Genomic DNA, 56,780 nt, shown 5'->3' with positions numbered 1-56,780 from the left:
GAGGATTACACCAATCAGTTGTTCCGCGCCTGGCAATTGGGGCGCAAGGACGTCAACGACGGCATCCTGCTGGTGGTGGCCAAGGATGACCGCAGGGTGCGCATCGAAGTCGGGTACGGGCTGGAAGGCACGGTTACCGATTTGCTTGCGCACCGGATTATCGAAGAACACATCACCCCGGCGTTTCGCCAGGGCGATTTTGCCGGTGGCGTCAGCCAGGGTGTGAACGATCTCGTTGTGCTGGTTGAGGGTGGCGACTTGCCGCCAGTGGCCGTCCCAGGCGCCAGTCCCCAGGCCATGGCGGTACTGCTGGCATTGATCGCCGGCGGTATCGGCGGTGTGTTGATGGCCGCCGGTCGTTTGCACTGGCGCCGAGCCTTGATTGCCACAGCCGGAGTCACTCTGCTGCTGGCGGTGTACATCGGTGGGCGTGAGTGGCCGGTATACCTGCTGGTATTACCGCTGACGATACTGATCGGCGGCGCCACGTTTGGCGCATTGTGGCTGGCGCGCGCAGTGTTTTACTGCGTGATGGCTGCACTGGCGTATAGCGTCGGCGTGCTGGCAGCGAATCGGTTTGTCGAACTCAGCCTTGTCCACTGGCTGCTGTGGCCATTGGCTGTGGCAGTGGTGCTGGGTCTGTATGTAGGGTTGTTCTTCCTGATCAAGGCATCATGGAAAAGCAGCCCGCGTTTCTTCCTCGCGCGCGTACTGGCGGTCGTCGCGATTTATACGGCGGCGGGCCTGCTGCTGGGGCACGGTGCTCAAGGCTGGTGGGTGGCGATACCGGTGGCGACGATTGCGGCGTTTATCCTGTTCGTGCAGAGCGTTTCCAGTTCAGGCTCGGGGTCAAGCAGCCGTTCCAGTTCAAACTCCGGCAGCTCGCGCTCCAGCAGCAGTTCGTCCGGTGGCGGCGGATCCAGTGGCGGCGGCGGTGCGTCGGGCAGTTGGTGACGCGCGGGCTCAGGACAATACGATGTAATCATTGCGTTGCACGATGGGCGCGTGTGCGCCCGGCACCAGATGCACATAACGACCGTCCACCAGGTCGATGGGCAGGCAGTCATCCACATCCATCACGGCATCGGTATGCGCCTGGGACCAACCGCGCAGCATCTGGCGTTTGCCCAGCGTCTTTGCCTCCTGCTTGTTGCGCGCGACGACCAGCAGGTAGTGATGGGCCTCGCCGAAACTCTGGGCGTCATACCCGCCAAGGTTGATGAAATACAGGCGCGGCGCTCCAGCCTGCGGTGCCAATGGGCTAAGCTCGACTTTCCAGCCATCGACGCCGTCCACCGCCATCCAGGCGTCGATGTGTACGCCCTTGGCGCTGCCGAACCAGTTTTCCCGCAATTGTGGGTAAGTGGCTTGCAGGGTATCCGCCACCGCGAATACCACATCATGGACTTCGATCCTCGCCCGCGGGTGCTTGCCCCCGAGCATCACGACAAACAGCATTACAGGTTCTTCCTGGTGACTTGGCAGGGGGCAACCATACTTCGATTGAACCCTTTTGTCCGGTCAATGCCCCACTGTTTACTTGCGAACTCATCAGGAGGTTGTCATGCGTACCATCGATCTGGCCGGCGTACCGGTCCCTGTCATCGGCCAGGGCACCTGGCGCATGGGTGAAGACCCCGACCAGCGCCGCGCTGAAGTGGCGGCATTGCAACTGGGTATCGACGAAGGGATGACCCTTATCGATACCGCCGAAATGTACGGCGAAGGGGGCGCCGAGTCCGTGGTCGGCGAAGCCATACGCGGCAAGCGCGAGCAGGTGTTCCTCGTGAGCAAGGTCTACCCGCACAATGCCAGCCGAACGGGCATCCCTCGTGCCTGTGAAGCCAGTTTGCAACGCTTGGGCACCGACTATATCGACCTGTACCTGTTGCACTGGCGCGGCCAGTATTCCCTTGAAGAAACGGTCGAGGCATTCGAGCGTTTGCGCGAAGCCGGCAAGATCGGCCGTTGGGGTGTTTCCAATTTTGACGTGGCCGACTTGCAGGAACTCGCCTCACCGGCCTGCGCCACCAATCAGGTGCTCTACAACATCGAGGAGCGGGGTATCGAGTTCGACCTGCTGCCGTGGTGGCAGCAACATCATCTGCCGCTGATGGCTTACTGCCCCATTGCCCAGGGCGGCAAGTTGCTGTCCAGCGAGACGCTCAAACAGATCGCCCAGCGTCACGAGGCAACGCCTGCCCAGGTCTCCCTGGCGTGGGTATTGCGTCAGGACGGCGTAATCGCCATCCCCAAGGCCGTTACGCCGGAACATGTGCGACTCAATGCCCGTGCTGCGAACCTGGTGCTGGATGAACATGACCTGGACGCGATTGATCGAGTATTTGGCGCGCCCACGCGCAAACATCCGCTGGCGATGGTCTAGCCCTCAGTAACAACCCATCCCGGTAGAAACGGCGCCCGTCCCTGGGCGTCGTTTGCACATCACGCTACGTCAGCTGGACACCGGGCTGCGCCAGTCGTCTGAGCCCGAGGTGCCCGACACTTCGTGGGTCCAGACAATCTTGCGATAGGTGAAATACACGTCTTCCAGATGCGTAAAGTGCGCGTTGTCCGGGTCCTGGCAGTTGGGCATGCGCGACTGGATATCGACGATGGTCGCTCCCTCGAGTTCGATGGTGAAGTAATGCTCCTGGGTACCGGCCGATGAAGTGCGCAGCCACTCCAGCCGGCATTTCACCTCTTCGCCGCTGGTGAGTGCGCTGAAGAGCAGGGGCGATGACTTGTCGAACACCTTGCTGATCATCAACGGCTTGTGCACCCGCTGTCCGGTTGGCTGACCGGATTGGGGGTCGCGCGGGATGATGACCTGGTGCGCAAACGCCTGGACGAGAATCTGGTCCTCGTGCCCCTCCTGGTAAATATTGCCTACCGAGTCCTGAGTAAAAGTGCCTGCCGTAATCAAACCTTGCTTGATGCCAGTGATGGAGAGATACGCGGGTGTTGGCATGACGGGTTTCCTTGTCTGATTGATAGGGGAGTCCATCTCGTATTGAAACCGGATGGCCCTGTCTCCTTAACAAAAAGCGTGCCGGAAAGTGCAAGTCCCAATGAAGTATGGGGCGGAGTTGGTAGGTGAGCGTATTTTGATAAGTTGCCATGAATAAGTTTGTAAGTTTATTAAGGTTATTTGCGCATGAGTGCGCAATTAGTTGCCGTTTTATCGGCTGGGTGGCAGTGCGGTGGATATGCGATATTTGCGGTTTTCTTCGAAAAATATTGCGCAATTTTCTGCGCAGGCTTTGTTTTTCGGGCGTTGTAGGATAAGTCTCAAGTTTAAATTTTTCGCTTGAAGAATCTCCTTGTCGTGGCTAGTGTTTGCAGATCTTAGGGGGCATCTCGTCGCTGCCTCAATAGCGTTTTAATAGTTTATTGCTTGTTCAGTTTATGAGGTAAGTCGTGGTGCGTGGGTCAAAATGGATCATTTGAAGACGCTTTGTGATTATTATCTTGAACTGGCACGACGACCGTGTTCGGAAACAAGTTTCATCGGCTGTGAAGTGCGCTTTTCCAGCGAATATGAGGCCTTGGAAACAGAGCTGGCGAAGCTGCAATCGATACATGGGGAAAACCAGCCGGATTGGCAGAAAATCGTTGAAACCAGCGAGTGCGTGTTGCGCGAGCATTCCAAGGATCTGCGTGTCGCGGTGTGGCTGGTCTGGGCGCTGTACCAGCGTGAGTCGTTTGCCGGTCTGTTGGCCGGACTCGGCCTTCTGCTGCATCTTTGCGAGCAGCATTGGGCGGTTGTCTACCCGATCAGGCAGCGCACCCGCGATGCGGCTTTTGGCTGGCTTGTATTGCGCCTTGACCCCGTGTTCGCCCAAAGCCTGTCGGTTGCGGGCCAGCAGCCGGTGTTTCATCTGCTCCACGAACACCTTTCGCGTCTTGATGAGTGCTGGAGCCAGCGTATGGGGCACGATGCTCCATTGCTGCTGCCGATTCGCAGGCAGCTGTCGGAGCGCCTTGAACAGGGCGCGCAAGGCAATCCAGCTCCAGCAGCGTTGCCGCAGGTTATGACCCAGGTCAAACAGGTGGCGGCTCAATTGCTCAAGCCCGAGCCCGCAATCGAAAACGAAAGGGAGGCGAACAGACAGTTGCGCGCCTTGCAGGACCAGGCTCGTCCCCTGTGCAAATGGTGGTTGCGTCAGGGCGCCGCCGACCTGCGCGCCTTGCGCCTGAGTCGAACACTGGCCTGGCTCTCACTGACCCGTTATCCGGACGCAGACAACCAGAGAATCACCACTTTGCGTGGCCCCGCAGTCGACAAGCTCAAGCGGTGCCAGGAGCGTCTTGCCCAGGGCCATTACGCCGACCTGATACTCGAGTTTGACGCAAGCCTGAGCAGCGCAATGTTCTGGTTTGACGGATTGCGCATGCAGTGGGAGTGCCTTGACGCACTGCAGGCCAACCTGGCGAAGACCGAGCTGGAGGTGAGTTTTGCGCTGCTGCTGCAACGCCTGCCGGACCTGCCTGAGTATCGCTTTTACGACGGCATGCCGTTTGCGGATGCCAGCACCCGGGACTGGATTGCGCTTCACGTGGCCCGTCATCTGCAAACAAACCGCCCCCTGGCGCAGGCGAAAAACATCGACGCCGCACCGTGGGAGACGGCATTGCAGGAGGGGCTGCCCAGGCTGCGCAAGGACGGGCTCAAGGCTGTCGTCGGCGAGTTCACGCAGAGCCTGCACGCCGCGCGAAGCGAGCGCGACCGTTTCCATTGGCGCCTGGCTCAGGCCCGTCTGTGTGTGCTGGCAGGCAAGCACGAGCTGGCGAAGATCCAGCTCGAACAGCTGGATGATCACCTGCAGCAGGCAGGGCTGGAGCGCTGGGAGCCTGAGCTGGCGCTGCAAGTGGCACAGCTCCTGTTTCGCTGCTGTGAACGGCTGCCGCAAGACCAGGCCGTGCGTGAGCGCAAGGAGCAAACCCATCGCAGGTTGTGCCACTTCGATCTTGAAGCGGTACTTGAATAGGCGGCAGAGCCGCACGCAAAAAAGGAGAAAAAACCATGCCCAAAGAGGGTTCGGTCGCACCGAAGGAACGCATCAATATCACCTTCAAACCCGCAGTTGGTGGCGCGCAGGAAGAAGTCGAACTGCCGTTGAAACTGCTGGTGCTGGGAGATTTCACCCAACGTGAGGACCTGCGCAAGCTCGAAGACCGCAAGCCTGTCGGGATCGACAGAAACAACCTGGATGAGGTGCTGGCCAAGCAGGCACTGCGCCTGACGCTCAGCGTACCCAATCGTCTTCAGGACGACGCCGAGGTGGAGGAGCTGGGTATTCAGGTGCACATCAATTCAATGCAGGACTTCAATCCCGCGAGCCTGGTCGAGCAGATTCCCGAGCTGAAAAAGCTGATGGCCCTGCGTGAAGCGCTGATGGCATTGAAGGGCCCGCTGGGTAACACGCCGAGCTTTCGCAAGGCTATCGAGCAGGCCCTGGCCAACGACGAGTCGCGCACGCGTGTACTCGCCGAATTGGGGCTGGACCGGCCTTCCGCATGATTTTTCAGTAAAAGGATACTGATCCCATGAATACTCAAGCCACTTCACTGGCCGCACTCAAGGCGGACGAGTCGAGCATCCTCGACAACATCATTGCGCAAACCCTGCTGACGGCGGACGACGAGGCTTACGGCATCGCCAAGCGCGGCGTTTCGGCGTTTATCGAAGAGTTGGTCAAGCCGCACAACAGCGCAGAACCGGTCAAGAAACGCCTGGTGGACCGGATGATCGCCGAGATCGACAGCAAGCTCAGCCAGCAAATGGACGAAATCCTCCATCACCCGCAGTTCCAGGCACTGGAAGCTGCGTGGCGAGGTTTGCAGTTGCTGATCGAACGCACCAATTTCCGTGAAAACATCAAGATAGAGTTGCTGAATGTGTCCCGCGGGGACTTGCTCGATGACTTCGAAGACTCGCCGGAGGTCAGCCAGTCCGGGCTCTACAAGCATATCTACAGTGCCGAGTACGGCCAGTTCGGTGGTCAGCCCGTGGGGGCCATCATCGCCAATTATTTCCTTTCACCCAGTGCGCCCGACGTAAAGCTCATGCAGTACGTCTCCAATGTCGCCTGCGTGGCTCACGCGCCTTTTATCGCAGCGGCCGGGCCGGCCTTTTTTGGGCTGGAAAGCTTTACCGGTCTGCCTGACCTGAAGGATCTGAAGGATCATTTCGAAGGCCCGCAATTTGCCAAATGGCAGAGCTTTCGCCAGAGCGAAGACGCGCGCTACATTGGCCTGACCGTACCGCGTTTTTTGCTGCGTACGCCTTACGATCCTCTTGAGTGTCCGGTCAAGACCTTTGCCTATCAGGAAAACGTGGTCAACAGCCACGAACACTACTTGTGGGGGAATACGGCTTACGCATTCGCCACGCGCTTGACCGACAGCTTCGCCAGGTTTCGCTGGTGCCCCAATATCATCGGTCCGCAAAGCGGCGGGGCGGTGGAAGACCTGCCTTTGCATCACTTTCACAGCATGGGTGAAATCGAAACGAAGATCCCCACCGAGGTGCTGGTCTCCGATCGACGCGAATATGAACTGGCCCAAGAGGGCTTCATCGCGTTGACCATGCGCAAGGGCAGTGACAATGCCGCCTTTTTCTCCGCAAGCTCGGTGCAGAAGCCCAAGTATTTCGGTACCAGTGTCGAGGGTCGGGAAGCGGAGTTGAATTACCGGCTGGGTACCCAGTTGCCGTACATGATGGTGGTCAACCGACTTGCGCATTACCTGAAAGTGCTGCAGCGCGAGCAACTGGGGTCGTGGAAGGAGCGTACCGACCTTGAGCTTGAACTCAATAAATGGATTCGTCAGTACGTCGCCGACCAGGAAAACCCGAGTGCCGAAGTGCGTGGTCGTCGTCCCCTGCGTGCGGCACGCATCGTCGTCAGCGATGTTGACGGTGAGCCAGGCTGGTATCGCGTCAGCCTGAGTGTGCGACCTCACTTCAAGTACATGGGGGCGGACTTCACCCTGTCCCTGGTCGGCAAGCTCGACAAAGAATGAGCAGGCACTCAGGGATGACCTCTCACCACAGCCTTTTCGAACGCCTTGAAGGCCACGCAACCGCCCAATCGGGCGGCATGGCCTCGGTGGCTGCCCACTTGGGAAAAATGCTCAGCACACGCGCCGGCAGTGTGCAGACCGCGCGCGATTACGGGCTGCCGGATCTCAATGACATGCGCCAGAGCCTGCACGAGTCCTTGAGCCAGTCGCGCCTCTCGATCGAGCGCTTTATCCAGGCCTACGAACCACGCCTGACGAATGTGCGGGTCAGGGCACTGCCGCGTGATCGCGATCCCCTGGTCCTGGCATTTGCCATAGCGGCCATGCTGACGATTGAGGGTGAGACGCGAGCCGTGGCTTTCAGCGCGCGCCTGGGCGGCGGCGGGCAGGTGGAGGTCGCGCCGGATGGCCTTTAATCGCTATTACCAGAGTGAACTCAGCGCCTTGCGTCAGCTTGGGCGACGTTTCTCGGAGCGTAATCCGGCGTTGGCACCCTTCCTGTCCACAGGCGGGCAGGACCCTGATGTCGAGCGTTTACTGGAAGGCTTCGCGTTTCTCACTGGGCGCTTGCGTCAAAAGCTCGATGACGAGTTGCCGGAGCTGACCCACTCGCTGATGCAATTGCTGTGGCCCAACTACATGCGGCCGCTGCCCTCGTTCAGCATCCTGCAGTTCGACCCGCTCAAACGCGCGGGGCCGGCCATCCGCGTAGAGCGCGATACCGCAGTGGAAAGTGTGGCGATCAATGGCGAGCGCTGCCGTTTTCGCACCTGCTACCTCACCCAGGTGATGCCGCTGCAACTCAGTCGTGTGGACTACGTATTCCAGGGTGAGCGCGCCTTGCTGGATCTGCACCTGGGAATGAGTGCGCCGGGCAATTTCGCCGAGTTGGCGTTTGAACCGCTGCGCTTGCACCTGGCAGGCGATCGTTATGTCAGCCAGGGACTCTATTTGAGCCTGCTGCGTCATCTTGAAGGCATTGAGCTGTTGCTGCTGGACGAGAATGGGCGTCCCGTTGACGGTCCTGATGGACAGCCGATGACGCTGCGGCTGGCTGCCAGCCAGGTAAAGCCGGTCGGGTTCAACGAAGACCAGGCATTGATCCCTTATCCGCCGAACACCTTCAGTGGCTATCGCCACCTGCAGGAATATTTTGCTTTTCCCGACAAGTACCTGTTTGTCGATGTCGCTGGCCTCGACGCCCTGCACGGGGTTCCCCACGCGCAGCTCAAACAGGTGCGCAGCATGGTGATGCGCTTCGAACTGCGTATCCAGGGGAATGAACCGCAGTGCCCCGGGCTGGATAACGTAAAGCTGTATTGCACGCCCATCGTCAACCTGTTCAGCCATGATGCGGTGCCGATCCGCCTGGATGGCAAGCAGGACGAATACCTGCTGGTGCCTGGCGAATACACCCGAGGCCACGCAGGCGTCTTTTCCGTGGACCGCGTGACGGGTTGGCGCCCAGGCGGGCTGGGCCACCGAGTGTTTGTGCCATTCGAGTCCTTCGAGCATGACGTCGATGCGGGTGCATCAACTGCGGCGCCCAGCTTCAGCATTCGTCAGCGCCCATCCGTACCGCATCCGGGGCTCGACACCTGGATGGCATTCGGTAGCAGCCACGGGAGTGAGCAGGAAACACTTTCGATCGAGATGACGTGCACCAATCAGAATCTTCCACAGCAGTTGGCCGTGGGTGAGATCAACCAGCCTGGGGAGCATACCCCGGAATTCCTGACGTTCTGCAATATCACGGTGCCTACCGCGAGTTTCGCGCCGCCCCTGGACCAGGACTTTCTATGGCGACTGATCAGCAATCTGTCGCTCAACTATCTGTCGCTGACCGATATCAACGCCTTGAAAGTGATTCTCGAAACCTACGATCTGCCGCGTTATCACGGCCGGCAAGCGCAGCAGGTCAGCCTGAAGAGGCTCGGCGCATTGCAGGCCATCAGCCACAAAGCGGTGGACCGACTGCACCACGGCCTGCCGCTTCGCGGTTTGCGGGTGGACCTGACGATCGACCCTCAGGGCTTTCTCGGTCAAGGCGATATTTTTGTCTTCGCCTCGGTACTCAACGAATTTTTTGCGTTGTACGCCAACCTCAATTCGTACCACGAACTGCGCGTTATCAGCACACAAGGAGATGTGTACCTATGGCCATCCCGGTTGGGCCTGCAGCCCCTGCTTTAACTGAACTGTCGCGGTGCGTTCGCGAATATTCGCTGTTCCAGGCGGTGCTCCTGGTGATTGAGCGCCTGCATGAGGCCCAACCATTGCTGGACGAGGACGCGTTGTATGACCAGCTGGAATTCCAGGCCAATCCCAGTCTTGGCTTTCCGGGGCATGACATAGACCAGGTGGAGTTTTTTGTGGAGCAGGGTCAGTTACGCGCGCGGCTACGCCTCAATGTATTGGGGCTGTTTGGCGCAGGTTCACCGCTGCCGGCGTTCTATGGCGAGCAGGCGTGTGCAGAACCCATGGGGGCCAACGCCACGCGAGACTTCCTGAACGTTTTTCACCATCGCCTGCAGCGGCTGATGTTGCCGATCTGGCGCAAGTACCGCTATCGGGCGCGCTTCCGAAACGGGGCCAGCGATGGGTTTTCGGCACAGATGTTCGCCCTGATCGGCTTGGGCAGTCGGGAGGTTCGTTCAGCGGCACGTCTGGACTGCAGGCGCCTGCTGCCTTACCTGGGCGTGTTAGGGCTGCGGGCGCATTCGGCGTCGATGATCGAGACGGTGTTGCGCCATTACTTCAAGCACAGCCGAGTGTCCATCGAACAGTGGGTAGAGCGCAGTGTTCGCATCGACCCGCAGCAGCGTAACCAACTGGGCGTTACCCACCATGCGCTCGGCCACGACCTGGTGCTGGGGCAGCAAATAGCGGATCGCTGCGGCAAATTCAAGGTGCACTTGCCGGGGCTGAGCTGGCAGCGCTTTCACGAATTTTTGCCCACCGGGGAGGCGTTCCGGCCCCTGTGTTCATTGGTGCGGTTAACCGCACGCGCGCCCTTGGAGTACGACCTGCGACTGGTGCTGGCCGAGGGCGAAATGCGTGCGCTGCACATCGGCGAGCGCAATGTCTGTCGCCTTGGCTGGACCAGTTGGCTGGCCCACGAACGTGCCGATGGAGCGGTGACGCTCGCCGGCCATTCTGATTAGGGATCGATGATTATGATGAATGTAGATCTGCAACAGCTTATCCGCACCCTGACCGCGCAGACCCGATACGACCTCGAGCGATCAGCCGAGCGCTGTGTTGCACGCGGTGGCCGCGAGGTGCTGGTGGAGGACCTGCTGCTGGCGTTGCTGGAGCACGCCGATGGCCTGCTGGCGCGGGCCCTGGCGGACGCGGGCGTGCAATTGTCGGAGCTCGAGTCGACGCTTTATCCAAAGAGCGAACACAGTGCAAGCCGCAACCCGGTTTTCGCGACAACGCTGGTCCACTGGCTGCAACAGGGACTGATGGTTGCGCACGTCGAGCTGGGGCAACCGGAGGTGGATGAGGGCGCCTTGTTGCTGGCGCTGCTGCGTCATCCTCTGGCACATGCGGGCAGCGCGTACCAGAAGGTGCTGAGTCGTCTGGATAGCGAGCGCGTGCGCGATTTTCTGCAGAGCCAGCCGCCCCATGCGCATACCCCGATGGTGGACTCGCTGTTGCAACGCTTCACCCATGACCTCACCCGCCAGGCGCGTGAAGGTCTGATTGACCCGGTGCTGTGTCGCGATGCCGAAATTCGACAGTTGATTGACATCCTCACTCGCCGGCGCAAGAACAACCCGATTCTGGTCGGGGAGGCCGGCGTTGGGAAAACCGCGATTGTCGAGGGCTTTGCCCTGCAAGTCGTTGCATCTCGGGTGCCACCGTCGCTCCGGCAGGTGCGCGTACTCACGTTGGATCTAGCCCTGCTGCAAGCGGGAGCGGGGATCAAGGGCGAGTTCGAGCGCCGCCTCAAGGGGTTGATCGACGAGGTCAATGCGTCACCCCAGCAAGTGATCCTGTTTATCGATGAGGCCCATACTCTGGTGGGCACGGGCGGGCAGGGCGGTGCGTCCGATGCGGCGAACCTGCTCAAGCCCGCTCTGGCCCGTGGCGAGCTGCGTACCATCGCCGCCACCACGTGGTCGGAATACAAGAAACACATCGAGAAAGACCCGGCGCTGGCGCGACGCTTTCAACCGGTACGGGTGGGCGAGCCCGGTGTCGAGCAAGCTGTCTCTATCTTGCGCGGGCTGGTCCCGGTCTACGAGGCCGGCCACGGTGTATACATTCGCGACGATGCCGTCGTCGCGGCGGCACACATGAGCGCCCGTTACCTGGCAGGGCGGCAGCTACCGGACAAAGCCGTGGATGTGCTGGACACCGCGTGTGCACGGGCGCGCACGCATCTGGCCGTGCCTCCCGAGACGTTGCAGCGTGTGAGCGCCGAACTGGCCGAAGGCCGGCAGCACCACCTTGCGTTGCGCCGCGACGCCGATGCCGGATTGCCTGTCGACGCAACCGTGCTGCAAGCGCTGGAATCGCGGCTCAAGGCGGTCGAGTGCGAGCACCAGGCGCTGGAACAGACCTGGCTTGAGCAGCGTGAGCAATCACCCGAACAGCCTGAGGTTTGCCCACGGCTGGTGGCTCAGGTCATCAGCGCATGGACCGGCATTCCCACCGAACAACTGGTGCTTGAGCACAGCGACAAAGTGCTGGGTTTTGCCGATGCACTGCGTGCCCGCATTCTCGGCCAGGATCACGCGGTGCAGGCGCTTGACCGCAGCCTGCGCGCCATGGCGGCAGGGCTGAACGAGCCTGACGCGCCGGTGGGTGTATTTCTGCTGGTCGGACCGAGCGGCGTGGGCAAGACCGAAACGGCCCTGGCGCTGGCGGACTTGCTGTACGGCGGCAGGCGGTTTGTCACCACCCTCAATATGTCGGAATACCAGGAGCAACATTCACTGTCCCGATTGATCGGCGCGCCGCCCGGTTATGTCGGCTATGGCGAAGGCGGCGTCCTCACGGAGGCGGTACGTCAGCGTCCGTATTCGGTGGTGTTGCTTGATGAGGTGGAGAAGGCTGACCCGCAAGTGCTGAACCTGTTCTATCAGGTGTTCGACAAGGGCCTGGCCAATGATGGCGAAGGTCGTGAGATCGATTTTCGCAACACCCTGATCCTGATGACCTCCAACCTCGGCAGCGACAGCATCAGCGCCTTGTGCGCCGACGGCCAGCGCCCAGCGCTTGAGGTTTTGCACGAGGCGATTCTTCCGGCGTTGCGTGGCTGGTTCAAGCCCGCATTGCTCGCGCGGATGCGGGTGGTGCCCTATTACCCGATTTCCGCTGAGGTGTTGAGCGAGGTGATCAGCCTCAAGCTCGGCCGTCTCCGGCAGCGGCTGGCCCGGCGCAAGCTGGCGTTCACCTGTACGCCGCAACTGCTTGCGCACATGGTCCAACGCTGTGCCCATGGTGACAGCGGCGCACGCTACATCGATCAATGGATCGAGACCGACCTGCTGCCACAGATCGTGGACCGCCTGCTCGCCGCGACGGCCACGGGCGAGTCCCTCTCGTTGGCCCATGCGTCGCTGGACAGTAGCGGTCGCCCGGCGTGTGAGTTCAGCCAATGACCGATGAGATGTTTACCCGATTGCCGCAGCCCCTGGCCTACGCCGAAACCTTGATGGGCTGGTTCTGCCGGCTGGGCCGTGGGGCTGATGAAAACACCTTGGCCGACCTTTGCGTGGCTGGCGTGGCACAACTGAGCCAGTGCGAGTTCTGCCAGTTGTACCGGCTTGATAAGGCCACCGGCAGGCTCGAGCTGATTGCCCAGCATTTGCAGGGAGATTGGTCGGCGAGCGATCCGGCATCGGGCCAGCGAGCGCAGGAGGAGCAACTGTTGCAATACGTCCTGACCCAAGGGCAAGCCATCACCCTGGATGACCTGAACCGGTGTGTGTATGACTGCGGCTTTTTGCCCGAGGCGACGACACCCTGGCGCTCTCTTTGCGGCATCCCCTTGTGTTGCCCAGGTGACACCGTCAGCGGCGTCCTGCTGTGTGCCAGCCAGCGTCCGCTCGCGTTGCAGGGCTATGTTGCGTCATTGGCGCAATTGGGCAGTTTTGCCCTGGGGCAATTGGCCAGGGCATCGCGTACCCCGCCAGACGTCACCGGGCTGAAGTCTGGCGCTTCGCTGGTGGGTGCGTTCGGCCTGATTGGCGGCAGCACGGCGATGGAGGCGACTTGCCGCCTGATCAGCAAGGTTTTGCGCACGCCCTTTACGGTGTTGTTGCGTGGCGAAACCGGCACCGGCAAGGAAGTCGTGGCGCGCGCCATCCACGCCGCGGGCCAGAGGAGTCACAAAGCCTTTGTGGTGCAGAACTGTGCGGCGTTTCCAGAGGGGTTGCTGGAGAGCGAACTGTTCGGTTATCGCAAAGGTGCGTTCACCGGTGCGCTGCGTGACTACGCGGGGTTATTCGACGCCGCCGACGGTGGCACGTTGCTGCTGGATGAAATCGGCGATATGCCGTTGTCGTTGCAGGCCAAGTTGCTGCGTGTGTTGCAGGAAGGCGAGATCCGGCCGTTGGGGGCCAATGCCTCGCACAAGGTCGACGTGCGAATCATTGCCGCGACGCACCGCGACCTCGCGGCAATGGTCGCCAATGGCAGTTTCCGTGAAGATCTGTATTACCGATTGGCACAATTTCCGATCGAGCTGCCGGCGCTGCGTGACCGAGACGGCGACATGCCGCAGCTCGCCCGGCATTTCGCGGACAAGGCCTGTGTGGCACTTGGACGAGGGCCCGTCGGCTGGTCGAGTGAGGCCCTGGACCAACTGACGAGTCACGACTTCCCCGGCAATGTGCGCGAACTCAAATGCCTGGTGGAGCGGGCCGTGCTGATGTGTGACGAAGACGTGATCCTGCCGGTTCACCTCGCGTTGTCCCCCAGCCCGGTCACGGTCGTGGACACCACACTGCGCCAGCGTCTGGAGCGGGTTGAGCGCACGGTGCTGATCGATTGCCTGCACAGAAATCGCGGCAATCGCACGCGCACCGCGCGTGAGTTGGGGGTGGCGCGGCGCACGCTGCTCTACCGCCTTGCGCGTCTGAATATTCCCTGCGGCGAGGCCAAGGGCGAATGCTGACTATTTATTCGTATCACCGGCGCCCTTTCTACTCGGGCCGCCCCGCATCACTTCCTGGGAGATACCTGATGTTTGATCGTCCGTGGCAGGCCCTGATGCTTGTGCTGTGTTTGCTGAGTGGCTGCAACGCCAACTACGTCTTTGACGATGCTGATTACCGTCCGCTGGGCGATCCGCAGGCCGACACACGCGGCCAGCAAAGGGAGGTATGACCATGCAACTGGTGTTTGAAGTATATGAAAGCGCAGGCGCAGACCCCGCCTCCACGGCCCCCAAACTGTTCACTGAGGCCGGCGGCGTCATTGGCCGTGGCGCCGGTTGCGACTGGGTTATTCACGACCCGAGTCGGCTGCTGTCCAGTCACCATGGGTTGGTGAGTTTTCGCGAAGGGCAGTATTTTCTGACCGACATCAGCCGCAATGGAATCTGTATGGCGGGCAGCGGTGAGCGGCTGTGCAAAGGGCAGGCGCGCCTGGTCGAAGATGGCGATGTATTCCAGCTCGGCGCATTGTCCATTCGGGCGCGGCTGGTCGCATCATCGGCTCGGCAGGATGAATTGCAGGTCGCGGTGGCTGGGCAGATCCCCGACGATGCTTTTCTGGGGCTTGATCCGATCCCGGCGATGGATCAGGCCCGGTTATCACCGGATGATACCGTCGCAACCAGCGACGAACCCGCGCAACGGGTTTATCAGCAAGCGCCGGACAGGGACTATATGAGCCTGCCACGCCGGGTCGAGCCTGTTCCTGATGCACCACCCATTGAAGGTGTTGAAAAGACACCGGCGTTGCATGGGGCGTTCTGGGGGCAGTTTTCGGCGGCGCTCGGACTTGACCTCGAAGGCGTCGACACCCCGCGACGCGAAGCATTGGCGATCAGGGTCGCCTGTTTGCTCAAGCAGAGTATCGAGGGCTTGCAGCAAAGCCTGCGCACCTGCGACGAGCTGAAAAACGCATCGAACCTTGCGCCTTCCGAAGCCCGCCTGCGCAGTGCCAACCCCCTGCGCCATTGCTCCGACGGTGAAGCCGCATTGGCGGCTTTGCTGGGTATGAACGAGCAGGGGCAATTGCCGGCCGAGGCCGCACTGGTCCTGGCCCACCGGGACCTGCAATCCCACCAGGTAGCCCTACTGACAGCGTGTCGCACCGCACTGCGCAATGGGTACCGTGCATTCGCGCCCAGCCACTTGATGTTGTGCTTCGAGCGCCAGGCAAAAGCACCCAGGTTCAATGCCGATGGGGCGCACTGGCGCGCCTACCAACGCCACTATCAACGCCTGGTCGAGGAAGAACCGTTGAGCGAGCGCCTGTTGGGCAATGACTTTGCCAAGGCCTACGAAGAGCAGGTTCGCCTGATATCCACCCTTCATGCGGCTTGCCCGGGATGATACTCATGCACAGAGCCACCCTTGTATCAATGCTGGTGTTGCTCGGCGTGTTGGCCGGGTGCAGCGCATTGTCGCCTTTTTCGACCCTGACCAAACTCGACCTGACAGTGACGGCCAGCGAACGGGTCAATCCCGACCTGCACGGTCGTCCCTCTCCGGTGGTCATGCAGCTGATTGAGCTGCGCCATCCCGCAGCGTTTGAAAACGCGGACTTCTTCAGCCTGTATGGGCGTGCCGAGCAGACGCTGCCCAAGGACTGGGTGAGCGCTGAAGAACTTGAAATGCGCCCCGGCGATCGCCTGGCACTCAAGCTCAGCGTCGGGCCGCACAGTCGCTATGTGGGTGTGCTCGCAGCCTATCGCGACTTGCCGCACGTGCAGTGGCGGCTGGTAGTGCCGGTGACACCGGGCCGAGTGACCCGTGCCGACCTGGTGCTGGACGAGGACGGCATACGTCTCGCCAACCGGCCCGCCGATACGCTGGAGAACTGACATGCAGGCTCATAACGTCATCTGGCAGGAAGGCATGCTGTTGCGGCCCCAGCACCTGCAACACCAGGACCGCTACTACAACCAGCAACTCAATCGCACCCGTTTGCTGGGCAGTGATGCCTGGGGGTTTCTCAGCCTTGAAGTGGATGTGCAGTACCTCAAGCTTGGCAAGTTTGTCGTGACCCAGGCCAGTGGCGTGTTGCCCGATGGCAGCCTGTTCGAGCTGAGTGGCGCCATGGAACCGCTGATGCTGCAGGTGCCGGCCAACGCCGGCAGGCAGGGTATTTACCTGGCATTACCGTTGGCTGTCGGCAATCAGATCGAGACCCGTAAACCCGAGCAGGTCGACGTGGTGGCTCGTTATGTCACCTCCACCACAGAGGTCGGCGACTCGAATGCGGGGAGCGATTCACGCTGCCAGATCAACTGTGGACGCCCGGATCTGCGACTGTTGCTGGGCGAACAGCACAGTGATCAGACGTTCGTGATGCTCCAGGTCGCTCAGGTACTGGACGCCACGAAGGACGACGGCGTGAGCCTGGATACGGACTTTGTGCCGACCTTCATCTACCTCCAGGGCTCGGGTTATGTGGGCGCGTGTCTCAAGGAAGTGATCAGTCTGCTGGCGTGTCGCGGGGACGCCATTGCGGAGCGGGTTCAGGGCAATGGTGCGGCTTCGGGGACGCACATTGCGGACTTTCTGATGCTGCAGTTGATCAATCGGGGCGAGCTGGTGCTGCGCCATTACCTGAGCCAGGCCCAGGTTCGCCCGCAAGCGTTGTACCGAGAGTTGCTGGGCATCCTCGGCGAATTGTCGACCTTTGCCCACGACAAGCGGCGGGCGCAGTGGGACGTGCGTTATCGGCACAACGATCAGGGCGCCAGTTTTCGCGGCCTGATGGAAGGGCTGCGAAGCGCGCTGTCCATGGTGCTGGAGCAGCATGCCATGGAACTCGTGCTGCAACCGCGTCAGTACGGCGTGCTGGTCTGCCCGGTGGGCGACCTCAAGTTGCTGGGCAGCGCAACCTTCATTCTCGCGGCCAGCGCGCATTGTGAGTCGGAGCAACTGCGCCAGCGGTTGCCGGCCCATCTCAAGGTCGGACCGGTGGAGCGTATACGCGAGCTGGTCAACCTGCACCTGGCCGGCATCAAGGTCAAGCCGTTGCCGGTGGCGCCGCGCCAGCTGCCGTTCCATGCCGGCAAAACCTATTTCATGCTCGAGCTCAGTGCCCGCGATATCACGCAACTGGAGCAGTCAGGGGGTTTTGCCTTCCACGTCGGCGGCGAATTCACCGCGCTCGAACTCAACTTCTGGGCCATCAGGAACTGAACATCATGAACAGGGACAGTGATTACCCTCAGGACGAGAAAACCGTCCTGCTCGATCGCGACGGTCTGGGACCGGTGCAGGGACCGCTGACGGACTTTCCGTCGCCGCCGCGTTTCGAACAACTGGAAGACCGGATGATCTACGCCGCTCAGGCGCAGGGTCTGCAGATGTTCAATGCCGGCCTCAATCCCCTGGTGTCCGCCGCCTGGGAACTGCTGTCGCAGCCGCATCGGCTCAGTGCCAGCGTCGGCCGCGAGAGCTTGCATACCCTCAATGAACGACTGTCGGCGGGGATCACCCAGTTTGAGACACGCGCCCTGCATGAAGGCGCGGACCATGCAGCTGTCATGTCGGCGCGCTACGTGATCTGCAGCGTGCTGGACGAAGCCGTGGCCACCACCTCATGGGGCACCGCCGGCGACTGGTCGAAGATGAGCCTGCTGAGCCGTTTCCATAATGAAACCTTCGGTGGCGAAAAGGTCTTCCAGTTACTGGAGCGACTGTCCCGTGATCCGCTCAAGCACCTCGCGCTGCTTGAACTGCTGTACCTGTGCCTTTCGCTGGGCTTCGAGGGCAGATACCGGGTCATGGAGCGCGGCGTAGTGCAGCTCGAAGCGGTACGCGACGGCCTGTATCGACAGATCCGACAGGTGAAGGGAGACCCGCCTCCCGTGCTGGCATTGCCGTCGGCAACGGCGCCGGTACGCCGCAAAAGGCTATTGCTGATCTCCGCACCCTGGGCCGGGGCGGTGTGCCTGCTCGGCCTGCTGGCGATGTACTCGGGTTTTGCCTGGGTGTTGGCCACCGAGCGGACGAAGGTGCTGCAACCCTTTCAACTTTCGGCGCCGGACCTGACTCGGACGCCCCTGTAACGCTGGAGCAATGAATGAACGCATTCGTAAGGAGCGCGGGCGCCGTGCTGGCTCAAATGTGGGTGTGGAGCCTGCTGCTGGTGCTTTCAAGCGCACTGCTGGTGTGGTTCGTGGGGCCTTTACTGGCAGTGGACGATTACCGGTTCTGGGCGTCGTCGACCGCTCGCCTGTTGACCATCAGCGCGTTGTTTCTGCTGTGGGGGCTGGCTATGGTCGTGGCCGGCGCACGGCGTGCGGCGCGCCTTCGAACGCCTGAGCACCAGGCCGACCAGACGCAATACCAGCGCATTGAAAACGAGCAGAAACACGTGCGAGGTCGCTTCAAGGAAGCATTGCACACTCTGAAGATCTCCGGCCGATACGGCGAGCGTAGCCAGCGCTGGCGTGACGATTTGCCCTGGTACCTGCTGATCGGCGCGCCGCAGAGTGGCAAGACGCGTCTATTGGCCGCCAGTGGCCTGCAATTTCCGCTCGACCGGCTCGAGGCGACGTCGAGCGGGCAGACGCCTTATTGCGATTGGTATTTTGCCGATAACGCGGTACTGGTCGACACCGCAGGCCGCTACCTGACCCAGGCCGACCGGACGGTGGACGCAGCGGGCTGGACGATGCTGCTGCGACTGCTGAGGACACGCCGGCGTGCACGCCCGCTCAATGGCGTCGTGGTGACCCTGTCGGTGGAAACGCTGCTCGGCCTGAATGATCACGATCTGGACCACCATGCACGGCATGTGCATGCGCGGCTGCAGGACATCCAGCAAACCCTGCGTGTCGACGTGCCTGTCTACCTGGTCCTGACTCAGGCAGATCGACTGACGGGTTTTGCCGAATATTTCGATTCCACCCAGGGTGATGCTGGCGAAGCGGTGCTGGGGGAGCGCCTGGTTGCGGACGCGGCGGGAGTCGAAACAGCTCGGGTGCGCCAAGGGGTCGAAGCCTTGTTGCAGCGCTTGAGTGGTGAACTGATCCAGCGCCTGCATCAGCAGCGCAACCTGCAACATCGCGGGCCGATGCTGGATTTTGCACAGCACGCAGCGCGACTGGGCGAGCGCCTGTGCGCGTTTATCGAGCTGGGGTTCGCCGCGCCTCGCCACCAACGCATCAACGGCTTGCGCGGCTTCTACCTGACCAGTGCTGCCGTGCCGCATGCGCGTTTTATCCAGGGCCTGTTCAACCGGGTGATTTTTGCCGAGGTGGGCCTCGCCGCTCTCCAGGGCCAGGAGCAACAGCGCATTCGTCGGCGCCAGTGGGCAGGCGCGCTGGCCGCGTCGCTGGTTGTCGGCGCGGCGGGATGGCTGTGGGCAAACAGTTACGCGCTCAATCAGCAACGTCTGACGCAGTTGGTGGCACTGAACGTAGAGCCACCGGCTACGGACGGTACGCTGGAGGCGTTGCCGCTATTGGATGCGCGCCTCGCGGCAATCGGGGTTTTTCCGCCATCGCAGGAGGTCGGTTGGATGGAGCGCGCGGGACTGTATCAGGGCGTGGCGAGCCGGCCGACGCTGAACGACGCCTACGCGCAATCCCTGCAACAACAATTATTGCCGCGCGTGGCTGCGTTGCTTGAAGAGCAGGTACGCAGCAATCTCGGTGAGCGTGAACGTCTGCTGGATAACCTGCGCGCCTACCTGATGCTGGCGCTGCCGCAACGTCGTGACACTGCCTGGCTGGCGCAGCATATGGCCGCGCTTTGGTCTGCACGTCACGCCGCCGACGGTCCGGCGCAAAAGCGCTTGAACCTGCACCTGGCACGCTTGCTGGGGCAAACCTTCGTGGCGCCGCTTGACGACGACCTGGTGGCGCAGGCACGTCAGGCCTTGCGCGGTGAGTCTTTGGCCGATGTGGTTTATCGGATGTTGCAAGAACAGGCGCGCAACCTGGAGCCGTTGCGACTTGCCGAGGGCAGCGTGTTTGCTGCAAGTGATCAGCCAATACCGGGGTTCTACAGCAAAAAGTACTGGCAGTATTTTGAAGCGCAAGGTGCGCGCCTCGTTAACGCCATCGCTCAGGATAACTGGGTACTCGGCGAGGCGAACGACCTCAGCGCCATGGACCTGCGCCGGCTGATGCTCGAACTGGAACAACGCTACTTCAGCGAGTACGCCGACGTGTGGAGTGACGCACTGGGGCGTATCCGGCTGCAGGAAACCGATAGTCTCAAAATGGCTGCCGAGCAACTGGCCAGTCTCACATCCGCCCAGTCGCCACTGCTGAAAATGTTGCAGCAGGTCAGGGAAAATACCCGGTTGCTGCCCGCGAGCGAGCACCTGGGCGAGGTCGCCCGTCAGGTCGGGTCGCTCGGTGCAAAGGTCGAGGCGGCAGGCGCGATGTTGACCAGCCCATCGCAGGGGCTTACCCAGACGGATGCCCCTCGACGCGCGTTGCAGCGACGTTTTGAACCCCTGCACCAGTTGCTGGATGAGCAGCACAACCCTGGCACCACAGTGAGCCATGTGCTGCAACTGGCCGATCAGTTGCAGTTGCAACTGGCGACGCTGACTCGGGAAAGTTCGCCGGAGCAGGCGGCTTTCAACAGGGCCAAGCGGCGCATGGATGGCCAGCAGGACCTGCTTGGTAATTTGCGCGACAGCGCCGCCCGGCTGCCACTGCCGCTGTCCGCGTGGTTCGGCGCGATTGCGGATGACACCTGGCAACGCCTGCTGGAGGAGGCCTACGTGCATGTGAACCAGCGTTACCAGAGTGAGGTGTACAGCGTTTACGCCAAGGCCATTCGCCAGCGATACCCGTTCAATGCCAGCGCGGGCAGCGATGTCGCCCTCAATGATTTTCAGGAATTCTTCGGGCCCCAGGGCGTGCTGGCAAGGTTCCAGGAAACTCACCTGCGGCCTTTTATCAGCGCCGATGGCAGCCGGCACCGCCTGCGCGGGATTGACGGTCACAGTTTGCCTGTGTCGCGCTCCCTGTTGGATCAATTGAGCAAGGTGCAGCTCATTCGGCGCGGTTTTTTCAGCGAGCAGGGCGAGTTGTCGGTGCGTTTCAGCCTGGCGCCCTACAGCCTGGATCAGGCGGTCAATCGTGCGATCCTGCGCCTGGGCGCCCAGCAGTTGGAGTATCGCCATGGGCCCATCGTCCCCATGGCGTTCCAGTGGCCTGTGGAGGGTGACAATGGTCGCAGCAGCCTCGTGCTGGAGCGGGGCGCCGAGCGACCGTTGGGTCTCGAGAAAAATACCGGGGCCTGGTCGGTGTTCAGGCTGTTTGACCTGATGCAAAGCGAGCCTGCCAGCGGTCGGGATGCGCAATTGCTCAAGTCCGACCTCGCAGGCTTGCGCGCCAATTACCTGCTGACCAGTCAGCGCACGCCCAGCCCGTTTCAGATGGCGGCCTGGCGCACCTTCCGGTTGCCGGAGCAACTGTGAGCGGGGTACCACCTTTGCGCTGGCGCAGTGCCGGTCACACCCGACGCGGCAAGGATCGCTCACGCAATGAGGACGCATTGCTCGACTGCCCAGCGCGTGCGTGTTGGGCGGTGGCGGACGGCATGGGCGGGCATCGCGCCGGAGACGTGGCCAGCCAGTGGGTTGTGAACAGCCTGGCGTCATTGGCCGCCCACGGCGACCTTGATCAGCGCGTGGGTGCAGTCCGGCGCTGCCTGCAAGAGGTCAACCGACAGCTGCGGCATACGGCGCAGGGTCCGCATGACATTATTGGCAGCACCGTTGTAGCGCTGTTGCTGGAAGGTGATCGTGCGGCGTGTGTCTGGGCGGGGGACAGCCGCTGCTATCTGTGGCGTGGGCAAAGTCTTTACCAGCTGTCACGGGATCATTCGCGGATGCGGCAACTGATGGAAGAACACCAGATGAACGCGCAGCAGGCCGGTTCCCAGCCGGATGCCAGGGCCCTGACCCGTGCGGTTGGCGCGCGCGAGCGCTTGCATCTTGAGGTGTTGGAACTGGGTACCTGTCCTGGCGATGTATTTCTGCTGTGCAGCGACGGTGTCTACCAGGCATTCGATCATGGCGAGCTGGGCCTGGCACTGAGCCTGGGCACGCCGCAACAGATATTGAATCGCGTGGTTGAGTCGGTAGTGCGCGGCGCGGCGCGGGACGACCTTACGGCCGTGGTGATTCAGCGATGACAACGCCGCTGCGCACCGGCGACCTGATCGCCGGTCGCTATCAGCTCGAACGCGTGCTCGGCATCGGAGGCATGGGCGTGGTCTACCGCGCCCGCGACCTGCTGCATGAGCAGTTTGGCGAACCTTGCTCCAGCGTTGCGTTGAAAGTACTCGGCGAGTGTTTTTCCGAGTGCCCCGATGCCCATGTGCTGCTGTACAGCGAGTTCTCCCTGGCACGCAGTCTGTTGCATCCAGGAGTGGTGCGCATGTTTGGGTTCGACGTCGACACCCGCCGGCAGTCGGCGTTTTTTACCATGGAGTTGATGCACGGCATGCCGCTGGATCGGCTCATGCTGGAGCGTCCCGCCGGCTTCGGTTGGCATGAGTGGCAGCCGATGGCCCTGCAATTGCTGGATGCATTGGCCTACGTCCATGGTCGGGGCGTGCTGCATGGCGACGTGAAACCGGGCAATGTCATGGTGGCGGAGGCGGGGATACGCCTGTTCGATTTTGGCCTGGGCCAGTCGCAGGCAGTGACTGGTCTGCCAGGTCTGGACCGTCATCGCATCAGCGCCTGGACACCCGCTTATGCGGCGCCTGAGCTGTTGAGCGGGGCGCAGCTTTCAGCGACGGCAGATGTGTATGGCGTCGCGTGCGTCTTGTACGAGATGGCGCAAGGGCGGCGCGCGCGTGAGCGTAAACTCACTCAGGCGCCCGACAGACCCCGTCAGCTACCGCGCCATTGCTGGTCGGCATTGCGCGCGGCAATGGCGATGGACCCGACGCAGCGAACGATCACGGTCGCCGAAGTGCGCGAGGCGCTGTCTGGCCGGTCATGGCGCTGGTTCGCCTAGCCCGGGACTACTCGGCGACCTCATACAGCTCGCAATATTCAGCCCAACTCAAGCCGGCCATTTGCGCCACTTCCTTGTGCACCTCCAGGCGCTGGGCGGCGAAGGTTTCGGGCGATTCGGCGGTGAGCTTGAGCGTCAACTCCCAGGCAAACAGACCCTGACGCTCGGCTTCGGCTTCAAAGGCTTCGTTAAGACGCTCGGCACGGTATTCGGCCAGGGTTTCACCCTTGGCCCGGGCTGCGAGCGGGTTCAGGGTGTCCAGCTCGGTTGCGAGTGCCGGGTGATCGCTCAGGAAGCGATCCAGCGCCAGTTGATGGTTATCGCCGGGTTGAGACAAGGGCGTGCTCCTCTGCAAAATCTCAGATGTCGGTCTGTAGGTTGCGCCGGGCGCGTTTGCGCAGGCGACGGTCGATTCGGGAATGAATCGGCTCCAATAGAAAGAACATCAGGTAGGCCGTCAGTACCAGCGTCAGATCCACCCAGGTTCCGGCAACCGGTTCGTCTGAAAATATCTCGACCACATCCTTGATCAGGAACAGCAAAGCGACCCCGCCCAGCCACAGCAAGGCCTTGAACAGCAACGGCTGCAGGTTGTTCGACAGTTTGTATTGCATCCCGGGCTTACCTCTGCGGTGCATGACTTCCTCTCAGGCAATGGTGGGGGAGTAGGCCACCGGGTCTGAAAGCGTCACCGATGATAACGATTAGGCTGGTTTAGGGATTGATCCAGAGCAGAAAGTTCATTTATTCGGCGACGACTGCCAACGTCACGTCGCCGCAGCAGGGACCAGAAAAGCGGCCTCCAGCAATTGACGCGTATACCCATGCTGGGGATCAGCAAAGATCGTCGCCGCATCGCCCTGTTCCACCACTTGCCCCTGTTTCACCACCATCAGTTGATGGCTCAATGCCTTGATCACCGCCAAATCATGGCTGATGAACAAGTAGGTCAGGTTGTACTTGGCCTGCAACCCGCGCAGCAACTCCACCACTTGGCGCTGCACCGTGCGATCCAGGGCTGAAGTCGGCTCGTCCAGCAAAATCAGCCTGGGCTTGAGCACCAGCGCCCGTGCAATCGCAATACGCTGGCGTTGCCCGCCGGAAAACTCGTGGGGGTACCGGTGTCGCGACGCCGGGTCCAGCCCCACTTCCCTGAGCGCCGCAATAATCGCCGCTTCCTGCTCGGTCGCCGTGCCTATCATGTGAATGCGCAGGCCTTCTCCGACGATTTCGCTGACGCACATCCGCGGGCTCAAACTGCCGAACGGGTCCTGGAACACCACCTGCATCTCCCGGCGCAATGGCCGTACCTGTTGCTGAGTGAGCTGATCCAGTTGCTGGCCTTCGAAACGGATGCCGCCCTTGCTCGCGATCAACCGCAGGATCGCCAGTCCCAGGGTGGATTTGCCCGAGCCGCTCTCGCCGACGATGCCCAGGGTCTGGCCCTGGGGCAGGCTGAAGTTGATGCCGTCCACCGCCTTGACGTAATCGACAGTGTTGCGCAGAAAGCCCTTCTTGATCGGAAACCAGACCTTCAGGTCGTCGACTTCCAGCAAGGGCGGCCCAACTTCATTGGTGGCCGGCCCACCGCTGGGTTCCGCCGCCAGCAGTTCCTGGGTGTAGGGGTGTTGGGGCGATTGGAACAAGGTCTCGCAGTCGGCATGTTCGACGATGCAACCCTGTTGCATCACGCACACCCGATGGGCAATGCGTCGCACCAGGTTCAAGTCGTGGCTGATCAACAGCAGCGCCATGCCCAGCCGCGCCTGCAGTTCCTTGAGCAGTTCGAGAATTTTCAGTTGCACGGTGACGTCGAGGGCGGTGGTCGGCTCGTCGGCGATCAACAGTTCCGGCTCGTTGGCCAGGGCCATGGCGATCATCACGCGCTGGCGCTGGCCACCGGACAGTTCGTGGGGCAGGGCCTTGAGGCGCTTGTGTGGCTCGGGAATGCCCACCAGTTCGAGCAGTTCCAGCGTGCGCCGGGTGGCCACCTTGCCGGTGAGGCCCTTGTGCAGGCCGAGTACTTCGTTGATCTGTTTTTCGATGCTGTGCAATGGGTTCAACGAGGTCATCGGCTCCTGGAAGATCATCGCGATGCGATTGCCGCGAATATGCCGCAGGGTCTTTTCCTTGAGCGTCAGCAGGTCTTGTCCGGCATAGCGGATGGTGCCGCTCGGATGCCGCGCCAGCGGGTAGGGCAGCAGACGCAGGATCGAATGGGCGGTGACCGATTTGCCGGACCCGCTTTCGCCCACCAGCGCGAGGGTTTCGCCGCGCTTGATGTCGAAGCTGAGGGTGTTGACCACGCGTTGGTGGTGCTCGCCCGTGACGAACTCGACAGAGAGGTCGCGGACTTCGATCAGATTGTCCTGATTCATCTCATTTCCTCGGGTCGAAGGCATCGCGAGCGGACTCGCCGATAAACACCAGCAAACTCAGCATGATCGCCAGCACGGCAAAGGCACTGATGCCCAGCCACGGCGCCTGCAGGTTGGATTTGCCCTGGGCCACCAGCTCGCCCAGGGACGGCGAACCGGCCGGCAGGCCGAAGCCGAGGAAGTCCAGGGCGGTGAGGGTGCCGATGGCGCCGGTGAGGATGAAGGGCATGAAGGTCATGGTGGAGACCATCGCATTGGGCAGGATGTGGCGGAACATGATCGCGCCGTTCTGCATGCCCAGTGCCCGGGCTGCGCGCACGTATTCGAGGTTGCGCCCGCGCAGGAACTCGGCGCGCACCACGTCCACCAGGCTCATCCACGAGAACAGCAGCATGATTCCCAGCAGCCACCAGAAGTTGGGCTGCACAAAACTGGCCAGGATGATCAGCAGATAAAGCACCGGCAAACCGGACCAGATTTCCAGAAAGCGCTGCCCGGCCAGATCCACCCAGCCGCCGTAGAATCCCTGCAGTGCGCCGGCGATGACGCCGATGATCGAGCTGAGCACGGTCAACGTCAGCGCAAACAATACCGACACACGAAACCCGTAGATCACCCGCGCCAGTACGTCGCGGCCCTGGTCATCGGTGCCCAGCAGGTTGACGCTGGACGGTGGCGCGGGGGCCGGCACCTTGAGGTCGTAGTTGATGCTCTGGTAGCTGAACGGGATCGGTGCCCACAGGGTCCAGGCGTCCTTGGCCTTGAGCAGTTCGCGGATGTACGGGCTTTTGTAGTTGGCTTCCAGCGGGAATTCGCCGCCGAAGGTGGTCTCCGGGTAGCGCTTGAGCGCCGGGAAATACCAGTCGCCGTCGTAGTGCACGGCCAGTGGCTTGTCGTTGGCGATCAACTCGGCGCCCAGGCTCAGGCCGAACAGGATCAGGAACAGCCACAGCGACCACCAGCCACGCTTGTTCGCCTTGAACCGCTCGAACCGGCGGCGATTGAGGGGGGACAGGTTCATCTCAATGCTCCCGGCTGGCGAAGTCGATACGCGGATCGACCAGGGTGTAGGTGAGGTCGCCGATGAGTTTTACCACCAGCCCCAGCAGGGTGAAGATGAACAGCGTGCCGAACACCACCGGGTAATCGCGGTTGATGGCGGCTTCAAAACTCATCAGGCCCAGGCCGTCGAGGGAGAAGATCACTTCAACCAGCAGCGAACCGGTAAAGAAGATGCCGATGAACGCCGAGGGGAATCCGGCGATCACCAGCAGCATGGCGTTGCGGAACACGTGACCGTAGAGCACGCGGTGGTTGGTCAGGCCCTTGGCCTTGGCGGTGACCACGTATTGCTTGTTGATCTCGTCGAGAAAGCTGTTCTTGGTCAGCAGGGTCATGGTCGCGAAGTTGCCGATCACCAGCGCGGTGACGGGCAGCGCCAGGTGCCAGAAGTAATCGAGGATCTTGCCGCTCACGCTCAGCTCGTCGAAGTTGTTGGAGGTGAGCCCGCGCAGGGGGAACCAGTCCAGGTAACTGCCGCCGGCAAACACCACGATCAGCAGGATGGCGAACAGGAACGCCGGGATCGCGTAGCCGACGATGATTGCCGAGCTGGTCCACACGTCGAAATGGCTGCCGTGCCGCGTGGCTTTGGCGATGCCGAGGGGGATCGACACCAGGTACATGATCAGCGTGCTCCATAACCCCAGGGAGATGGACACCGGCATCTTTTCCTTGATCAGGTCGATGACCTTGGCGTCACGAAAGAAGCTGTCGCCAAAATCCAGCCGGGCGTAGTTCTTGACCATGATCCACAAACGTTCCGGCGCCGATTTATCGAAGCCGTACATTTTTTCGATTTCCTGAATCAGCGCGGGGTCCAGGCCCTGGGCGCCACGGTAACTGGAGCCGGCCACGGCCACCTCGGCACCGCCGCCGGCGATGCGGCTGGTGGCGCCTTCAAAGCCTTCGAGCTTGGCGATCATCTGTTCCACCGGGCCACCGGGGGCGGCCTGGATGATGACGAAATTGATCAGCAGGATCCCGAACAGGGTGGGAATGATCAGCAACAGGCGGCGAACGATATAGGCCAGCATTCAATCGCCTCCCTTCGCCGGATCGGCGTCAGCCTGGGCGCCTGCGGCGGTAACCGGCGGCACATTGGGTTTGGCCCACCAGGTGGCGGTGCCGACGTCGTACAGCGGCGACACTTTCGGGTGGCCGAGGTTGTTCCAGTAGGCCACGCGGAACGTCTTGATGTGCCAGTTGGGAATCACGTAGTAGCCAAATTGCAGTACGCGGTCCAGGGCCTTGGCGTGGGCGATCAGGCTGGTGCGCGAGTCCGAATCGATCAGTTGCTCCACCAGTTGGTCGATGGCCGGGTCCTTGAGACCGATGTAGTTGCGGCTGCCGGGCTTTTCGGAACTGGTGGACTTCCAGAACTCGCGTTGTTCGTTACCCGGCGACGAGGATTGCGGGAAGCTGCCCACCACCATGTCGAAGTCCCGCGAGCGCAGGCGGGTGACGAACTGGGAGACGTCGACCCGGCGAATCACCAGGTTGATGCCCAGGTCCGCCAGGTTGCGCTTGAACGGCAGCAGGATACGTTCGAACTCGGTCTGGGCCAGCAGGAACTCGATGGTCACCGGTGTGCCGGTGGCGTCGACCATCTTGTCGTCAACGATCTTCCAGCCGGCCTGCTGCAGCAACTGGTAGGCCTCGCGCTGCTGGGCGCGGATCATGCCGCTGCCGTCGGTTTTGGACGGTTCGAAGGCCTGGGTGAATACCTCGGGCGGGATTTTGTCGCGCAGCGGCTCGAGAATGTTCAGCTCATCGGGGCCGGGCAGGCCGGTGGCGGCCATGTCGGAATTTTCAAAATAGCTGCGGGTGCGGGTGTAGGCGCCGTTGAACAGCTGTTTGTTGCTCCACTCGAAGTCCAGCAACAGGCTGATGGCCTTGCGCACGCGCACGTCCTGGAACATCGGCTTGCGGATATTGAACACAAAGCCCTGCATGCCGGTGGGGTTGCCATTGGGGATTTCTTCCTTGATCAGTCGGCCCTGAGTCACCGCCGGTACGTTGTAGGCATTCGCCCAGTTCTTGGCGCTGAACTCGGACCAGTAATCGAACTGCCCGGCCTTGAGTGCCTCAAGGGCCACGGTGGCATCACGGTAATAGTCGGTGACGCGGTTGTCGAAGTTGTACAGGCCCTTGTTGATCGGCAGGTCCTTGCCCCAGTAGTCCTTGACCCGTTCATAGCGCACGGACCGCCCGGCCTTCACTTCGGCCACTTGATAAGGGCCGCTGCCGAGGGGGAACTCCAGGTTGCCCTTGTTGAAGTCGCGGCTGGCCCACCAGTGCTTGGGCAGCACCGGCAGCTGGCCGAGGATCAGCGGCAGCTCGCGGTTGTTGGTGCGCTTGAACTTGAACAGCACGCGCAACGGGTCTTCGGCGATCACTTCGTCGACATCGGCGTAATAGGTGCGATAGAGCGGGGTGCCGTCCTTGATCAGGGTCTGGAAGCTGAAGACCACGTCGTCGGCGCGAATGGGGTGGCCGTCGTGGAAGCGCGCCTCGGGGCGCAGGTAGAAGCGCACCCAGCTGCTGTCCGGGGCCTTTTCGATTTTGCCGGCCACCAGGCCGTATACGGTAAAGGGCTCATCCAGGCTATGGATGGCCAGGGTGTCGTAGATCAGGCCGATATTGGCGGCGGGCACGCCTTTGCTGATGAACGGGTTGAAGCTATCGAAGCCGGTCAGGCTCGACTCGCGAAACGTGCCGCCCTTGGGCGCGTCCGGATTGACGTAATCGGTGTGCTTGAAGTCGGCCGGGTACTTGGGTGGCTCGTTGTACAGGGTCAGTGCATGCTGCGGCGCGGCCTGGGCGGCGCTGCACAGCAACAGGCTGCCCAGCAGGGCGTTGCGCAAAGACATCATTGGGCTTTCTCCGAAGCTTTCAGCCACCACGCGCTCAGGCCCAGGCTGTAGGGCGGCGTGGTGACAAAGGCGAACCGGTTACGGTAGGCCAGGCGATGATAGTTGAGGTACCAGTTGGGAATGCTGTAGTGCTGCCACAGCAGCACCCGGTCCAGGGCGCGGCCGGCGGCGAGTTGTTCTTCGCGGGTCTGGGCCGCGAGCAATTGGTCCAGCAGGTGATCGACCACCGGGTTGGCAATGCCGGCGAAATTCTTGCTGCCCTTGATCGCGGCCTGGCTGGAGTGGAAGTACTGCCACTGTTCCAGGCCCGGGCTGAGGGTCTGGTTGAGGGTGATCAGGATCATGTCGAAGTCGAACTGATCCAGGCGCTGCTTGTATTGCGCGCGGTCGACGGTGCGCAGGCGGGCGTCGATGCCGATGCTGATCAGGTTCTCGACATAGGGCTGCAGGATGCGCTCCAGGTTCGGATTGACCAGCAGGATTTCGAAGCGCAGCGGTTGTCCGTCCTTGTTCAGCAGGCGTTGGCCCGACAGTTTCCAGCCGGCCTCGCCGAGCAGGCCGAGGGCTCGACGCAGGGTTTCGCGAGGAATGCCGCGCCCGTCGGTCTGCGGCAGGCTGAACGGCTGAGTCAGCAGGTTGGGCGGCAACTGGTCGCGGTAAGGCGAGAGCATCAGCCATTCATGACCGACCGGTACGCCGGTGGCGGCGAACTCGCTATTGGGGTAATAGCTGAGGGTGCGTTTGTAGGCATTGCTGAACAGGGCGCTGTTGGTCCACTCGAAGTCGAACATCAGCCCGAGTGCTTCGCGCACCCTGGTCTGGCTGAACGTGGGCCGTCGGGTGTTCATGAACAGGCCCTGGCTCTGGGTGGGGATCTGGTGGGCGATCTGCGCCTTGATCACCTCGCCACGGTTGACCGCCGGGAAATTGTAGCCGTTGGCCCAGTTCTTGGCCTGGTGCTCGATATAAATGTCGAACTCGCCGGCCTTGAACGCTTCGAACGCCACATCGCTGTCGCGGTAGAACTCCACTTCGACTTTGTTGTAGTTGTAAAAGCCCCGGTTGACCGGCAGGTCCTTGCCCCAGTAGTCCTTCACCCGCTCGAACACCAGTTGCCGGCCCGGGGTGACCTTGCTGATGCGGTACGGGCCACTGCCCAGGGGCGGTTCGAAGGTGGTGGCCTTGAAGTCGCGGTGCTTCCAATAGTGCTGGGGCAGCACCGGCAGTTCGCCCAGACGCAGGATCAGCAACGGGTTGCCCGCACGCTTGAACACAAAGCGGATACGGTGGCGGTTGAGAATGTCCACCCGCGCCACTTCCTGCAGGTTGGTGCGGTATTGCGGGTGGCCCTCGGTGAGCAGGGTGCGATAGGAAAACGCCACATCGTAGGCGGTGATCGGCTTGCCATCGTGAAAACGGGCTTGCGGGCGCAGGTTGAACACCACCCAACTGCGGTCCTCACTGTATTCCACCGACTGCGCAATCAGGCCGTAGCTGGACGTGGGCTCGTCGCCGGACGGCGCGTACTGGCCGGTGCCGACCATCAGCGGCTCGTTCAACTCGTTGACGCCGTATTGCAGGAAATTGGGTGTGGACACCGGGCTTGAGCCCTTGAAGGTGTACGGGTTGAGGGTGTCGAAGGTGCCAAACGCCATCACCCGCAGGGTACCGCCTTTCGGCGCTGCAGGGTTTACCCAATCGAAATGGGTAAATGTGGCCGGGTACTTGAGCGTGCCGAACTGCGTGTAACCGTGGCTCTCGGTTATCGTCGCGTGCGCACCAAAGCTCAAGACCAGACTTATTAGTAGAAGGAGGGGACGCTTCAAGTCAGAGATCCGATCCAGGCGGCTTGGGCTTTATGATCGGTACAGTAACAGCTTGTTCCAGTTGGAAAAAGCCGGTTTGGATGATGGAGAACCAATGTGGGAGGGGGTTTGCTGCCGATGGCGATGTGTCAGCCAGTCCATGCGCTGGCTGAATCACTGCTATCGGGAGAAAACCCCCTCCCCACATTGGATTTTCAGTGTTGCCGAGGATTCAGCGCGGTGCCGAAACCACCAGCATCTGCCCCGGCTTCAGCGCCTGGCCCGTGCGCGGATTCCAGCGCTTGAGATGTTGCATCTCGACGTTGAAGCGCTTGGCGACGATAGACAGCGAGTCGCCTTTCTTGACTTTGTATTGCACCGGTTTTTTGGCACTGGCCACGGCGCGGCGGGTGTCCTGCATCACCAGGGTCTGGCCAACCTTGAGCGCCTGGCCATTGAGCTTGTTCCAGCGCTGCAGGTCGTGGACATCGACCTTGTTGGCCTTGGCGATCAGCGTGAGGTTGTCGCCGCTGCGCACCTTGTAGTTGCGGGTACGCCCGGCCACGGGCGCGGTCTCGACTTCGTCGAATACCTGCTTTTTCGGGCGCATGGCCAGCAGTTCTTCGGGCTTCATCGTCGACAGCGTGCTGGTCAGCAGCTGCGCCTTGGAGCTGGGGACGAGCAGATGTTGAGGGCCGTCGAGGGTGGTGCGTTGCTTGAGGGCCGGGTTGAGCTGGAACAGTTCGTCTTCGTCGATTTCAGCCAGCGCGGCGACCCGTGACAGGTCCATGCTCTGCTTGACCTCAACCACCTCGAAGTACGGCGTGTTGGCAATCGGGCTCAGGTTGACGCCATAAGCTTCCGGCGCCAGCACGACCTGGGACAGCGCCAGGAACTTGGGCACGTAGTCGCGGGTTTCCTGGGGCAGGGGCAGGTTCCAGTAGTCGGTGGGCAGGCCGAGCTTTTCGTTGCGCTCGATGGCGCGGCTTACCGTGCCTTCACCGGCGTTGTAGGCTGCCAGGGCCAGCAGCCAGTCGCCGTTGAACATGTCATGCAGGCGCGTCAGGTAATCCAGGGCGGCGGTGGTGGATGCGGTGATATCACGGCGGCCATCGTAGGCGCGGGTCTGGCGCAGATTGAAGTAACGCCCGGTGGAGGGAATGAACTGCCACAGGCCGACCGCATCGCTGCGTGAGTAGGCCATTGGGTTGTAGGCGCTTTCAATTACTGGCAAAAGCGCCAGTTCCAGCGGCATATTGCGCTCTTCGAGGCGTTCGACGATGTAATGAATGTAGAGACTGCCGCGTTCGCCGGCGTTTTCCAGAAAGGATGGGTTGCTGGCGAACCACAGGCGCTGTTGCTCGATGCGCGGGTTGACGCCTGCGCTGTCCTGTAATTGAAAGCCCCGACGCATGCGTTCCCAGACATCCTGGGGCACTTCGGGGCTGGGCTTCTCTGAAAGCCAGATGGGTTTTTGCTTGATCTTGGCGGCAAGATTCGGTTTGGGTTGCACGGTGGATTGTGCAGCATATTGGGTGGATTGGCAGCCCGCCAGAGTTGCGGAAACGGCCACCGCCACGGCTTGAGCCAGGCGGGTCAATGCGTCTGAAGAGATGGATTTACGAATAGATGACGACATTGGCTGGAAGTAAGTTCCGGGCAAAAATGTCGGGCGATTCTAGAAAGCGCTTTGGTTCCGGTCAACCATTCAGAAATTACGTATCAGAATACGTAGGCTTAGAACGTATCCTTCCATGCCCTCAAGCTGGCAAACACCTCGGCCCCAGCCCGGTTGTCGCGTCCATCCCGTTCGTCCGCTTTTTGTTTAACGGATGTTTCAGAGGTGCGCAGGAAGGGGTTGGTACGCTTTTCCAGGGCCAGGTTCGAGGGCAGCGTCATCTCGCCGCGAGCCCGCAACTGGCGGACGTTTTCCACCCGTTCGGCGATATCGGCATTGTGCGGTTCCACCGCCTGGGCAAATTTCAGGTTGCTTTGTGTGTATTCGTGGGTGCAATACACCTGCGTGTCGTCGGGCAGGTCGGCCAGACGCTGCAACGAGGCGTACATCTGCTGCGGCGTGCCCTCGAACAGGCGGCCACAACCGGCGGCGAACAGGGTGTCGCCGCACAGCAGCACGCCCTGGTGATAAAACGCAATATGGCCGAGGGTGTGGCCGGGTACGCTGTAGACGTCAAAGTCCCAGCCCAGCACGCTGATGCGGTCGTTGTCGTGCAGCGCCACGTCCCGCGCCGGGATGTTCTCGCTGGCCGGGCCGTAGACCCTGGCGCCGGTCACGTCCTTGAGCTGCGCAACACCGCCCACATGGTCATGGTGATGGTGGGTAACCAGGATGTCGCTGAGGGTCCACTCCGGGTTTTGCCTGAGCCAGTCCAGCACTGGCGCCGCATCGCCGGGGTCGACTGCGGCGCAGCAACGGGTGTGCGGGTCCTGTAACAACCAGATGTAGTTATCGGTGAAGGCGGGCAGGGCACTGATCTGTATCATTCTTCAATTCGCCAAGCTGAACACATTGGTGCATCTTAGAACGTCCAGGCGAGTAGGAGAATGCAATGACTGATAAAGCGTTCGCCCAGGCCGATCCTGAGTGGCTTGCACTGATCGGCGCAGCCCGCGAATGGCTGTCCGGGCCCATCGGGCAATTTTTGCTGGAAGAGGAACGGCGCATGCTCGAAGACGAGCTGGGCCGGTTCTTTGGTGGCTACCTGGTGCATTACGGCCCATCGGCCCAGACACCGCCCGACGCGCCGCAGGTGCAGCGCAATGTGCGCCTGGGGGCGCCATTGCCCGGCGTGGAGATTGTGTGTGAGGAGCAGGCCTGGCCGTTGAGCGAGCACGCCGCCGACGTGGTGGTGTTGCAGCATGGGCTGGATTTCTGTCTGTCGCCCCACGGCCTGTTGCGTGAAGCGGCGAGCAGTGTGCGCCCGGGTGGTCATTTGCTGATTATCGGTATCAACCCCTGGAGCACCTGGGGCCTGCGCCATGTGTTCGCCCAGGACGGCCTGCGCCAGGCACGGTGCATCGCGCCTTCGCGGGTGGGGGACTGGCTGAACCTGCTGGGCTTCGCGCTGGAGAAACGCCGCTTCGGGTGCTATCGTCCGCCGCTTGCCTCGACCCGGTGGCAGGGCCGCCTGGCCGGCTGGGAACGCCGCGCGGGTACCTGGCAACTGGCCGGTGGCGGCTTCTATCTATTGGTGGCGCGCAAGATCGTGGTCGGCCTGCGCCCGGTGCGGCAGGTGGCCCGCCAGCCCATGGGCAAGCTGGTGCCGATGCCGATGGCCAAGGTCAATCGCAAGCAAAGCGAACCCTGAACCCCTTTTTTTGATTCAAGACCGAGCAAACGATGACCGATACCGTAGAACTTTTCACCGATGGCGCCTGCAAGGGCAACCCTGGCCCTGGCGGCTGGGGCGCATTGCTGGTGTGCAAGGGCGTGGAGAAGGAACTGTGGGGCGGCGAAGCCAACACCACCAACAACCGCATGGAACTGATGGGCGCGATTCGCGGCCTCGAGGAACTCAAGCGGCGCTGCGACGTGCTGCTGGTGACCGACTCGCAATACGTGATGAAGGGCATCAACGAGTGGATGGTCAACTGGAAGAAGCGCGGCTGGAAGACGGCGGCCAAGGAGCCGGTCAAGAACGCCGACCTGTGGCAACTGCTCGACGAGCAATGCAATCGCCACAACATCACCTGGAAATGGGTGCGCGGGCATATCGGCCATCCAGGCAACGAGCGCGCTGACCAACTGGCCAACCGTGGCGTGGATGAGGTGCGCGGCTACAAGCAGAGCTGAGGCCGGCTGCCGTGTTAACATCGCGCCTTCTACACACTCCACCACACCGTTGAGAGCTGAACCCTGATGGCCATCCGATCTGTTGTACTCGATACCGAAACCACCGGCATGCCGGTGACCGACGGCCACCGGATCATCGAAATCGGCTGTGTCGAACTGATGGGTCGTCGCCTCACCGGGCGTCACTTCCACGTGTACCTGCAGCCGGACCGGGAAAGTGACGAAGGCGCGATTGGCGTCCACGGCATCACCGATGAGTTCCTCAAGGGCAAGCCGCGTTTCGCCGAGGTGGCCGACGAGTTCTTCGAGTTCATCAACGGCGCGCAGTTGATCATCCACAACGCGGCGTTCGACATCGGCTTTATCAACAACGAGTTCGCCCTGATGGGGCAGACGGACCGTGCGGATATTTCCCGGCACTGTTCGATCCTCGATACCTTGATGATGGCCCGTGAGCGTCACCCGGGCCAGCGCAACAGCCTCGATGCGTTGTGCAAGCGTTATGGCGTGGACAACTCCAACCGTGAACTGCACGGCGCCTTGCTCGACTCCGAGATTCTCGCCGACGTCTACCTGACCATGACCGGCGGGCAGACCAGTCTGTCCCTGGCCGGTAACGCGTCCGACGGCAGCGGTTCGGCGGAAGGTTCGGGCAACCGCCCTTCGGAAATCCGTCGCCTGCCGGCCGATCGCAAACCCACGCCCATCATCCGTGCGAGCGAGCAGGATTTGGCCGAGCATGTGGCGCGGTTGGAGGCGATTGCCAAATCGGCAGGTGCGCCGGCGCTGTGGACTCAACTGACTCAACAATGACTCGGATTCAAATGCGATCGAACGTGTGGGAGGGCGCAGGGCCCCTCTCACAGTTGATCGCACTGAGCCGTGAAATCTTCATTCGCCACATCCGCTCCCTGCTTCTACCCTTGTGGCAGGAAGTGTTCGTTTTTCGCCGCGCCCTGGCCAGGCTCCGCGGGCTGCGAAGTGGAGGCGGTTCGATGGATGCCGATCTGCATGGGATGCAACATGAGGATGACGGCAGTGGTCGTTGTTACACCGTCGATTGCATCAAGCGTTGAGGAAAGTTATGCAAGCTGTCATGAACCCGAAGTATCCAGGGCTCAGTGTGCGGGTCGCCGATGCAGGCTTTGATGCCTACGTGTGGGGCAACGATTTCAGCTTTGAGGTCAGTGCCTATGGCGTGCCGGAGATGGGCAAGCGCGTTGATCAATGGCAGGTGGAGCGCATCCTGCCGTACCGCAAGTGTTATGGCATCGACCCCGAGGAATTCGCCAGTTTTCGCGATGCGCCCGACAGTGCAATCTTCATGGCGTACCTGGACGATTGCCCGGTGGGGCATATCGTGGTCAGCACCAATTGGAACGGGTTTGCCCATGTCGACGAACTGGCGGTGATCCTGCCGGCGCGGCGTCACGGTGTGGCCAAGGCGTTGCTGGATGTGGCGCAGTTCTGGAGCCGCAAGAAAAACCTGCCGGGCATGATGCTCGAAACCCAGAACAACAACCTCGGCGCCTGCCGGTTGTATGAGCGCTGCGGCTATGTGATGGGCGGTATCGACCACCTGCGCTATCGCGGCATTGACCCGCAAACCCGCGAAGTGGCGATTTTCTGGTATCGGTTGTTCAAGTCCGAGGCGGTGCTGAAAGCGCAGTCGTGAGTCGATCCAGGGCTGGAGCCTGTTACGCGACAGGCCCATGGGGAGAAATGCCCGCCAGCAGAGCCTCGGCCTTGTGCGCAATGATCTCCAGCAACGCGTTCAGCGCGGGCGTGGGGTCGACGTTCTTCGACATCAATGCGTAAAGGACCACCGGGATGGGCGGCGACAGCGGGCAGGCATCCAGTCCGGCCTCGTGCGCGCCGGCTGCCGTGAACGGGTCGACAATCGCCAGGCCTTCGCCGGCCTCCACCATGCTGCGCATCATCTGGTAGGTCTGCACTCGCGTCTGCACCACCGGCAGCGGGCGCAGGGCTTGCAGTTTGGCATCCAGCAGGCGACTCAAGGGGTCGTGCCCTTCAAGCCCGATGAGCGACTGCCCGGCCAGGTCTTGCAGCGCGATGTACTTTTGCCGGGGCTTGAGCCAGCCTCGGGGCGCGAGCAATTGCAGTTTGCCCTGCGCCACAGGTGTGCTCAGGATCTGCGCATGCTCCGGATCATGCAGGCTCAGGCCCACCTGCGCGTCGTGAAGCAACAGGCTCCTGACGATCTCCCGTGTCGGCTGGCTCGACAGGCTGCAAGGCGTGTCCTGAAAGCGGCGACGCAATGCGGCAATGCTTTGCGGCAGCAATTGATTGGCCAGGGGCGGGGTGCAGAGCGCATGAAGCGTGGGCGCATGATGATGTTTCAAGCGGCTGGCAAGGCGTTGCACCGGCTCCAGCGCTTCGTACAGGTGGGCAATGTGCGCCTGTAATTCGAGGGTCTCGCGTGTCGCCTGCAGGCGCCCGCGCACGCTGGCAAACAGCATGAAGCCCAGTTGCTGCTCGGCATCCTTGAGCGAGGCTTGTACATCGTCCACGGGGAGCTGCAGCCACTCGGCGGCCGTGCCGAGGTGCCCGGTCTGCAGGATGGCTTGAATGACTTCGATATGACGTAAACGCATGGCCGGAGTCTATGTGCAGCGCCGTGGGTATTCAATGGCGCAGGCCATTGTGCGCAAAAAAGACAGTCGGTGTCGGCCATGCCTATGGCGTTGGGCCACGATCTCACTAGAATGACGCCGTCTGATCATCAACGACCACTGCCGGCGCGCCGGTACTTACAAAAAAAAACAGGTCTGGTCTCAAATGCGCATGCCCTCGCTGTTTCGCAGGGTAACGGTCAAGCAGTTCCTGGTCCTGGTGACCGTGGGATGTGCGGCTGCTTATCTCCTGCACAATCAAGACGAAATCATCCCGGAACATTTGGTGCTGGAGCGCTATATCCGCGCCCAGCAACAGGTGGACGAGCAGGTGGGCGCGATTCTGGGAATCAGGCTGGTCAGGCAGGTGGAGGCCTATCCGATGTCCGATTCGCCGGGTTACCTGCGTTCATTGTTTGCGGTCGAGGGGGAGCGGGGCAGCCTGATGGTGACGCTCAAGCAGATCAAGGGAGAGGAGGGCATAGAGCTGACGGAGATCCGTCGTCCCTGATCGACCCCGGCCCAGTCAATGCCGTCAATGGCCAGGACTGAGCTGGTAGATGAGGCGAGGTCTTATGACGCGAGGGTGGTCTTTGATTCGCGGACGATAACCGTGCCCGATTGAATCAGTCTGAATTCATCGCCTTCCAGTTTCTCTACACGGTCGCCAATGGCCAGCTTGTAGGTAGTGGTGGGCGCCGAGCCAGCCAGGTCGCCTTGCGCCGGGTTGGATTCCTGGAACTCATGCACGGAATACACGCGACCTTCCGCGTCTCTGGCATGAAACTGTCCGACAAGTACTGCTGCCATCTGCTTAGAACCTCTGGAGATAAACACTCGATTTGCGGTGGTGTAGACCGTCAAGAAGCCGGGTAGTTTACCTATGGGAAAAAAATACTATTCGCCGACGAATTAAGACGCTTCCTACGCAGGAAGTAGAAAGGCAAACCCTGCGTGAATCTCAAAAAGCTTCTGGTGAACACGCCGCGAAGACTTTATAACTACAGGCTCCTTTAGTCAGACGTCGGGAAACCTCAATGAGCAAGGTCTACACGATTGCCGTCCTGGTTGGCAGCTTGAGAAAAGAATCGATCAACCGCAAAGTCGCGCTGGCACTGGCCGAACTGGCCCCCGCCAATCTCAGGTTGAACATTGTCGAAATTGGCGATCTGCCGCTCTACAACGAAGACATTGACGGTGCATCACCGCCGGCAGCCTACAGCACTTTCCGCAGTCAGGTGGGTTCATCCGACGCGGTGCTGTTCGTGACCCCCGAATACAACCGTTCAGTGCCGGCCCCGTTGAAAAACGCGATTGATGTGGGCTCCCGCCCGTATGGCAAAAGCGCCTTCAGCGCCAAGCCCGGTGCGATCATCAGCGTGTCGCCAGGCGCCATCGGCGGCTTTGGCGCCAACCACCATCTGCGCCAGTCCCTGGTGTTTCTGGACGTGTGGTGCATGCAGCAGCCGGAAGCCTACCTCGGTGGGGCCGGGAATGTGTTTGATGAGTCGGGGAAGGTGTCGGAAAAGACTCGGCCGTTCCTGCAGGCATTTATCGATGCCTTTGGCCAGTGGGTAGAAAAACATAACGGTTGAGTAACCAATGACATCCAGGGGTGGGAACGCTTGCTCCCACCCTGGACGATGCAGTCAACTCAGGATCAGCGCAGCAAGTTGGTCCGCGCCAGTTCAATCACCTCATCTCCACGGCCGCTCATCACTGCCTTGAGCATGTACAGGCTGAACCCCTTGGCCTGTTCCAGCTTGATGGTCGGTGGCATCACCAGTTCCTGAGTGGCGGTGACCACGTCCACCAGCACCGGGCCGTCGTGGGCCAGGGCGCGGCGCAGGGCCGGTTCCAGGTCTTCGGACTGCTCCACGCGAATTCCGAGGATGCCCATGGCGTTGGACATGGCGGCGAAATCCGGATTCTTCAGCTCGGTGCCCGTGTCCAGATAGCCGGCCGCTTTCATCTCCATGGCGACAAAGCCCAGGGAGGCATTATCGAAAACGATGACTTTCACTGGCAGGTTCAGTTGCGCCAACGAGATGAAATCCCCCATCAGCATGGCGAAACCCCCGTCGCCGGACATCGAGATCACCTGCCGGCCAGGGAACGCCGCCTGTGCGCCAATCGCCTGGGGCATGGCATTGGCCATGGAGCCGTGGTTGAACGAGCCGATCAGGCGGCGTTTGCCGTTCATCTTCAGGTAGCGCGCCGCCCACACGGTCGGTGAGCCGACGTCGGCGGTGAAGATGGCATCGTCGTCGGCCAGTTCGCTGAGCAGGCGCGCAACGTATTGCGGGTGGATCGGCCGGCCGGCCTTTGACGGCTGAGCGAGATCATCCAGGCCCTGGCGGGCATGTTCGTAATGCTTCAAGCAGGTTTCGACAAAGCTGCGATCAATCTTGCGCGTCAAACGCTGTAGCAGCGCCTCGATGGTTTCACTGACATCGGCGGCAATGCCCAGGTCCAGCGAGGCGCGACGGCCCAGGGCCTGCGGGTCGCGGTCGATCTGAATGATCGTCGCGTCGGTCGGGTAGAACTGGCGATACGGAAAATCGGTGCCGAGCATGACCAGCGTGTCGCAGTCGAGCATTGCGTGGTAGCCGGAGCTGAAGCCGATCAGGCCGGTCATGCCCACATCGAACGGGTTATCCCATTCCACATGCTCCTTGCCGCGCAGGGCATGCACCACCGGCGCGCCAAGCATGTCGGCCAGCGCCACCACCTGGTCATGGGCGCCTGCGCAACCACTCCCGCATAGCAGGGTCACTTTCTGGTTGCCCTGGAGGATTTGGGTCAGACGTTGCAGATCTTCCTCAGCCGGCAAGGTGCGCGGCGCGTGCAGTGCCGGCCACGGCTTGAGCTTGGCATCCACTTCCAGCAGCGACACATCCCCCGGAATCACCACCACCGCCACGCCACGATTGAGGATCGCCGAGCGCATGGCGCGGTGCAGCACCTGGGGCATCTGCTCGGGGTTGCTGACCAGTTCGATAAAATGGCTGCACTCCTTGAACAGCTCCTGAGGATGGGTTTCCTGAAAATAGTTAAGGCCGATCTCCGACGACGGAATCTGCGCAGCGATCGCCAGCACCGGCACATGGTTGCGATGGCAGTCGAACAGGCCGTTGATCAAGTGCAGGTTGCCCGGTCCGCAACTGCCGGCGCACACCGTCAGTTCACCCGTGGCGGCGGCCTCGGCACCGGCGGCGAACGCGGCGACTTCTTCGTGGCGCACATGCATCCACTCGATGCTGTCCATGGTGCGCAGGGCGTCGGTGAGGCCGTTGAGGCTGTCGCCGGTCAGGCCCCAGATGCGCTTGATGCCCGCCTGTTCAAGGGTGGTCGCCAATTGCTGGGCCAGGTTGATTTTCGCCATGAAGAACTCCAATCGTCAGTGAGGTTAAAAGCTGCTGATCAATAGGGGACAGTTCGATCACGGCGAATGCTCCGTTTTTAACGTGAAGATTGCGTCATTGCGGCGCGGTATTGTCGAGTGCGTCGGGCGATAAACCATTGATCGCGCAGCAATGCCAGCCACGGTGTCGTCTTGGCATCGGGCAGACGGCCAAGGCTCAGGCGGCGCATCTGGTCGCGCACTACGGCGAGCGTAGCGAGGGCGGCCAGAGGCTTGCGCTTCCAACTGATGGGCTGTAGCTGTGGGTTTAGATCGCGGCCTTCGCGCCAGTGCTTGAGCAACTGCGGCTCCAGAGTCAAGGCGGTGGCGATGCCGGCCATGGCGATGCCGCTGTCCAGTACTTGCTGCACCACCGGCAAACGGCGAATCCCACCGGTGACCATCAGTGGCATTTTCGCGATGATTGCCAGCTCCCTGGCAAATTCGAGGAAGTACGCCTCACGCGCCAGGGTGCGCCCGTCGCGCGCCTCACCTTGCATGGCCGGGGCTTCGTAGCTGCCGCCGGACAATTCGAGCAGGTCGATGGGCAGGGGGTTGAGCATCTCAACCACCGCACGCGCATCGGCGTCATCAAACCCGCCACGCTGGAAGTCGGCCGAGTTAAGTTTGACCGCCACGCAGAATGACGGACTGACCGCCGCGCGCACCGCATGCACCACTTCCAGCAACAGGCGCGCGCGGTTCTCCAACGAGCCACCCCAGCGGTCGGTGCGGTGGTTGCTCAAGGGCGAGAGAAACTGGCTGAGCAGATAACCGTGGGCGCCGTGGATCTGCACCCCGGTAAAGCCGGCTTTTTCGGCCAGGCGTGCGCTGGTGGCGAAGCGTTTGATCACGTCCTGGATATCCTCTTGCGTCATGGCCCTGGGCTTGGCAAACAACCTGGAAAAACTGCCCAGGTCCAGCGCGATGGCAGAAGGTGCCAAAGCCTGCTGGCCAAGGTTGGCCATGGTCTGCCGACCGGGGTGGCTGAGCTGCACCCAGAAGTGCGTGCCTTTGGCGCGGGCCACATCCGCCCATTCACGAAAGCTGTCCAAATGCTGCTCGTCTTCCAGGGCGACGCCGCCGGGACCGGTCATGGCATGGCGGTCGATCATCACGTTGCCGGTCAACAGCAGGCCAGGCTCGCCATCGGCCCAGGCTTTGTACAGTTGCTTGAGCTGGCGGGAAGGTGCTTGCCGAGCATCGGCCATGTTCTCTTCCATGGCAGCTTTGGCGATACGGTTCGCGATAACTTGGCCGTTAGGCAGTTGCAAGGGTTCGAAAGGTGACATGGGTTGACTCCTGAGCAGGGGAGACCTCAGGCTAAGCTTAAAGTTAACTTTAATGTCAAGCGGGCGTTTTGATGAACATTGGGGAGCTGGCAAAACAGAGCGGACTGGCGGCTTCACGCATCCGTTTTTATGAGGCTCAAGGCCTGATCAGCCAGGTGGGGCGTCAAGCTAATGGGTACAGACGCTACGGGCCGGATGCGCTGCAGACTCTGCAATTGATCCAAAGCGCGCAGCAGGCTGGATTTACTTTGCAGGAACTCAAGGCGTTGATGCCCGCACCGGGCGAGTACAAACGAGACGAGCTGATTGAGGGTTTGGAACGCAAGGTAGCGCAGATCGAGGTGATGCAGGCGCAGCTTGAGCACAGTAAGGCACAGTTGCTGGGTGTGATCGAGGCGGTGCGGGCGCAGCCGGAAGGCGTGCCGTGTTCGATGGGGCAGGAGCGGGTGCTGGCGTCGATAAAACAGTCCTGAATGTGCACAGTGCCAATGTGGGAGGGGGCTTGCTCCCGATAGCGGTGGGTCAGTCACGCAGATGTTGACTGAGACGATGCTATCGGGAGCAAGCCCCCTCCCACATTAGGTCCTGCGGCGTTCCGTGAACTCAGCGTCGCCGAAACAGCGGCAGCGGTTCGTCGGTTGCGGCCTGGTAAGTCACCGAAAAGTCCTTCAGGCTTTCCAGCGCTTCGTACGGGTCCTTGTCGGCGCGCAGGGCGAAGGCGTCGAACCCGCAGCGGCGCAGGTAGAACAGCTGGTCGCGCAGTACGTCGCCAATTGCGCGCAGTTCGCCCTTGTAACCGTAGCGGTCACGCAGCAGGCGCGCGTTGGAGTAGTTGCGCCCGTCGGTGAAGGCCGGGAAGTTCAGGGCGATGACCTGGAAGTGCTCCACGTCGGCGCCGATCTCTTCGGCTTCCTCGTCGGCGTCCAGCCACACACCCAGGCCGCCGTCGCGGGCCTTGAGGGCGTGGCCGTGTTCGCGCCACAGCGCCAGCGGCACGATCAGGTCGTCGCAGTTGGAGATGCCGTCGAAGCTCGCGTCCTTGGGCAGCAGGTGCCAGGTTTCGTCGAGGACTTCGTTGTTCTTAATGATTCGCTGCATAGACGCGCTCCTTGAACAGGTCAATGCCGATGCGTTGGTAGGTGTCGATGAAACGCTCATCTTCGGTGCGCTGTTCGACGTACACATCGATCAGCTTGCCGATCACCTCGGGCATGGCTTCCTGGGCGAAGGACGGGCCGAGGATCTTGCCCAGGCTCGCATCGCGGCTGGCGCTGCCGCCCAGGGACACTTGGTAGAATTCTTCGCCTTTCTTGTCCACGCCCAGGATGCCGATATGGCCGACGTGGTGGTGACCACAGGCGTTCATGCAGCCGGAGATGTTCAGGTCCAGCTCGCCGATGTCGAACAGGTAGTCCAGGTCATCGAAACGACGCTGGATCGATTCGGCAATCGGGATCGACTTGGCGTTGGCCAGGGAGCAGAAGTCGCCACCCGGGCAGCAGATGATGTCGGTCAACAGGCCAATGTTCGGCGTGGCGAAACCGCCCTCGCGCAGCTCGCCCCACAGGGTGAACAACTGACTCTGTTCGACGTCCGCCAGAATGATGTTCTGCTCGTGGGAGGTGCGCAGTTGGCCGAAGCTGTAGCGCTCGGCCAGGTCGGCGACGGCGTCCAGCTGCTTGTCGGTGATATCGCCCGGCGCAACGCCGGTGGGTTTGAGCGACAGGGTCACGGCCACGTAGCCCGGCTGTTTGTGCGCCAGGGTGTTGCGGGTGCGCCAGCGGGCGAAACCCGGGTGCTGCTGATCGAGCGCCGCCAGCTCGGCGTCCTGGTTGCTCAGGGCTTTGTAATCCGGGTCGACGAAGTGTTTGGCCACGCGGTGTACTTCGGCTTCGGTCAGGGTGGTCTGGCCGCCGCGCAGGTGTTCCATCTCGGCATCGACTTTCTGCGCGAACACCTCTGGGGTCAGCGCTTTGACCAGGATCTTGATCCGGGCCTTGTACTTGTTGTCACGCCGACCGTAGCGGTTGTAAACCCGCAGAATCGCGTCGAGGTAGCTGAGCAGGTCCTGCCACGGCAGGAACTCATTGATGAAGGCGCCGACCACCGGGGTACGGCCCAGGCCGCCACCCACCAGTACGCGGAAGCCCAACTCGCCTGCGGCGTTGTGCACCGGCTCAAGGCCAATATCGTGCACTTCGATGGCGGCGCGGTCCGAGGTCGAGCCGTTGATGGCGATCTTGAACTTGCGCGGCAGGTAGGCGAATTCGGGGTGGAAGGTGGTCCACTGACGCACGATCTCGCACCAGGGGCGCGGGTCGATCAGCTCGTCGGCGGCCACACCGGCAAACTGATCGGTGGTGACGTTGCGCAGGCAGTTGCCGCTGGTCTGAATGGCGTGCATTTGCACGGTGGCCAGCTCGGCGAGGATGTCCGGCACATCTTCCAGCGCCGGCCAGTTGAACTGTACGTTCTGGCGGGTGCTGATGTGGGCGTAGCCCTTGTCGAAGTCGCGGGCAATCCTGGCCATCATGCGCGTCTGGCGCGAGGTCAGTTGGCCGTAGGGCACGGCCACCCGCAGCATGGGTGCAAAGCGCTGAACGTAGAGGCCATTTTGCAGGCGCAGAGGGCGGAACTCTTCTTCGCTCAGTTCGCCTGCCAGATAGCGTCGGGTCTGATCACGGAACTGCTTGACGCGGTCCTCGATGATGCGCTGATCGTATTCGTCGTATACGTACATATAGGTCCTGTTCTCGGCAAATCTGCGCGCACGGCCGCGCACTCCCAACGGAGCCGGCGCACGATAACAGGTTGCGTTTATGCGCAAAAGTGATGTTTGAGTATATGCAAATAACCAAAATGACTAATGCGAACCGTTATCGCGATACCCACATTTGTCATATGGGCAAGCATGAACTTTACTGTGCTCGAGTCTTGATGCAATCACCTATAAAACCGACAAGAGGCGATGCGATGAGCAATTCTACAAAAGCCCGTAAACCTGGCATTACCGTGGATGCCTGGGCGATTCTGTTCCTGATAGTGCTGGTAGTTGGCACAGCGCTGTTCTGGGTTGGCCATCCCTGAAGACTTTCTTGCTGGCGTCTCGATTGCCTGTCGTATTGCCACTATGATGGCGGTCAATATTCAAGGCTCGGACAACCATGTTGAAGGTTTTGATTACGTGTGTGTGGCTGCTCGGATCGACGTGGGCGGCGATGGCCCAGGCGTCGTCCGTCGTATTTCTCAACCCGGGTATGTCAACGGAAGCCTTCTGGGTCAACTATGCGCAATTCATGCAGGCCGCCGCCACGGATCTGGGCCTGGATTTGCGCGTGCGCTATTCCGAGCGCATTGCCGATACTACGTTGGCCCAGGCCCGGGAGGCACTGCAGGGCAACGTGCGGCCGGATTACCTGGTATTGGTGAATGAGCAGTACATCGCCCCGCAGATCCTGCGCATGGCCGAGGGCAGCGGCGTCAAGTTGTTGATCGTGAACAACGCGCTGACGGCCGATCAGGCTCAGATGATGGGCAGCCACCAGCATCCCGACTGGATCGCCAGCCTGGTGGCTGACGACGAGCAGGCTGGCTACCTGATGCTTATCGACCTGCTGCGCCAGTACGGCCCGGTGCCGCCCGGGGCGTCCATCGACCTGCTGGCATTTTCCGGCACCAAGACCACCCCGGCTGCGCAGTTGCGTGAGCGCGGCTTGCACCGTGCCCTGGCCGAGCATCCCGAAGTGCGTCTGCGCCAACTGGTCTATGGCGAGTGGAGCCGACAGCGGGCCTTTGAGCAGGCCACGCAATTGTTCAAGCGCAACCCGCAGACGGTGCTGGTGTGGGCTGCCAACGATGAGATGGCGCTGGGCGCGATGCAGGCCGTGCAAACGGGCGGACGGGCGCCGGGCAAGGATGTGTTGTTCAGTGCGGTCAACAGCTCACCGGAAATTCTGCAGGCGCGGCTGGACGGGCGGCTGACCACCCTGGTGGCCGGGCATTTCACGCTGGGAGGCTGGGCGATGGTGTTGATCAATGATCACGCCAAGGGCGTGGACCTCGACGCCCATGGCGGTCGCGATCGCCAGGCGGCCTTGTTCCAGTTGATCGATGCCAGCCAGGCCCGGCATTTACTGGGGCCGCCGATGGCGGTGGACTTTCACGCGTTGTCGGCGGTGGGCAAGCCCGCGTCCTACCGTTATCCGTTCAGCCTGCAACTGCTGCTGCGTTAAACGCCGGTCGCGGGCCGCACGACCGTCCTGCCAAGCCTAGTTGTCATAACCCAGGTTCGGCGCCAGCCAGCGCTCGGTCACGGCCAGGTCCTGGCCCTTGCGCGCCGTGTAGCTGGTCACCTGATCCTTGTCGACCTTGCCCACGGCAAAGTACTGCGCCTGCGGGTGGGCGAAATACCAGCCGCTGACCGCCGCCGCCGGGAACATCGCATAGTGCTCGGTGAGGAACACGCCGCTGCGCCCGGCATGCATTTCGCGCGCCTCGGGGTCCAGCAACTGGAACAACTGGGCTTTCTCGGTGTGGTCCGGGCACGCCGGGTAGCCGGGGGCAGGGCGGATGCCGCTGTATTGCTCCTTGATCAACGCCTCGTTGTCCAGTTGCTCGTCCTTGGCATAACCCCAATGCTCTTTACGCACCTGCTGGTGCAGCCACTCGGCGCAGGCCTCGGCCAGGCGGTCGGCCAGGGCCTTGACCATGATCGAGTTGTAGTCGTCGCCCGCGTCCTGGTAAGCCTTGGCCACTTCCTCGGCGCCGATGCCGGCGGTGGTGATGAAGCCGCCGATATAGTCGGTTACACCGCTGGCCTTGGGCGCCACAAAGTCGGCCAGAGAGAAGTTCGGCTTGCCGTCGGTTTTGATGATCTGCTGGCGCAGGTGGTGCAGCCGGGCAATCGGCTGGCCGTCGTCGCCGTAGACTTCCAGATCGTCATCCTGCACCTGGTTGGTCGGCCAGAAACCGAACACCGCCCGGGCGCTGATGAGTTTTTCGTCGATCAGCTTTTTGAGCATTTCCCGGGCATCGGCGTACAGCGCGGTCGCGGCCTCGCCAACCACTTCGTCGTCGAGGATGCGCGGGAACTTGCCAGCCAGGTCCCAGGAGATAAAGAACGGCGTCCAGTCGATATAGTCGGCCAGCACGTTGAGGTCGATGTTGTCCAATACCCTGGCGCCGGTAAAGGTCGGCACCACTGGCGTGTAGCTGCCCCAGTCGAACTGTGGCTTCTTGGCAATCGCCGCCGGGTAGCTCAGGCGCTCGGTGCGCGCACTGCGGTTGGACGTGCGCTCACGCACATCGATGTATTCCAGGCGGGTTTTCTCGACAAACGCAGGCTTAAGCTCCCTGGACAGCAACTGCGTGGCCACACCCACGGCGCGCGAGGCGTCGGTGACGTAGATCACCGCGTCGTTGCTGTATTTGGGCTCGATTTTCACCGCCGTGTGCGCCTTGGAGGTGGTCGCGCCGCCGATCATCAACGGCAGGTGGAAGTCCTGGCGCTGCATCTCACGGGCCACGTGCACCATCTCGTCCAGCGACGGCGTGATCAGGCCGGACAGGCCGATGATGTCGCACTTCTGCTCCCTGGCCACCTGCAGAATCTTCTCGGCCGGCACCATCACGCCCAAATCGACAATGTCATACCCGTTGCAACCGAGCACCACGCCGACGATGTTCTTGCCAATGTCATGCACGTCGCCCTTTACCGTGGCCATCAGGATCTTGCCCTTGGCTTCCGGCTTGTCGCCTTTTTCCAGTTCGATGAACGGGATCAGGTGGGCCACCGCCTGCTTCATCACCCGCGCGGATTTCACCACCTGGGGCAGGAACATCTTGCCGGCGCCAAACAGGTCGCCGACGATGTTCATGCCCGACATCAGCGGGCCTTCGATCACCTCGATCGGGCGTGCGAACGACTGGCGCGATTCTTCAGTGTCTTCAACAATGTGGGTGGTAATGCCCTTGACCAGCGCATGTTCCAGGCGCTTGTTCACCGGCCAGCCGCGCCATTCCTCGGTCTCTGCCTCCTTGACGCTGCCGTCGCCCTTGTACTTGTCGGCGATGGCGAGCAGGGCGTCGGTGCCTTCCGGGGTGCGGTTGAGCACCACGTCTTCCACGGCATCGCGCAACTCGGCGGGAATCTGGTCGTAAATCTCCAGTTGACCGGCGTTGACGATGCCCATGCTCAGGCCGTTGCGGATCGCATACAGCAGGAACACCGAGTGGATCGCCTCGCGCACCGGGTTGTTGCCGCGGAACGAGAACGACACGTTGGACACGCCGCCGGAGGTCAGCGCATACGGCAGCTCGTCGCGGATATAGGCACAGGCGTTGATGAAGTCGACGGCGTAGTTGTTGTGCTCTTCGATACCGGTGGCGACCGCGAAGATGTTCGGGTCAAAGATAATGTCTTCCGGCGGGAAGCCGACTTCATTCACCAGAATGTCGTAGGAGCGTTTGCAGATTTCCTTCTTGCGCGCTTCGGTGTCGGCCTGGCCGGCTTCGTCGAAGGCCATCACCACCACGGCGGCGCCATAGCGCTTGCACAGTTTGGCGTGATGAATGAACTGCTCCACGCCTTCCTTCATGCTGATGGAGTTGACGATGCCCTTGCCCTGGATGCACTTGAGGCCGGCTTCGATCACTTCCCACTTGGAGGAATCGATCATGATCGGCACGCGGGAGATGTCCGGCTCGCCGGCAATCAGATTGAGGAAGGTCACCATGGCCTTCTTCGAATCGAGCATGCCTTCGTCCATGTTGATGTCGATCACCTGCGCACCGGCTTCCACCTGCTGCAGGGCGACTTCCAGGGCTTCGGTGTAGTTGTCTTCACGAATCAGCCGGGCAAAGCGCGCGGAACCGGTGATGTTGGTGCGTTCGCCGACGTTGACGAACAGCGAGCTGCGATCAATGGTGAACGGCTCCAGCCCCGACAGTCGGCAGGCTTTGGGAATGTCGGGGATCGCACGCGGCGCATAGCCGGCCACCGCGTTGGCGATGGCTTCAATGTGGCCGGGCGTGGTGCCGCAGCAGCCGCCGACGATATTGAGGAAGCCACTTTGGGCGAACTCTTCGATGACCTTGGCGGTTTCCGACGGCAATTCATCGTATTCGCCGAATTCGTTGGGCAGGCCGGCATTGGGGTGCGCGGACACATGGGTGTTGGCCTTGTTCGACAGCTCTTCCAGGTAAGGGCGCAGGTCGCTGGCGCCGAGGGCGCAGTTCAGGCCCACGGAAATCGGTTTGGCGTGGGCCACGGAGTTCCAGAACGCTTCGGTGGTCTGGCCCGACAGGGTGCGGCCGGAGGCGTCGGTGATGGTGCCGGAAATCATGATCGGCAGCTCGACGCCCAGTTCCTCGAACACGCCCTGCACGGCGAAAATCGCAGCCTTGGCGTTGAGGGTGTCGAAGATGGTCTCGATCAGGATCAGGTCGGCGCCGCCTTCGATCAGGCCCTTGGTGGCTTCGGTGTAGTTTTCCACCAGTTCGTCGAAGGTCACGTTGCGGTAGCCGGGGTTGTTCACGTCCGGCGACAGTGAGCAGGTGCGGCTGGTAGGGCCGAGCACGCCGGCGACAAAGCGCGGTTTGGCCGGGTTTTCCAGGGTCTTGGCATCAGCCACCTGGCGCGCCAGACGCGCACCTTCCACGTTCAGTTCATAGGCCAGCTCTTCCATGCCGTAGTCGGCCATGGAGATACGCGTGGCGTTGAAGGTGTTGGTTTCCAGAATGTCGGCGCCCGCATCCAGGTAGGCCTTCTCGATACCGCCGATCACGTCCGGGCGGGTGATCACCAGCAGGTCGTTATTGCCCTTCACGTCGCTCGGCCAGTCGGCGAAGCGCTTGCCGCGATAATCCTGTTCTTCGAGCTTGTAGCTCTGGATCATCGTGCCCATGCCGCCGTCGAGGATCAGGATACGGTCCTTGAGGGCTTGGTGAAGGGCTTGCAGGCGAGCGCTACGATCGGACATGGGACTACTCTGGGTCAGGCATTACGGAGGGCGTGAATCATAGCAAACCTGTGCCGATTTTGAGCGTGCGCGGTTTTTCATGAATATCGCTCATGTTGTGGCGCGTAAAGCTGTTGCGGCGATGCAGTGCGCATCAGGGCCTGCGCCGTGGGAATCTGTAAGCGCGTGTGTTCTTTCAGCGCTATTCCGACAAAAACACTCGGACTTTGTACCTGCGTAATAATTTGGCGTAAACTCCCCCCAAGCCTGTGAGGAGTTTCCATGACTGCCATAACCATTACCGACGCCGCCCACGATTACCTGGCTGACCTGCTGTCCAAGCAGAACACCCCGGGTATCGGTATCCGCGTCTTTATTACCCAGCCCGGCACCCAGTACGCCGAGACGTGCATTGCCTACTGCAAGCCTGGCGAAGAGAAACCTGAAGACACCGCGCTGGGGCTGAAAAGCTTCACCGCTTACATCGACGCCTTCAGCGAAGCTTTCCTGGACGACGCCGTGGTCGACTACGCCACCGACCGCATGGGCGGCCAGTTGACCATCAAGGCGCCCAACGCCAAGGTGCCGAACGTCAACGCCGACAGCCCGGTCAATGAGCGCATCAACTACTACCTGCAAACCGAGATCAACCCGGGGCTGGCCAGCCACGGCGGTCAGGTCAGCCTGATCGATGTGGTCGATGATGGCATTGCCGTACTCAAGTTCGGCGGCGGTTGCCAGGGCTGCGGCCAGGCGGACGTGACCCTGCGTGAAGGCATCGAGCGCACCTTGCTCGAACGCATTCCGGAGCTCAAGGGCGTACGCGACGTGACTGACCACACGCAGAAAGAAAACGCCTACTACTGAGTAAGGCGTTCGCTGCGAACAAAAAACGGCGCCCGTGAGCGCCGTTTTTTATTGCGTGAATTCAGGGCTTACACCATCGATTCCACAAACCCGATCACTGTGTTCATTCACGGGCGATAGAGGTGGGCATGGCCGGCGCGGTACAGCGAAGAATCACCAAAACTGTCACTGCTCAGCACTCGCCCCACCACAATCAACGCCGTACGCCTGAAACCCTTGGCCGCGACTTTCTGCGCAATATCACTGAGCGTGCCCACCACCCAGTCCTGATCCGGCCACGTTGCGCGGTGCACCACGGCAATCGGGCAGTCGGCGCCATAGTGCGGCAGCAGCTGGGCGACGATCTTTTCCAGATGATTGACCCCCAGATGAATCGCCATCGTGGTGCCATGGCGCGCAAGGCTGTCGAAGTCCTCGCCGTCCGGCATGCGGGTCTTATCGGCGTAGCGGGTCAGGATCACGCTCTGGGCGATGTCCGGCAGGGTCAGTTCGGTTTCCAGCAATGCGGCGCAGGCGGCTACCGCGGTGACGCCCGGGATGATCTGGAACGGGATATTCAGCTCGCGCAAATGACGGATCTGTTCGCCAATCGCCCCATACAGGCTCGGGTCGCCAGAGTGCACGCGGGCCACATCCTGGCCGCTGGCGTGGGCGACCTCGATCAACTCGATGATCTGTTCCAGATGCAGTTCAGCGCTGTTGACCACCTGACGCGCCTGGTGGCCTTCCAGGACCGCCGCCGGCACCAGCGAGCCGGCGTAGATGATCACCGGGCAACTGCGAATCAGCCGCTGGCCCTTGACGGTGATCAATTCCGGATCGCCTGGACCTGCGCCGATAAAGTAAACGGTCATGGAAGTTCCTGCGGGAGGTAGTGGAGCATGAAGACGGCTCATGATCGAAATAGGCGATTATCAAGGTTCAGCCGGCGCAGGCCAACGCAAAGGTAGCCTTGGCGTTATTCCTGCGACTGATCAACAGGCGCGCAGGGGCGCCCGAAAGCTGTTCTGCCAGGGCGAGGGCGGCACTTTCGGCAATGCCATGGCAACCGGTGTGGGCAAAGGCGACGGCTGATTTGTGGCTCAGGCAGTCTTCATAAATCGCCAGTTGGGCAGCGCTGAAACACTGCAATGGCAATTGCAGCCGTTGGGCCAGGGCAATCAGCCCCGGCTCATCCTGTTTGCGATCCATGCTGGCCAGCGCGCTGACACGCTGGCGGTCGATGCCCGCCTCGGCCAGGGCGCCGTCAAGCAGCGCCAGCAGGGTGTGAACATCACAACCGCGCTGACAACCCAGGCCCACAGTCAGAATCATGCCGAGTATTGACCGTCGCGGTTGCGCCGGAACAGCCAGGCGCTGATCAGGCCCAGGGCCAGCCAGAACACGACGTTGGTCAAATGCGACGCGATCTTGAACTGTGCTTCGAGGGCCTCCGGCGCCAGCATTGCATGCACCTCAGGCTGCGGCGCGCCGATTACGTGGGGCACCGCCAGGATCGCCACGCCGAGGACTTTAAGCAGCCAGTTGCGGCCGAACACGATCAGCGCAATACCGGCAGCCGTTGAGGCAGCGGTGCCGATCCACCAGGTCTGGCGCAGCGCCAGGTCGGCGGCGGCAGTGCCCGGCAATTCCGGCGGCAGGCCCAGGGTGGGCGCCAGTACAAACGTCGCGTAACCGGCCAGGCCCCATAGCAAGCCCTGGGACGTGCGGGTCGGTGCGCGCAGGGTGTAGAGACCGGCCAGCATCAGCGCGAAACCCACCGCTACCACCAGGTTACCGCCGGTGGTCGACAGTACGCGCTGCCAGCCATCCTCCGGCTCCCAGGCTTCGGCGTCGTGGCCATGGGCAGCGTGCTCATGGGCCACTTCGGTTGCAGCCGGCGCCTTCTCGAATGTTTCGGCCTGCAGAATCAACGGGGCGACCCAGAAGCTTTGCAGCAGAGTCAGCAGCAGGGCGGCCAGCAGGCCGGTAAAACCGGCGGTTTGCGCAATACGCTTGATCATGTCAGCAGGCCTCAGTGGCACGGGAACGCGGCGCTGTGGCGGGTATCGTGGGCAGCGTTGTGCACCGCCTCGATATGCGAGAACCCTGCGAAATACACCAGGCACGCGCCGAGAATCGACGCCACGATGGCGGCGGTGAGGCGTTGGCTCAGGGTGGCGGTGCTGCTGGCGGTGTGAGAGGTGCTGCTGATGATCGACATGGCGCGTCCCTATCAAGTGTCTGGGCGAAACGAGCGCATGAAAACCCCGCGAGCCGGGCGCGCGGGGTCGAACAGCGCCCGCCCACCGCGGGTTTGTTATCTGATTTTTCGGGCCGGTCTCCGGGCTTGCGAGGGACACAGGGTCGAAAAGCATCGCCTTCCCATGCCTGCTGGCACAGTGGATCTGACGCTTCACTCGCTTACCGTTGCGGGGGCAGCACCGGACTTGTCATACCCATTTATTGCAGGTCATGACTCACCGGTTTCCCGTTTCACCCTGTGAAGGGCACCCGAAACAAGATGTACAGGAAAACACGAGCATGACTGGGCGTCAATTGGAGCAGGCGATGACGAACAGTCGCGGCGTAAAAGGCGTAGTGGCATTTTTGCCAAGTAATATTCCCAATTGCTTTGCGCGTCTGATGCACTTTTTTTTCGTGAGTGGATATCGGAAGGTAGACGCGCTGAAGTTGATGTTATCCATTAAGTTGATAAGGCCTTTTATGTCCGTTATATCGCGCGCCAGTTTAAATCCTCCGATGGTTAGTCAAAATATTATACATCCGCACGTTGAGGCCGCCGGCCCGCAATACAAGGCAAAGGACGCTGGCCACCAGCACTATCACGCGGGCCTCAGCAAGCCGTCCTGGTCCACCGATCAGGCCGCCAGCCAGATAGATCGAAGACAGCGCCGATTACAGGACCGTAATTACGATAAAGTACTGCGGCTGGGTTATACGTTTCGTGAAGTTGCATCAGGAGAGACCCGGTTTAATCAAACCCAACAAGAACAGGCCCGTCTTTCAATGCGGTCCTGGGCAGATGTAGCGAATATCGAGTTTGAAGAAGAAGCCGGTGCGCCGGAAGGCCAGTTACGTTTCGTCAATAGTGCGGAGCCCAATGTCGCTGACGCTGCGTTTTCCGAACATTCGGGGCGGGTACGTCTGAATTCGCACCATTGGGTCAATCGCGCGCCCACCGTAAACGGCTACGGACGTCATACGCTGACCCACGAAATCGGACACTTGCTGGGCGCGGCCCACACGGGTGACTATGACGCGTCGCGCGGCCCGAGCAACTACAGGGAGCATGCCATTTTCGCAGAGGACAGCCGGGCCTACTCGGTCATGAGCTATTTCGACGCGAGCAATACAGGCCATGATCACCAGGGCGAGTATGCCTCGGGGCCATTGATGACCGACATTGCCTGGGCCCAAAAGGCCTACGGCGCCAATTACAGCACCCGTAACACAGACACCACCTACGGCTTCAATTCCAATACCCGGCGAGACGATCTTTCGCTGGTGTCTCCTCGGGACGCTGCCGTGTTCTGTGTATGGGATGGCGGCGGTAACGATACGCTGGACTTCTCCGGCTACCATCAGAATCAGGTGATCAACCTGCGCGCTGAATCGTTCTCCGACGTCGGCGGCATGAAGGGTAATGTTTCAATCGCCAGGGGCGTTACCCTGGAGAATGCCGTCGGCGGTTCAGGCGCTGATGTGCTGATCGGTAATGATGCCGGCAACCGGCTCAAGGGCGGTGGCGGCGCTGATCACCTGTGGAGCGGCGCAGGAAGGGATACTTTCGAGTACGAAAATGCCACTGACTCGACGTTATACCACCCTGATGTGTTGAAGGATTTTGTCACGGGCGAGGACAAAGTCGACATCTCCAGATTATTGCGCAAGCACGGGCTCAAAGACCTTACCTTCGTCAACCGACTCTCCGGCAGGCCCGGTGAGGCGGGCCTTGGCTACGACCCGCAAAAGAACGAGTCGTGGCTGGTACTGGACCTCACCGGTAACGGCGAAATTGATTTCTACCTCGAAAGCCATGGGCGCATCGCGCTGTCCGACATCGTGATGGGCGTGCCGGTCAAGCATCGTTACGTTTAACGGCGGCGTCAGAATCCAGGGCATCGCACATTGACCGCTCGCCAAGCACTGCGTAGCCTTGCGCCTTCGAGGTTCTTCGGCCCAGGTCGAAGCTAAGAAGGGAACGCGGTTCAAGCCGCGGCTGCCCCCGCAACTGTGAAGGGTTCTGTTGACTGCCACGCCACTGCCGATCCGGCGGGAAGGCGCAGTCGGCGCCGGTCGCAAGACCCGCAAGCCCCAAGCCAGGAGACCTGCCTCGCAACCGATTTTCCAATTCAACCGGGCGGGGTGATCCGGTGACGAAATCCGCTGCTGCGCGCCGTCGCAGGGCCTATCGTCCCGTATGCCCGCCCCAAAGGGCATCCGATGAAAACACTGGCCAAACTTCCCGTCACCATCGTCACCGGCTTCCTCGGCTCGGGCAAGACCACCCTGTTGCGCCATATGCTGGACAACGCCCAGGGCCGCCGCATCGCGGTGATCGTCAACGAGTTTGGCGAGCTGGGTATCGACGGTGAAATCCTCAAGCAGTGCTCCATCGGTTGCACCGAGGAAGAAGCCAACGGCCGTGTGTACGAACTGGCCAACGGCTGTCTGTGCTGCACCGTGCAGGAAGAATTTTTCCCGGTGATGCGCGAACTGGTGGCCCGTCGCGGCGACCTCGACCATATCCTCATTGAAACCTCGGGCCTGGCCCTGCCAAAACCGTTGGTGCAGGCCTTCCAGTGGCCGGAAATCCGCAGCGCCTGCACGGTGGACGCCGTGATCACCGTGGTCGACAGCCCGGCCGTGGCCGCCGGCACGTTCGCCGCCTTCCCGGACCAGGTCGACGCCCAGCGCAAGCTCGACCCGAACCTGGACCACGAATCGCCGCTGCACGAACTGTTCGCCGACCAACTGGCCAGCGCTGACCTGGTGATCCTCAACAAGGCCGACCTGATCAGCCCCGACGACCTGGCCCGCGTGCGCCTGGAAGTCGCCGAAGAGCTGCCGCCGGCGGTCAAGGTCATCGAAGCCAGCAGCGGCCGCGTGCCGTTGGACGTTCTGATCGGCCTGGGCGCCGGCTCCGAAGAACACATCGACGCGCGCCACAGCCATCACGATGCGCACCACGAAGGTGAAGACGACCACGATCACGACGCCTTCGACTCCATCTCCATCGACCTGCCGCAAGCCGACGAAGCCCTGTTGCTCGACGCCCTGACCCAGTTGGTGGTGCAGCACGGCATCCTGCGTATCAAGGGTTTTGCCGCCATTCCCAACAAACCGATGCGCCTGTTGATCCAGGGCGTGGGCACCCGCTTTGACAAGCACTTCGACCGCGCCTGGGGCGCCGACGAAGCGCGCATTACCCGTCTGGTGCTGATCGGCCAGGAGCTGGACGCCGCAGGCCTCGAAGCGCAACTGCGCGCCGCGCTCAGCGTTTAAGCCATGCACCTGCTCAGGAC

The 56,780-nt window shown here is 61.5% G+C and carries 52 protein-coding genes and 2 riboswitches (2 of these 54 cut by a window edge); of the genes, 30 read left to right on the top strand and 22 right to left on the bottom strand.

Annotated elements, in window-relative coordinates; all coding sequences use genetic code 11:
• Window positions 1–954 carry the 3' portion of a TPM domain-containing protein gene (locus tag TU79_RS19135; RefSeq protein ID WP_057009464.1) on the top strand. 246 nt of this gene lie to the left of the window's left edge, so only the last 954 of its 1,200 coding nucleotides appear in the window; the start codon falls outside the window, past its left edge; it ends in the stop codon at window positions 952–954.
• A 9-nt stretch (window positions 955–963) separates the two neighbouring features.
• Here TU79_RS19135 and TU79_RS19130 read toward each other — a convergent pair whose 3' ends face one another.
• Complete coding sequence (locus TU79_RS19130; RefSeq protein ID WP_057009463.1) at window positions 964–1,458, bottom strand: DUF1543 domain-containing protein; 495 nt, start codon at window positions 1,456–1,458, stop codon at window positions 964–966.
• A 106-nt stretch (window positions 1,459–1,564) separates the two neighbouring features.
• On the opposite strand from TU79_RS19130, the gene TU79_RS19125 reads away from it, so the two are divergent.
• Window positions 1,565–2,386, top strand: a complete 822-nt coding sequence (locus TU79_RS19125; protein WP_057009462.1) for an aldo/keto reductase — start codon at window positions 1,565–1,567, stop codon at window positions 2,384–2,386.
• Between the two features lie 69 nt (window positions 2,387–2,455).
• Here the strand turns inward: TU79_RS19125 and TU79_RS19120 are convergent, their stop codons facing one another.
• The gene (locus TU79_RS19120) at window positions 2,456–2,971 is read right to left on the bottom strand and encodes an Hcp family type VI secretion system effector (protein ID WP_057009461.1); all 516 of its coding nucleotides are present in this window, start codon (window positions 2,969–2,971) and stop codon (window positions 2,456–2,458) included.
• Between the two features lie 466 nt (window positions 2,972–3,437).
• On the opposite strand from TU79_RS19120, the gene tssA reads away from it, so the two are divergent.
• From tssA to TU79_RS19040, 16 genes are all read left to right on the top strand, one after another.
• The gene (gene tssA / locus TU79_RS19115) at window positions 3,438–4,991 is read left to right on the top strand and encodes a type VI secretion system protein TssA (protein ID WP_082638583.1); all 1,554 of its coding nucleotides are present in this window, start codon (window positions 3,438–3,440) and stop codon (window positions 4,989–4,991) included.
• Between the two features lie 35 nt (window positions 4,992–5,026).
• Window positions 5,027–5,524 carry a type VI secretion system contractile sheath small subunit gene (gene tssB / locus TU79_RS19110; protein WP_057009459.1) on the top strand — a complete coding sequence of 166 codons (498 nt, stop codon included), beginning with the start codon at window positions 5,027–5,029 and terminating at the stop codon, window positions 5,522–5,524.
• Window positions 5,525–5,550: 26 nt separating this feature from the next.
• Complete coding sequence (tssC, locus tag TU79_RS19105) at window positions 5,551–7,026, top strand: type VI secretion system contractile sheath large subunit (RefSeq protein WP_057009458.1); 1,476 nt, start codon at window positions 5,551–5,553, stop codon at window positions 7,024–7,026.
• 14 nt (window positions 7,027–7,040) lie between these two features.
• Complete coding sequence (gene tssE, locus TU79_RS19100; protein WP_057009457.1) at window positions 7,041–7,442, top strand: type VI secretion system baseplate subunit TssE; 402 nt, start codon at window positions 7,041–7,043, stop codon at window positions 7,440–7,442.
• Entirely contained in the window at window positions 7,432–9,219 is a 1,788-nt protein-coding gene (gene tssF, locus TU79_RS19095) for a type VI secretion system baseplate subunit TssF (protein ID WP_057009456.1), read from the top strand. The genes tssE and tssF overlap by 11 nt, the downstream gene beginning before the upstream one ends.
• Window positions 9,183–10,190, top strand: a complete 1,008-nt coding sequence (gene tssG, locus TU79_RS19090) for a type VI secretion system baseplate subunit TssG (RefSeq protein WP_057009455.1) — start codon at window positions 9,183–9,185, stop codon at window positions 10,188–10,190. The genes tssF and tssG overlap by 37 nt, the downstream gene beginning before the upstream one ends.
• Before the next feature lie 6 nt (window positions 10,191–10,196).
• A complete protein-coding gene (locus TU79_RS19085) occupies window positions 10,197–12,641 on the top strand; it encodes an AAA family ATPase (protein ID WP_231986803.1) in 2,445 nt (814 codons plus the stop codon).
• Window positions 12,638–14,158 (top strand): sigma 54-interacting transcriptional regulator, encoded by a 1,521-nt coding sequence (locus TU79_RS19080; RefSeq protein WP_057009453.1) that lies wholly within the window; start codon window positions 12,638–12,640, stop codon window positions 14,156–14,158. Before TU79_RS19085 ends, TU79_RS19080 begins: the two co-directional genes overlap by 4 nt.
• Before the next feature lie 68 nt (window positions 14,159–14,226).
• Window positions 14,227–14,370, top strand: coding sequence for a hypothetical protein (locus TU79_RS19075; protein WP_057009452.1), 144 nt, complete (start codon window positions 14,227–14,229; stop codon window positions 14,368–14,370).
• Window positions 14,371–14,372: 2 nt separating this feature from the next.
• Complete coding sequence (gene tagH / locus TU79_RS19070) at window positions 14,373–15,545, top strand: type VI secretion system-associated FHA domain protein TagH (protein WP_057009451.1); 1,173 nt, start codon at window positions 14,373–14,375, stop codon at window positions 15,543–15,545.
• A gap of 5 nt (window positions 15,546–15,550) precedes the next feature.
• On the top strand, window positions 15,551–16,036 hold the full coding sequence (tssJ, locus tag TU79_RS19065; RefSeq protein WP_057009450.1) for a type VI secretion system lipoprotein TssJ: 486 nt from the start codon (window positions 15,551–15,553) through the stop codon (window positions 16,034–16,036).
• 1 nt (window position 16,037) lies between these two features.
• Window positions 16,038–17,366, top strand: coding sequence for a type VI secretion system baseplate subunit TssK (gene tssK, locus TU79_RS19060; RefSeq protein WP_057009449.1), 1,329 nt, complete (start codon window positions 16,038–16,040; stop codon window positions 17,364–17,366).
• Between the two features lie 5 nt (window positions 17,367–17,371).
• A complete protein-coding gene (gene icmH, locus TU79_RS19055) occupies window positions 17,372–18,238 on the top strand; it encodes a type IVB secretion system protein IcmH/DotU (protein ID WP_057009448.1) in 867 nt (288 codons plus the stop codon).
• A gap of 14 nt (window positions 18,239–18,252) precedes the next feature.
• Window positions 18,253–21,615 carry a type VI secretion system membrane subunit TssM gene (gene tssM / locus TU79_RS19050; RefSeq protein ID WP_057009447.1) on the top strand — a complete coding sequence of 1,121 codons (3,363 nt, stop codon included), beginning with the start codon at window positions 18,253–18,255 and terminating at the stop codon, window positions 21,613–21,615.
• Window positions 21,612–22,334 (top strand): PP2C family protein-serine/threonine phosphatase, encoded by a 723-nt coding sequence (locus TU79_RS19045; RefSeq protein ID WP_057009446.1) that lies wholly within the window; start codon window positions 21,612–21,614, stop codon window positions 22,332–22,334. The genes tssM and TU79_RS19045 overlap by 4 nt, the downstream gene beginning before the upstream one ends.
• A complete protein-coding gene (locus TU79_RS19040; protein WP_057009445.1) occupies window positions 22,331–23,167 on the top strand; it encodes a serine/threonine-protein kinase in 837 nt (278 codons plus the stop codon). The genes TU79_RS19045 and TU79_RS19040 overlap by 4 nt, the downstream gene beginning before the upstream one ends.
• Before the next feature lie 7 nt (window positions 23,168–23,174).
• Here TU79_RS19040 and TU79_RS19035 read toward each other — a convergent pair whose 3' ends face one another.
• From TU79_RS19035 to gloB, 9 genes are all read right to left on the bottom strand, one after another.
• Window positions 23,175–23,504: a DUF6388 family protein gene (locus TU79_RS19035; RefSeq protein ID WP_057009444.1), complete on the bottom strand. Its 330-nt coding sequence runs from the start codon at window positions 23,502–23,504 to the stop codon at window positions 23,175–23,177.
• Between the two features lie 22 nt (window positions 23,505–23,526).
• Window positions 23,527–23,781: a hypothetical protein gene (locus TU79_RS19030; protein WP_057009443.1), complete on the bottom strand. Its 255-nt coding sequence runs from the start codon at window positions 23,779–23,781 to the stop codon at window positions 23,527–23,529.
• Between the two features lie 153 nt (window positions 23,782–23,934).
• On the bottom strand, window positions 23,935–25,545 hold the full coding sequence (locus TU79_RS19025; protein WP_057009442.1) for an ABC transporter ATP-binding protein: 1,611 nt from the start codon (window positions 25,543–25,545) through the stop codon (window positions 23,935–23,937).
• 1 nt (window position 25,546) lies between these two features.
• A complete protein-coding gene (locus TU79_RS19020; RefSeq protein ID WP_003235508.1) occupies window positions 25,547–26,566 on the bottom strand; it encodes an ABC transporter permease in 1,020 nt (339 codons plus the stop codon).
• Between the two features lies 1 nt (window position 26,567).
• Window positions 26,568–27,641, bottom strand: coding sequence for a microcin C ABC transporter permease YejB (locus tag TU79_RS19015; RefSeq protein ID WP_003235509.1), 1,074 nt, complete (start codon window positions 27,639–27,641; stop codon window positions 26,568–26,570).
• Window positions 27,642–29,480 carry an extracellular solute-binding protein gene (locus TU79_RS19010; protein ID WP_057009441.1) on the bottom strand — a complete coding sequence of 613 codons (1,839 nt, stop codon included), beginning with the start codon at window positions 29,478–29,480 and terminating at the stop codon, window positions 27,642–27,644.
• Window positions 29,477–31,306, bottom strand: a complete 1,830-nt coding sequence (locus tag TU79_RS19005; protein WP_057009440.1) for an extracellular solute-binding protein — start codon at window positions 31,304–31,306, stop codon at window positions 29,477–29,479. Before TU79_RS19005 ends, TU79_RS19010 begins: the two co-directional genes overlap by 4 nt.
• Before the next feature lie 211 nt (window positions 31,307–31,517).
• On the bottom strand, window positions 31,518–32,924 hold the full coding sequence (locus TU79_RS19000) for a transglycosylase SLT domain-containing protein (protein WP_057009439.1): 1,407 nt from the start codon (window positions 32,922–32,924) through the stop codon (window positions 31,518–31,520).
• Window positions 32,925–33,022: 98 nt separating this feature from the next.
• On the bottom strand, window positions 33,023–33,790 hold the full coding sequence (gloB, locus tag TU79_RS18995) for a hydroxyacylglutathione hydrolase (RefSeq protein ID WP_057009438.1): 768 nt from the start codon (window positions 33,788–33,790) through the stop codon (window positions 33,023–33,025).
• Window positions 33,791–33,855: 65 nt separating this feature from the next.
• Here gloB and TU79_RS18990 point away from each other — a divergent pair, with 65 nt between their 5' ends.
• The 4 genes from TU79_RS18990 to TU79_RS18970 all read left to right on the top strand — a co-directional run bounded on the left by TU79_RS18990 (window position 33,856) and on the right by TU79_RS18970 (window position 36,774).
• Entirely contained in the window at window positions 33,856–34,614 is a 759-nt protein-coding gene (locus TU79_RS18990) for a class I SAM-dependent methyltransferase (protein ID WP_057009437.1), read from the top strand.
• Window positions 34,615–34,646: 32 nt separating this feature from the next.
• Entirely contained in the window at window positions 34,647–35,099 is a 453-nt protein-coding gene (rnhA, locus tag TU79_RS18985) for a ribonuclease HI (protein WP_003207474.1), read from the top strand.
• 72 nt (window positions 35,100–35,171) lie between these two features.
• Complete coding sequence (dnaQ, locus tag TU79_RS18980; protein WP_169793802.1) at window positions 35,172–35,912, top strand: DNA polymerase III subunit epsilon; 741 nt, start codon at window positions 35,172–35,174, stop codon at window positions 35,910–35,912.
• Window positions 35,913–36,195: 283 nt separating this feature from the next.
• Complete coding sequence (locus TU79_RS18970; protein WP_057009524.1) at window positions 36,196–36,774, top strand: GNAT family N-acetyltransferase; 579 nt, start codon at window positions 36,196–36,198, stop codon at window positions 36,772–36,774.
• Between the two features lie 22 nt (window positions 36,775–36,796).
• On the opposite strand, the gene TU79_RS18965 is transcribed toward TU79_RS18970, so the two are convergent.
• The gene (locus TU79_RS18965) at window positions 36,797–37,714 is read right to left on the bottom strand and encodes a LysR substrate-binding domain-containing protein (protein WP_057009434.1); all 918 of its coding nucleotides are present in this window, start codon (window positions 37,712–37,714) and stop codon (window positions 36,797–36,799) included.
• A 184-nt stretch (window positions 37,715–37,898) separates the two neighbouring features.
• Here TU79_RS18965 and TU79_RS18960 point away from each other — a divergent pair, with 184 nt between their 5' ends.
• Complete coding sequence (locus TU79_RS18960; RefSeq protein WP_057009433.1) at window positions 37,899–38,243, top strand: hypothetical protein; 345 nt, start codon at window positions 37,899–37,901, stop codon at window positions 38,241–38,243.
• 62 nt (window positions 38,244–38,305) lie between these two features.
• On the opposite strand, the gene TU79_RS18955 is transcribed toward TU79_RS18960, so the two are convergent.
• Entirely contained in the window at window positions 38,306–38,542 is a 237-nt protein-coding gene (locus TU79_RS18955; RefSeq protein ID WP_057009432.1) for a hypothetical protein, read from the bottom strand.
• A 227-nt stretch (window positions 38,543–38,769) separates the two neighbouring features.
• Between TU79_RS18955 and TU79_RS18950 the strand changes: the two genes are divergently transcribed.
• Window positions 38,770–39,327, top strand: a complete 558-nt coding sequence (locus tag TU79_RS18950; RefSeq protein ID WP_057009431.1) for an NADPH-dependent FMN reductase — start codon at window positions 38,770–38,772, stop codon at window positions 39,325–39,327.
• 65 nt (window positions 39,328–39,392) lie between these two features.
• On the opposite strand, the gene poxB is transcribed toward TU79_RS18950, so the two are convergent.
• Window positions 39,393–41,117: a ubiquinone-dependent pyruvate dehydrogenase gene (poxB, locus tag TU79_RS18945; RefSeq protein ID WP_057009430.1), complete on the bottom strand. Its 1,725-nt coding sequence runs from the start codon at window positions 41,115–41,117 to the stop codon at window positions 39,393–39,395.
• Between the two features lie 77 nt (window positions 41,118–41,194).
• Complete coding sequence (locus TU79_RS18940) at window positions 41,195–42,427, bottom strand: NADH:flavin oxidoreductase/NADH oxidase family protein (protein WP_057009429.1); 1,233 nt, start codon at window positions 42,425–42,427, stop codon at window positions 41,195–41,197.
• A gap of 71 nt (window positions 42,428–42,498) precedes the next feature.
• Between TU79_RS18940 and TU79_RS18935 the strand changes: the two genes are divergently transcribed.
• Complete coding sequence (locus TU79_RS18935) at window positions 42,499–42,900, top strand: MerR family transcriptional regulator (RefSeq protein ID WP_057009428.1); 402 nt, start codon at window positions 42,499–42,501, stop codon at window positions 42,898–42,900.
• A gap of 130 nt (window positions 42,901–43,030) precedes the next feature.
• On the opposite strand, the gene TU79_RS18930 is transcribed toward TU79_RS18935, so the two are convergent.
• Together TU79_RS18930 and TU79_RS18925 are read right to left on the bottom strand one after the other, a co-directional pair.
• Entirely contained in the window at window positions 43,031–43,525 is a 495-nt protein-coding gene (locus tag TU79_RS18930; protein ID WP_003235539.1) for a DUF934 domain-containing protein, read from the bottom strand.
• The gene (locus TU79_RS18925) at window positions 43,509–45,167 is read right to left on the bottom strand and encodes a nitrite/sulfite reductase (protein WP_057009427.1); all 1,659 of its coding nucleotides are present in this window, start codon (window positions 45,165–45,167) and stop codon (window positions 43,509–43,511) included. Before TU79_RS18925 ends, TU79_RS18930 begins: the two co-directional genes overlap by 17 nt.
• A 424-nt stretch (window positions 45,168–45,591) precedes the next feature.
• Here TU79_RS18925 and TU79_RS18920 point away from each other — a divergent pair, with 424 nt between their 5' ends.
• On the top strand, window positions 45,592–46,659 hold the full coding sequence (locus tag TU79_RS18920) for an ABC transporter substrate-binding protein (RefSeq protein ID WP_057009426.1): 1,068 nt from the start codon (window positions 45,592–45,594) through the stop codon (window positions 46,657–46,659).
• Between the two features lie 36 nt (window positions 46,660–46,695).
• Here the strand turns inward: TU79_RS18920 and metH are convergent, their stop codons facing one another.
• The gene (gene metH, locus TU79_RS18915; protein ID WP_057009425.1) at window positions 46,696–50,406 is read right to left on the bottom strand and encodes a methionine synthase; all 3,711 of its coding nucleotides are present in this window, start codon (window positions 50,404–50,406) and stop codon (window positions 46,696–46,698) included.
• A 261-nt stretch (window positions 50,407–50,667) separates the two neighbouring features.
• Between metH and nfuA the strand changes: the two genes are divergently transcribed.
• Entirely contained in the window at window positions 50,668–51,252 is a 585-nt protein-coding gene (nfuA, locus tag TU79_RS18910) for a Fe-S biogenesis protein NfuA (RefSeq protein ID WP_003190728.1), read from the top strand.
• A gap of 107 nt (window positions 51,253–51,359) precedes the next feature.
• On the opposite strand, the gene cobM is transcribed toward nfuA, so the two are convergent.
• From cobM to TU79_RS18890, 4 genes are all read right to left on the bottom strand, one after another.
• Window positions 51,360–52,106 (bottom strand): precorrin-4 C(11)-methyltransferase, encoded by a 747-nt coding sequence (cobM, locus tag TU79_RS18905; RefSeq protein ID WP_057009424.1) that lies wholly within the window; start codon window positions 52,104–52,106, stop codon window positions 51,360–51,362.
• 67 nt (window positions 52,107–52,173) lie between these two features.
• Window positions 52,174–52,566 carry a cobalamin biosynthesis protein gene (locus tag TU79_RS18900; RefSeq protein ID WP_057009423.1) on the bottom strand — a complete coding sequence of 131 codons (393 nt, stop codon included), beginning with the start codon at window positions 52,564–52,566 and terminating at the stop codon, window positions 52,174–52,176.
• Window positions 52,563–53,255 (bottom strand): CbtA family protein, encoded by a 693-nt coding sequence (locus TU79_RS18895; RefSeq protein ID WP_057009422.1) that lies wholly within the window; start codon window positions 53,253–53,255, stop codon window positions 52,563–52,565. The genes TU79_RS18900 and TU79_RS18895 overlap by 4 nt, the downstream gene beginning before the upstream one ends.
• Window positions 53,256–53,266: 11 nt before the next feature.
• A complete protein-coding gene (locus tag TU79_RS18890; protein WP_057009421.1) occupies window positions 53,267–53,455 on the bottom strand; it encodes a CbtB domain-containing protein in 189 nt (62 codons plus the stop codon).
• Window positions 53,456–53,549: 94 nt separating this feature from the next.
• A riboswitch (cobalamin riboswitch) is annotated at window positions 53,550–53,764 on the bottom strand.
• 11 nt (window positions 53,765–53,775) lie between these two features.
• On the opposite strand from TU79_RS18890, the gene TU79_RS18885 reads away from it, so the two are divergent.
• The 3 genes from TU79_RS18885 to cobN form a co-directional block, all read left to right on the top strand.
• Entirely contained in the window at window positions 53,776–55,353 is a 1,578-nt protein-coding gene (locus tag TU79_RS18885; RefSeq protein ID WP_156418199.1) for a M10 family metallopeptidase C-terminal domain-containing protein, read from the top strand.
• A gap of 52 nt (window positions 55,354–55,405) precedes the next feature.
• Window positions 55,406–55,605: riboswitch (cobalamin riboswitch) on the top strand.
• A gap of 93 nt (window positions 55,606–55,698) precedes the next feature.
• A complete protein-coding gene (gene cobW / locus TU79_RS18880; protein ID WP_057009419.1) occupies window positions 55,699–56,760 on the top strand; it encodes a cobalamin biosynthesis protein CobW in 1,062 nt (353 codons plus the stop codon).
• A 3-nt stretch (window positions 56,761–56,763) separates the two neighbouring features.
• A protein-coding gene (cobN, locus tag TU79_RS18875) for a cobaltochelatase subunit CobN (RefSeq protein ID WP_057009418.1) crosses the window boundary here: on the top strand, window positions 56,764–56,780 show its 5' portion. It continues 3,745 nt past the right edge of the window; the window shows 17 of its 3,762 coding nt (coding positions 1–17); the start codon lies at window positions 56,764–56,766; the stop codon falls past the right edge of the window.

It is taken from the genome of Pseudomonas trivialis (genome assembly GCF_001439805.1).
GTDB lineage: Bacteria > Pseudomonadota > Gammaproteobacteria > Pseudomonadales > Pseudomonadaceae > Aquipseudomonas > Aquipseudomonas trivialis.
Note: the sequence above shows the minus strand (reverse complement) of the source record. Positions and strands in the feature narration are given on the sequence as shown.

What these genes read in the sequence shown, in the direction of transcription:
- TU79_RS19130 (WP_057009463.1), bottom strand. Translation starts at nt 1,458, where the DNA reads ATGCTGTTTGTCGTGATGCTCGGGGGCAAGCACCCGCGGGCGAGGATC.
- TU79_RS19125 (WP_057009462.1), top strand. Translation starts at nt 1,565, where the DNA reads ATGCGTACCATCGATCTGGCCGGCGTACCGGTCCCTGTCATCGGCCAG.
- TU79_RS19120 (WP_057009461.1), bottom strand. Translation starts at nt 2,971, where the DNA reads ATGCCAACACCCGCGTATCTCTCCATCACTGGCATCAAGCAAGGTTTG.
- tssA (WP_082638583.1), top strand. Translation starts at nt 3,438, where the DNA reads ATGGATCATTTGAAGACGCTTTGTGATTATTATCTTGAACTGGCACGA.
- tssB (WP_057009459.1), top strand. Translation starts at nt 5,027, where the DNA reads ATGCCCAAAGAGGGTTCGGTCGCACCGAAGGAACGCATCAATATCACC.
- tssC (WP_057009458.1), top strand. Translation starts at nt 5,551, where the DNA reads ATGAATACTCAAGCCACTTCACTGGCCGCACTCAAGGCGGACGAGTCG.
- tssE (WP_057009457.1), top strand. Translation starts at nt 7,041, where the DNA reads ATGACCTCTCACCACAGCCTTTTCGAACGCCTTGAAGGCCACGCAACC.
- tssF (WP_057009456.1), top strand. Translation starts at nt 7,432, where the DNA reads ATGGCCTTTAATCGCTATTACCAGAGTGAACTCAGCGCCTTGCGTCAG.
- tssG (WP_057009455.1), top strand. Translation starts at nt 9,183, where the DNA reads ATGGCCATCCCGGTTGGGCCTGCAGCCCCTGCTTTAACTGAACTGTCG.
- TU79_RS19085 (WP_231986803.1), top strand. Translation starts at nt 10,197, where the DNA reads ATGATTATGATGAATGTAGATCTGCAACAGCTTATCCGCACCCTGACC.
- TU79_RS19080 (WP_057009453.1), top strand. Translation starts at nt 12,638, where the DNA reads ATGACCGATGAGATGTTTACCCGATTGCCGCAGCCCCTGGCCTACGCC.
- TU79_RS19075 (WP_057009452.1), top strand. Translation starts at nt 14,227, where the DNA reads ATGTTTGATCGTCCGTGGCAGGCCCTGATGCTTGTGCTGTGTTTGCTG.
- tagH (WP_057009451.1), top strand. Translation starts at nt 14,373, where the DNA reads ATGCAACTGGTGTTTGAAGTATATGAAAGCGCAGGCGCAGACCCCGCC.
- tssJ (WP_057009450.1), top strand. Translation starts at nt 15,551, where the DNA reads ATGCACAGAGCCACCCTTGTATCAATGCTGGTGTTGCTCGGCGTGTTG.
- tssK (WP_057009449.1), top strand. Translation starts at nt 16,038, where the DNA reads ATGCAGGCTCATAACGTCATCTGGCAGGAAGGCATGCTGTTGCGGCCC.
- icmH (WP_057009448.1), top strand. Translation starts at nt 17,372, where the DNA reads ATGAACAGGGACAGTGATTACCCTCAGGACGAGAAAACCGTCCTGCTC.
- tssM (WP_057009447.1), top strand. Translation starts at nt 18,253, where the DNA reads ATGAACGCATTCGTAAGGAGCGCGGGCGCCGTGCTGGCTCAAATGTGG.
- TU79_RS19040 (WP_057009445.1), top strand. Translation starts at nt 22,331, where the DNA reads ATGACAACGCCGCTGCGCACCGGCGACCTGATCGCCGGTCGCTATCAG.
- TU79_RS19030 (WP_057009443.1), bottom strand. Translation starts at nt 23,781, where the DNA reads ATGCAATACAAACTGTCGAACAACCTGCAGCCGTTGCTGTTCAAGGCC.
- TU79_RS19025 (WP_057009442.1), bottom strand. Translation starts at nt 25,545, where the DNA reads ATGAATCAGGACAATCTGATCGAAGTCCGCGACCTCTCTGTCGAGTTC.
- TU79_RS19020 (WP_003235508.1), bottom strand. Translation starts at nt 26,566, where the DNA reads ATGAACCTGTCCCCCCTCAATCGCCGCCGGTTCGAGCGGTTCAAGGCG.
- TU79_RS19015 (WP_003235509.1), bottom strand. Translation starts at nt 27,641, where the DNA reads ATGCTGGCCTATATCGTTCGCCGCCTGTTGCTGATCATTCCCACCCTG.
- TU79_RS19010 (WP_057009441.1), bottom strand. Translation starts at nt 29,480, where the DNA reads ATGATGTCTTTGCGCAACGCCCTGCTGGGCAGCCTGTTGCTGTGCAGC.
- TU79_RS19000 (WP_057009439.1), bottom strand. Translation starts at nt 32,924, where the DNA reads ATGTCGTCATCTATTCGTAAATCCATCTCTTCAGACGCATTGACCCGC.
- gloB (WP_057009438.1), bottom strand. Translation starts at nt 33,790, where the DNA reads ATGATACAGATCAGTGCCCTGCCCGCCTTCACCGATAACTACATCTGG.
- TU79_RS18990 (WP_057009437.1), top strand. Translation starts at nt 33,856, where the DNA reads ATGACTGATAAAGCGTTCGCCCAGGCCGATCCTGAGTGGCTTGCACTG.
- rnhA (WP_003207474.1), top strand. Translation starts at nt 34,647, where the DNA reads ATGACCGATACCGTAGAACTTTTCACCGATGGCGCCTGCAAGGGCAAC.
- TU79_RS18970 (WP_057009524.1), top strand. Translation starts at nt 36,196, where the DNA reads ATGAACCCGAAGTATCCAGGGCTCAGTGTGCGGGTCGCCGATGCAGGC.
- TU79_RS18965 (WP_057009434.1), bottom strand. Translation starts at nt 37,714, where the DNA reads ATGCGTTTACGTCATATCGAAGTCATTCAAGCCATCCTGCAGACCGGG.
- TU79_RS18960 (WP_057009433.1), top strand. Translation starts at nt 37,899, where the DNA reads ATGCGCATGCCCTCGCTGTTTCGCAGGGTAACGGTCAAGCAGTTCCTG.
- TU79_RS18955 (WP_057009432.1), bottom strand. Translation starts at nt 38,542, where the DNA reads ATGGCAGCAGTACTTGTCGGACAGTTTCATGCCAGAGACGCGGAAGGT.
- TU79_RS18950 (WP_057009431.1), top strand. Translation starts at nt 38,770, where the DNA reads ATGAGCAAGGTCTACACGATTGCCGTCCTGGTTGGCAGCTTGAGAAAA.
- poxB (WP_057009430.1), bottom strand. Translation starts at nt 41,117, where the DNA reads ATGGCGAAAATCAACCTGGCCCAGCAATTGGCGACCACCCTTGAACAG.
- TU79_RS18940 (WP_057009429.1), bottom strand. Translation starts at nt 42,427, where the DNA reads ATGTCACCTTTCGAACCCTTGCAACTGCCTAACGGCCAAGTTATCGCG.
- TU79_RS18935 (WP_057009428.1), top strand. Translation starts at nt 42,499, where the DNA reads ATGAACATTGGGGAGCTGGCAAAACAGAGCGGACTGGCGGCTTCACGC.
- TU79_RS18930 (WP_003235539.1), bottom strand. Translation starts at nt 43,525, where the DNA reads ATGCAGCGAATCATTAAGAACAACGAAGTCCTCGACGAAACCTGGCAC.
- TU79_RS18925 (WP_057009427.1), bottom strand. Translation starts at nt 45,167, where the DNA reads ATGTACGTATACGACGAATACGATCAGCGCATCATCGAGGACCGCGTC.
- TU79_RS18920 (WP_057009426.1), top strand. Translation starts at nt 45,592, where the DNA reads ATGTTGAAGGTTTTGATTACGTGTGTGTGGCTGCTCGGATCGACGTGG.
- metH (WP_057009425.1), bottom strand. Translation starts at nt 50,406, where the DNA reads ATGTCCGATCGTAGCGCTCGCCTGCAAGCCCTTCACCAAGCCCTCAAG.
- nfuA (WP_003190728.1), top strand. Translation starts at nt 50,668, where the DNA reads ATGACTGCCATAACCATTACCGACGCCGCCCACGATTACCTGGCTGAC.
- cobM (WP_057009424.1), bottom strand. Translation starts at nt 52,106, where the DNA reads ATGACCGTTTACTTTATCGGCGCAGGTCCAGGCGATCCGGAATTGATC.
- TU79_RS18900 (WP_057009423.1), bottom strand. Translation starts at nt 52,566, where the DNA reads ATGATTCTGACTGTGGGCCTGGGTTGTCAGCGCGGTTGTGATGTTCAC.
- TU79_RS18895 (WP_057009422.1), bottom strand. Translation starts at nt 53,255, where the DNA reads ATGATCAAGCGTATTGCGCAAACCGCCGGTTTTACCGGCCTGCTGGCC.
- TU79_RS18890 (WP_057009421.1), bottom strand. Translation starts at nt 53,455, where the DNA reads ATGTCGATCATCAGCAGCACCTCTCACACCGCCAGCAGCACCGCCACC.
- TU79_RS18885 (WP_156418199.1), top strand. Translation starts at nt 53,776, where the DNA reads ATGACTGGGCGTCAATTGGAGCAGGCGATGACGAACAGTCGCGGCGTA.
- cobW (WP_057009419.1), top strand. Translation starts at nt 55,699, where the DNA reads ATGAAAACACTGGCCAAACTTCCCGTCACCATCGTCACCGGCTTCCTC.